Here is a 56,752-nt window from a genome sequence, read left to right on the forward strand (position 1 = left end):
GCGGCCGCGCAGGCGACACCTTCCCCACGGACGTCCGCGAACTGGCCGCCGTGGGCCGCTACTTGGGCTACGGCCCCGGCCACGTCGGCGAGATGCTGGACGACTACCGCCGCACCACCCGCCGGGCGCGGGCGGTGGTGGAGCGGCTCTTCTACGACTACGAGAGCTGAACACCCGCGGTTCGTCGCCGGGTCAGCCGTCCGCGGGCAGGGTGATGCGCAGCGGGCCGCAGCCGATGCGATCCGCCTCCGCGGCCACATAGCGGGGGAGGAGCGTACGGATGTCGACGGGGCGTCGGCCGCTGTCCGCCCGGATCAGGAAGGTGACCGGGCCGGTCTGGCACTCGGCCTGGAACATCCCCATGTCGTCGCGGACGAAGCCGTACCCGTCGTGCTCACCGGCCTTGATCCGCTTCTTGGCGCCGTCCTGGGACAGCCGCGCGTAGAGCATGGCCAGCCGGGGGTCCTCCACCGTCATCAGCCGCAGTTCGGGATGGTGGAAGAGCACCCGGCGGTCGCAGGTGCGCACCGGCCCCGTGCCCCGGGTCACCAGGGTGCGGCCCAGCGAGTCGCGCCCGTACCCGCGGGGGAGGGGCAGCCCCTTGACGCCGCACATGGCGTCCTTCTTCTCGTCCAGGAACCGCGGCGGCTCCGGCATCCGGCCGGTCGGATCGGCGATGGTGCCCGTGCACCCCTTCTCGGCCATGTAGTGGTTGACCAACCCGACCACGGCACGCGCGAGTCGGTCGCGGGCCGCCGCGCCGACCTCGTCGTCGTAGAGCGTCCAGCCGGTCGCCAGGTCGATCACGGTCGGACCGCCGGTGATATCCGCATCACGCGGCCGGCCGATGCAGCCGTCGGGCACCGCGAGCCAGGCCCGGGTGTCCGAGGCCATGCCCAGCAGGCCGCCGCCCAGCGGGGTGAGCCGCGCGGACAGGAACTCATCGGCCCACTGGTCGCCCGCGCCGCCGAACCGGGTGTCCAGCTGATGTGCCTGGACGGTGATCCGCGAGCCGTCCGAGGTCAGCAGGCATTGGCCGGACGAGCCCTCGGCGCCGGTGCGATCGCTGGTGATGGGCACCTCGGAGCTCTTGACGTCCGCTGTGCCGCCGCTTCTGCCCTCGAACAGCGCCGCCGCATCGTCCCGGCTGAAGGCCCCCCAGCAGGCCCGGTCCTCCGCGAACGGACCCGCCTCGGCCTGCCAGGCCACGCCCGCGCCACCGAGCAGCGCTCCCACGACGGCCCCGGTCACGGCCATGATCACGGCCAGCCGGGGGCGGCTGCGGGCCAGGCGCTGCCAGTGCCACACGGGGCGCCGCCGCTCGTGCAGCGGCACGCGGGTGCTGTTCTCGTTGTTCTCGTTGTTCTCGGAGTCGGTCATCGGCTCGATCCCCCAGGCGCGACGGGCGCGCAACCGACGCGTCGCGCAACGGCGTTGGCGAAGGTGGCGAAGTACGGTGTCGTCTCGTGCAGGGACGGGGCGAGCATCAGCACGGTGAGCGGGCGCCCCGCGCAGTCGGCCCGTACGACCTTGTAGTCGTCGGCGAAGACCCCCGTACCGCGCCAGCCGCGCCCCGGTGCCTTGCTGCCCGTGGCCCCGTCGAACAGCGCGGAGAGCCGCGGCTCGGCGACCATCAGTGCGTCGAAGTACCGGCCCTCACCGCGCTGCGTCCGTACCGAACAGGACTGGAGATCCCGGGTGACCGCGCCGACCTGGTACTCCAGGTCGCGGCCCTCCTCGCCGAACTCCAGGCCCCTGATCCGGCAGGCGCGGGTGAAGAAGGACTCCTCCTCCTCGGGCAGTGTGGTCATCGGTGAGGCGGCTTCGAGCGGCTTCGCCGGGGCGCAACCCGCCTTCCCCATCGCGCGGTTGGCGACCGCGACGAGCAACTCGGCCACGGACTGGGAGCCGCCGAGCCCCGCGTCGCCCGACATGGTGGAGTCGGGATAGACCGACTGTGCCGTCGAGTCGAGCGTCACCGCGGTCGGCCGCCCGTCGTGGGTGTCGCATCCCTTGGGCAGCACCAGCAGCGCATGCGTGCCGTCGGTGGCGCCCGGCAGCCAGTCGGGCAGCGGCATCGCCCGGTCGCCGAGGTATCCGCCGATCCACTCCATGCGCCGCCCGGCGTCCTCGGGCGCGGGGCCGTAGGTGACCGTGACCTCGGTCTCCTCCGTGACCTTGTCGCCATCGCTGCTGTAGCGCTCGGAGTGGAGCGCCACGGTGCACCGCCCGCGCGGCTGCCGCGGTGTCGGCGCGGTCTCCTTGGACGTACGGCTCGCGTTGTCCTCGTCGAGCGCCTCGCCGCTCAGGAAGCCCGGCCCGCTGTCCTCTTTCCAGGCACCCCAGCAGTAGCTGTCTTTCCCATCGAACGGCCAAGTGTCCGTGGCCCAGGTCCCGACCCCTGCCGCCACCAGCACCACCACGGCGCCGCCGACCAGAGCCACCCGGCGGCGCGCGCCGCCCATCAGCTGTTTCATTTATGCCCTTCCCCCGTGTGGCCGCCGATCCTACTCAGCGGCTCCGCATACGGCGTGAAGGGGCCATGGCAATTCCGTAGGCGTCAGCGGCTGTTCGACGCGGGCGGCTCGTCGAGCCGCACCGTGATGGTGACGCGCCCCTTCCCCTCGACCCGGGCGACCCCGTGCCCGGCCCGCTCGCTCCCGTCCAGATCCAGCACTATCGGCCAGCCTTCACCGGTGAAGTTGCGCCACCACAGCTTGCGTTCGGGCATCGCCACGGCGATCGTGACGACATCGGTGGCGCGCTGATAGGCGACCGGCGTACTGAAGCTGCGCCCCGACCGCCGCCCCGTATACGTGACGACCGTGAGCCGCCCACGCACCCTCCGCCCCCACCGCGGAGAGGACCGCAGCCCGACCATCCAGGCATTGAACCGGTCGGTGACTCGCTTCGGAAGCGGCCCTTTGTACCGCACACAAACCTCCAGGTGCCGAGGGACGGGGGAACGTGGCGTCACCGTAGCCCCGCGGATGGCGCACACCCCCGAAGTGAGACAGACGAGCGCCGAACCCTCTCGTATGGCACCCGCGCCAGGGCAACTGGACTGCTTATGAACTGACCCCGTTGACCTGGAACCACACCGCCTTCCCGGGCCCCGGTCCGTGGTGGCAGACGCCCCAGTCGGTGGCGGAGCTGCCGATGATGAGCAGCCCTCGGCCGTTCTCGGCGTCGGCGGTGTCCCGGGCAAGGCTGCGCTGGGCGGGGAAGCCGGGGGCATCGTCGCTCACGAGAACGCGCAGGGTGCCGTACGGTCCCCACTCGGCGTAGAGGGTGACGGGTGCCGAGCAGCCGCTGGTCCGGCAGGCGTTGACGGCGTTGGTGACGGCTTCGGAGGTCAGGAGCAGAGCCGTATCCGTTAAATCGGTGCGGTTCGCGCTGCGCAGGGCGGTGCGGACGGCTTCTCGGGCGGTACGGACCCAGCCGGGGTCGGGCGGGAAGACGAGGGAGAAGTCGGCGCGGGGGAACTGGGCGCTCATGGTGATGTTGCCTCCTTCGGCCAACGGCCGTTGGGCGGACGCCGGTTGGGCGATTCGTCTTCGACGGTAGAGATTTAGGTTTCCATACTGCAACCCATGTGGCTGGATTCCCTCCAACGAGTGGCCTTGCCTCCGCCAAGCGGGCAGACTGCTCACGATCACGAGGAGGTCGTCATGGGGCTACGGGCCAACCCGACGCAGCGGCAACGGCGTCTGGGGTCGGAACTGCGAAGGCTCCGCAATGAGCGAGGCTTGTCCGCAGCGGAGGCGGGGGCCTTCGCCGGTCTCGGCTCGCCGCACCTCGGGCACATTGAGGCGGGTCGAACGGCCATTCCCGAGGCGAAGCTCCGCGCGCTGCTCGCCGGATTCGGTTGCCAAGGTGAACCATTTGCCAACGTGCTCGTCGCCATGAGCGAGTCCAAGGGGAAGGGCTGGTGGTCGGACTACCGCAAATCCCCGCTCGCTCAGAGCGCTCATGATCTCGCGGAGCTTGAAGCGACTTCGGTGGCACACCGCTCGTTCCAGTGGATGTACGTGCCTGGGTTGCTCCAGACTCCTGAGTACGCGCGAGCCCTCACGACCGGAGGTGAGCCGGAGGCGGGTCGCGGCTTGCTGGACACGTACGTCGAGTTCCGGCTGAAGCGTCAGCAGGTCTTGGCCAGGGAGTCCCCGCCCACCTTTCACGCGGTCATCCACGAGGCGGCGTTCCATATGCAGTTCGTGGAGAACGGCGTTATGCGCCGCCAGATCGAGCACCTTGTGGAGATGGCTCGGCTGCCGCATGTCCACATCCAGCTCCTGCCGTTCAAGGCGGCCCTCTCCCCGGCGACGCCGGCGGCGGCGTTCGTCCTCTTCGGGGCCGAGGTGCCCGAGCTGGACACGGTCTACGTGGAGCACCCCGTGTCCTCGGCGTTCCTCGGAGACCAGACGCATCTCGCTCAGTACGGCACTGCTTTCGAACGCCTCACGACGGCGGCACTGCCACCGGTTGACCCGGCTCCCGAACGCGAGTCCTATATGCGTGGTGACTCACTTAGGCTCGTGCAGCATCTGCTGTACACGCTCTGAGGAGATCCTCATGTCCGGACTCGAATGGCGAAAGTCGAGTTTCAGCAGCGGAGTCGGAGGCCAAGACTGCGTCGAAGTCGCCATGACACTGAACGGCCTCATACACCTGCGCGAGAGCGACGACCCGGCGGCCGTCATCGCCACCGACCCGACCCGGTGGGACGCGTTCGTGCGGGGGATAAAGCGGGGCGACTTCGACCAGCTTCCGGAAAGCATCTGACCGCCGGGGCGCCAGTTCGGTCCGGTGCGGGGGCCGGTGGCGCGGTGCGGGTCTCGTCTCGCGCCTTCGGCGCCATTGAGCATGGGCACGGGGATGGGGGGCGAGGGCCTCGCCGCCGGCCGACGGGTCGGTGGTGGTGGGCCCGGTGGCGGCTCCTGTGGCCCTGGGCTAGGACCCGACCGGACCGACGGCCCCTCCGGGTACCCCTTCCGAAAGTGCTTGATCTGAAGCAACTAATTTGTCAAACGTTTTCCAGGGGGGTACCCCACCCCCCCCGGCGGTCCGGCATCGGCGCAAGCCCCTGAGCACGGGAGCCGCCACCGGCCCCGCCACCCACGGCTCGCCGCCAGGCGACGGAGGGCGCCCCCCACTCCCCGGCCCCATGCTCAAAGGCGCCGAAGGCGCGAGACGAGACCGTCAGTCGCTCGACGGCTCCCAGACCGCACAGTCGTGGGCGAAGAGCACACGGCGGGGGTCGAACTCGGTGAGGCGGTCGAGCCAGGGGCGGTACGGGGGAAGGGGATGCGCCATGCCATCGAGGGCGGCCCTGCGGGCCAGGTGGTCCGAGGTGAACCCGGAGGCGAAGTCGTGGGCCTGGCCGGCGAGAATCACCGTGCCGTCGGCCCGGCGGACGACCTCGTGCCGCACCAGATAGGCGAGCACCGGTTCGACCCGTGGCTCCGGCCCGCCCGTTTCTGAGGCGGGTCGGACGAAGTAGCCGAGGTCGAGGCGGCGCACGGAGATGTCGTTGGCCATCCCGCCATGGTCGGGTGATGCGCGGCGTGCTCGCTCGGCGCTCTGCCGAGGGCAGAGCGGCTGGGCCATTTCACCAGATTCGCAGCGGCTATTTTTTTCGGGAACCCCTCTGCCTGAGGCAGTGGAGTAAGTCAAGCCTTACTTTTGCGGTTCCGCATCCCTATATTGGAGATCGGCGCGTTCCAAATCTGGCGCGTTCAAGCAGGGTTGCACTCCTGCTTACACAGCCCTGTTCATGTATTCGCTCGACGAGATCAACTGGGGAGCGCTCGACATGAGTCGAGAAATCAACAAGAAGGCGATCCAATGTCTGCACCTCCTGGAAAGCTTCGACTTCAGCGCTGTACGGACGATGTGCACGCAGACCGCCACCGTATGGCATAACGACGGCACGGGAGAGCAGACACTGGACGAGAAGCTCAAGCAGCTCGAAAGCATGGTGCCCAAGGTCAGTTCAATGCGCTATGACATCACCCGCCAGTTCTGGAACGCCGATGAGGTTCTCCAGCAGCAGGTACTCCACCTACTCACCACCGATGGGAGCCGCAGTGAGATTCACGCGGCGATGTATTTCCGTTTTCGCGGGAACCTCATTGACCGCATCGAGGAATACGCGTACGAGGCGGGACGGGCATGAGGGAAGGGAAGGTCCCCGTACCCGGAGGCGAGGTCTGGTACCGCAGGACAGGGGGCGGGGGCGTGCCTCTGCTTCTTGTGCACGGAGGGCCCGGCTACCCGAGCGACCCGCTGTTCGAGGCATTCGAGCCGCTCGCGGACGAACGCGAGGTGATTTGGTACGACCAGCTCGGCGTCGGGCGTTCGGATCCGATCGACGACGTCTCGCTGCTTACCGTGGACCGATTTCTCGATGAACTCGGCGCGGTCAGCGAAGGTCTTGGCCTGGAAAGGCCTCATGTCTACGGACATTCCTGGGGAGCCATGCTCGGCCTTCAGTATGCCGCGGAACGGAATCCGGACTGGACCAGTCTGATCTGCGCAAACGGACTGGCCAGTGTGAACCGCTTCGAGGCGGAGGTCCGGGATCTCATGAGGGCGCTCCCGGGCGACGTACTGGACCGCACCTACGGCCGTGAACTGAGGGGCGAGACGAACGACCCCGACTACTGGGCCGCCCAGGGGGAATATGTCCGCGCCTGCGTGCTGCGCACCTCCACGATGCGGCTCGATCCGGAACTCATGAGCATGGCGACCTTCCGGACAATGATCGGGCACGCGGACTATCACATCACCGGCACGCTCAAGGGCTGGGACATATTCGGCGAACTCGAGCGGATTCGCGTCCCTACCCTCGTGCTCGGCGGGGAATTCGACGAATGCGTTCCCGCACACCTCGCCGATATCGCCGACCGCATACCGGACGCCGAACACGTGACACAGCCCGGGGCGGCTCATATGGGATACCTGGAGGAACCACCCCTGCGCCGTGCCTACGTCGGATTGATCCGGGATTACCTGGCACGCGTTGAAGCACGGACGCACCGGACGGGGCTCCCGGCGTCAGGGTGAGCGCAGGTAGTTGTAGACCGTGGCCCGTGAGACGCCCAGCAGTTCGGTGACCACCTGGACGGAGTGCTTCACCTGGAGGAAGCCGCTGGTCTTGAGGGTGCGGACGAGTTCCTTCTTGGCGGGGGTGCCGAGGCTGCGTGGGGTCTGGCCGCGGGCGGCGGCGAATTCCTCGATGACGGTGCGCAGCTCCGCGGCGGTACGGGCGCGGAGGGTTTCGGTGAGCGGCTGTTGCTGCTCATCGGTCCGGACGAGGTTGTTGAGGCTGCGGGCGACGCTTGCGAAGAGGGAGACGTCCAAGTTGAGGCAGATGGCGGCGACGTACTGGCCCGCGCCGTTCTTGATGCCGATCGAGGTGCTCTTCGCCGGGCGGCCGTCCGGGAAGCGGTTGGCGTAGTTCTGGACGATGTCGGGGAAGCCGGGGTCCTGGATCCGGGCCAGGCCCAGCTCGGTGGTGGGCTGGCCCACCTCGCGGCCGGAGAGATTGCTCTCGATGGCGCGGATGGACTGGTCGGGGTTGCGCAGATCGTGGAGGACCACCTCGCACAGCCCCGGGAACATCCGGCCGATGGCGACCACGATCTTCTCGGCCTCGCGCAGCAGCAGCTCGTCCTCGGGTGTTCCCGTCGTCTCCTGACGCTTCTCCTCGGTCAACCGAAGAGCTCCGTCATCGTCGGTGCCGCCTTCAGGCCCGACCCGGTCAGCAGCACCACCGTGGTCTCCCCGGGGCGGATCGCGCCCCGGGCCCGGAAGACCTCGATCGCCGCGGCGGCCGTCGCGCTGGTCGGCTCCGCGTACAGCCCCATCGCGGCCAGCCGGCGGACCGCCGCGGCGATCGCGTCCTCCGGGATGGCCGCCATGTCGCCGTCCGAGCGGCGGATGGCGCGCAGCACCTCGGGGAAGCGGACGGGCTCCCGGATCGCCGTGCCCTCGGCGATGGTCGGGGCGTGGTCGAACGGCACCGGGGCTTCGGTGCCCGCGCGGAACGCGGCGTGGAGCGGTGCGCAGTGGGCGGGCTGGGCCACGAGCAGCCGGGGGCGGCGGGCGATCTGGCCCGCGGCGAGCAGCTCGGAGAAGCCGAGGTCGCAGCCGAGCACGGTGCTGCCCGCGCCCGCCACGGTCACCACGGCGTCCGGCGCCGTGAAGCCCAGGTCCTCCCACAGCTCGTATGCCAAGGTCTTGGTGCCCTGGAGGAAGAAGGGGTGCCAGTTGTGGCTGGCGTAGTACGTATGGGCCGACTGGCGCAGCGCCTCCGCCGCGGTGGCGTCCCGGTCGCCGGGGACCAGCTCGACCTCGGCACCGTACGCCCGGCTCTGGAGGATCTTCGCGGGGGAGGTGGCGGCGGGGGCGAGGATCCTGGCCCGGATGCCGGCCGCGGCGCAGTAGGCCGAGACGGAGGCCCCGCCGTTGCCGGAGCTGTCCTCGATGACCTCCCGTACGCCTCGCTGGGCGAGGAGCGAGATCATCACGCTGGTGCCGCGGTCCTTGAAGCTGCCGGTGGGGCTGAACCACTCCAGCTTGAAGAGAATCCGATCCTCCCCCCAGTCCTTCTCGACCAGCGGGGTGCACCCTTCACCCAGTGACACCGGGGCGTCGATGCGCACCGGGAGGGCCGCTCGGTAGCGCCAGAGTGACCGGGCCCCGGTGTCCACCTGCTCGCGGGTGATGCCGGGCAGCGCGGAGACGGTGAGGGGAGCCCCGTCGTCACCGCACCAGCGGGGGTCGTCGATGGAGTACGTGGCTCCGGAGCGCTCGTCGACGTAGTGGGCTTCGGCTCGTGGTTCGGCTCGTGGTTCAGCTCGCACCTTAGATATTTTGTTTAGTTCTATATGCCCAGTCAAGGGCGGGACGGGCGGCTCCAGCGGGTCGCGAGTGCGTTGCGAGAGCCGCTCAAGCGTGGGCGAACAGCCGTTCAAGCACCACCGCGACCCCGTCCTCTTCATGGGACGGTGCCACCTCATCGGCTATCGCCATCAGATCCGGATGTGCGTTGCCCATCGCGACCCCGTATCCGGACCAGCCCAGCAGCGGGATGTCATTGGGCATGTCGCCGAACGCGATCGTCTCCGCGGGGGTGAACCCCATGCGGTCGGCGGCCAGTTGCAGCCCCATCGCTTTGTCCGTCCCGGCGGGGAGCACCTCGATCATGCCCTTCTCGGAGTGGGTCACCGCCACCTCGCCCGCGCCCACCCGCTCCGCGGTCTCGGCGACCAGCCCGTCCGCCACCGTCCGATGGCGCATCAGCACCTTCTCGATCGGCGCCGCCCACAGCTTCTCCCGCTCGGCCAGCCCCCACTCCGGGCGCATCCGGTCGGTGAAGCGGGCGGTGACGACGAAGCGGTTCTCGGGCGCCGCCGTCACCACGGCGAGCTCCAGCGGCCCCGCGCCCAGCGCCTCCTCCGTGCGCTCCACCACCGACCGGGCCAGCTCCCGGTCCAGCGACGCCGAGACCAGCAGCCGGTCCGCGGAGGCGTCGTACAACTGCGCGCCCTGTCCGCACACGGCGAGCCCCCGGTAGCCGATCGCGACCAGGAACTCCCGGCAGGACGCGGCCGGGCGCCCGGTGGCCACCAGATGCCGCGCCCCGGCGGCCCGGACGAGGGCGAGCGCCTCACGGGTGCGGGGCGAGACCGTCAGATCCTTGCGCAGCAGCGTGCCGTCGAGGTCGGTGGCCACCAGCGGGAAGCGGGGCCGTCCGGCGGTACGGGGCCGGGGGAGCAGCACGCCCGGAGCGGCGACGGCGCCGGTTGCGGTTACGGATGAGGCGGATACGGACGTGGATACAGACGCGTCAGCGGTGTCGGCGGTGTGCACGGTGGCCGGTGGTCCCTTTCGTCACGCTCATCGTGCTCATTCCGCGTCGATCAGCGCGACACATGGAGCCCCTGAACTCATGTCGACCTTTGACCTCATGTCGACCTTGCGGAACAGAGAATGGCGGGTCCGCCGGGGGCGATCAAGCCGTGCAGATCACGGCCACCTGCCTCGGCAGCCGGTACGGCAGCGAGCCGTACCACGCGCATGACAGCACGAAACCGAAGGAGAGACAGACGACCCCGCCGACCGCGTCCATCCAGAAGTGGTTGGCGGTGGCGACGATCACCAGCAGCGTGGCCGAGGGGTAGAGCAGCCCCAGCATCTTCACCCACACCGGACGGGCCAGCGTGGCGATGGTCAGACCGCACCACAGCGACCAGCCGATGTGCATCGAGGGCATCGCCGCGTACTGGTTCGACATATCGGCGAGGTTTCCCGAGGCCATCGAGCCCCAGGTGTTGTGCGCCACCACGGTGTCGATGAAATGGCCGCCGCTCATCAGCCGGGGCGGGGCCAGCGGAAAGAAGTAGTAGCCGAGCAGGGCCACGCCCGTGGTCGCGAAGAGTGCCAGCCGGGTGGCGGCGTAGCGGCCCGGATGCCAGTGGTAGAGCCACACCAGCACGCTGAGCGTCACGATGAAGTGGAGCGTCGCGTAGTAGTAGTTCATGCCCACGATCAGCCAGCTGACCGAGTCGATCGCATGGTTGACGCCCCGTTCGAAGGCCATGCCGAGCCGGTGCTCCCACTCCCAGATCCAGCCCGCGTTGCGCAGCGCCTCCGGCCGCTGCTCCGGGACGGCGTTGCGAATCAGCGAATAGGTCCAGTAACTGACGGCGATGAGGACGATCTCGAACCAGAGCCGGGGCCTTCTGGGCGTACGCAACCGGTCCATCAGGGTGTGGTGCGGCGCCCGTGCCGCATCGGTGTCCGCGAGAGGTGCCGGGGTGGCCATTCGGCCCGCCGTCGTCCTGATAGTCGCTCCACCCATAGGGCAACAGTCTGCCAGACGACGTCCACCCGGAGATCATCCGCGGCATCGGGTCTTGATTGCTTATGTCCTGGTCCGGGGGCCCTCTATAGGGCGTATGTGCACCTATGTCCCCCGGTCAGGGTCTAGGCCGTGCCCCCGGCCGCCCGGCCCCGCGCCTCCACACCGTAGGCCGACGCCGTCGAGCCGCGCACCACCAGTTCGGGGAGGAAGACGAACTCGCTGGGCGGGGCCGGAGTGCCGCCGATCTCCTCCAGCAGCGCCCGCACCGCCGCCTGCCCCATCGACTGCACCGGCTTACGGATCGTGGTCAGCGGCGGATCGGTGAAGGCGATCAGCGGGGAGTCGTCGAAGCCGACCACCGAGACGTTCTGAGGGACCCCCAGACCTCGCTGCCGGGCCGCCCGGATGGCGCCCAGCGCCATCATGTCGCTCGCGCACACCACTGCCGTACAGCCCCGGTCGATCAGCGCGGTCGCCGCCGCCTGGCCGCCCTCCAGGGTGTACAGCGAATGCTGGATCAGCTCCTCGGACTCCTCCGGGGAGAGCCCCAGCCGGTCCCGCATCGCCTGCTGGAAGCCTTCGATCTTGCGCAGTACGGGAACGAACCGCTTCGGCCCGAGCGCGAGACCGATCCGGGTGTGCCCGAGCGAGACCAGATGGGTGACCGCCAGCCCCATCGCCGCCCGGTCGTCGGGGGAGATGAACGGCGCCCGCACCTTCGGCGAGAAGCCGTCCACCAGCACGAACGGAACACCCTGGCCGCGTAGCTGGTCATAGCGCTGCATATCGGCCGAGGTGTCCGCGTGCAGCCCCGAGACGAAGATGATCCCGGCCACGCCCCGGTCCACCAGCATCTCGGTCAGCTCGTCCTCCGTCGAGCCGCCGGGAGTCTGGGTGGCCAGCACCGGGGTGTAGCCCTGCCGGGTGAGCGCCTGCCCGATGACCTGGGCGAGCGCGGGGAAGATCGGATTCTCCAGCTCGGGGGTGATCAGTCCCACCAGCCCGGCGCTGCGCTGCCGCAACCGCACGGGCCGTTCATAGCCGAGGACGTCCAGGGCGGCGAGGACGGACTCGCGGGTGGCCGTGGCCACCCCCGGCCTGCCGTTGAGGACGCGGCTGACGGTGGCTTCGCTGACCCCCGCCTGGGCTGCGATGTCAGCAAGCCGTGCGGTCATGGAGTGGGACTGTACCGGTCGCGTGTCAGATTGCCCACCACGCGCACGAATCAGGCGGAATGCGTACGGTTCCGGCCCCGTACGAAAGCGGCGCCGACGACAGCAGGGCGCGCCCCGGGACCGGCAGTTCGACCTCTTCCCCGAGCGTGTTGAGCGTGCACACCAGGCCCGGCCGGGAGAGCGCGAGCACCCCCGCCGGGGCCTCCAGCCAGCTCATCGGCCCGTCCCCCAGGCCCGGCAGCTCACGGCGCAGCGCGAGCGCGCCGCGGTACAGCTCCAGCGTGGAGCCGGGGTCGCCGGTCTGCGCCTCCACGGACAGCCCGGACCAGGCGTCCGGCTGGGGCAACCAGCTTCCGCCGGGGCCGAAGCCGTAACTCTCGCCGGAGCGGGTCCAGGGCAGGGGCACCCGGCAGCCGTCGCGGAAGCCGTCCTGCCCGTTCTGGCCGTCCTCCCCGTCGGGGGAGGTGCGGAAGAAGGCCGGGTCCTGGCGCGCCTCGTCCGGCAGGTCGGTCACCTCGGGAAGGCCCAGCTCCTCGCCCTGGTAGAGGTAGGACGAGCCGGGCAGGGCGAGGGTGAGCAGGGCCGCGGCACGGGCGCGGGCGAGCCCCTGCCCCGGGCCGCCGTCGGCTCCGTCGGCGTAACGGGTGGTGTGCCGGACCACGTCGTGGTTGGAGAGCACCCAGGTGGTGGGGGCGCCGACGGAGCGGGTCGCGGCCAGCGACTCGTCGATCACCTCGCGCATCGCGGCCGCGTCCCACGGGCACTTGAGGAACTGGAAGTTGAACGCCTGGTGCAGCTCGTCGGGGCGTACGTAGAGGGCCAGCCGCTCGGCGGTGGGCGCCCATGCCTCGGCGACGCCGATCCGGTCACCGGGGTAGGAGTCCAGCAGCCGGCGCCAGGAGCGGTGGATCTCGTGCACCCCGTCCTGGTCGAAGAACGGCAGCACCTGGGAGCCGATCAGCTTGGCCTGTTCGGTGCGGCCGATGTCGGGCAGCCCGGCGGCCTTGACCATGCCGTGCGCGACATCGATCCGGAAGCCGTCCACGCCCAGGTCCAGCCAGAAGCGCAGCACCGAGTCGAACTCGGCGCGGACCTCGGGGGAGTCCCAGTTGAGGTCGGGCTGCTCGGGGGCGAAGAGGTGCAGATACCACTCGCCCAGGGTGCCGTCCGGATCGGTGGTACGGGTCCAGGCGGGGCCGCCGAAGACCGACTCCCAGTCGTTGGGCGGCAGTTCGCCGTGCGCGCCGCGGCCGCGGCGGAAGTGGTACCGGGTGCGGGCCGCGCCGCCGGGCTCGGCGAGCGCCTCGCGGAACCATGGGTGCTGGTCCGAGCTGTGGTTCGGGACGACGTCCACGATCACCCTCAGCCCCAGCTCATGGGCGGTGCGCACCAGGTCGTCGGCGTCGCCGAGGGTGCCGAAGAGCGGGTCCACGGTGCGGTAGTCGGCCACGTCGTAGCCGCCGTCGGCCTGCGGGGAGGCGTAGAAGGGGGTCAGCCAGACGGCGTCCATACCCAGCCCGGCGAGGTGCGGCAGCCGCTCCCGCACCCCGCGCAGATCGCCGATCCCGTCGCCGTCGCTGTCGGCGAAGGACCGTACGTACACCTGGTAGATGACGGCGTCGCGCCACCATCCGGGGCTCTCGGACGGTCGCACCGGCTCGGTGGGAAGGGAGGTCGTGAGCTCCTGGGTCATGGCGCGAACGTAACAGCTCTGCAATGCCTTGCGGAAGAGCTTGCAGGGCGCGCTGATGCCCTTGGCGGGGGCTCCGGTCGTGCTGTGGGCGCATGTCAAGCGCCTGAAGGGGAGCGGAGCGGCTACCGCGGGGACACGCGGACGTAACGATGCCGGGTGCCTTGCAGAAATTTGCCGCAAGCTCTTTCGGCGGGCTTGCGGCCCTGTTACGTTCCTCCGCAACCCGGGGCCGCGACGGAGCGGCCGGCTTTGGAGGAGTTCAGATGCGACGTGGCATAGCGGCCACCGCACTCGTCGCGGCCATGGCGCTCGCGGCGACGGCATGCGGCGGTGACGACGGCGGCAGCGGCGGCGACAAGAAGTCCGGCGGCAAGCTCTCCGGCACCGTGACCTACTGGGATACGTCGAACGAGGCGGAGAAGGGCACCTACAAGGAGCTCGCCCTCGGCTTCGCGAAGAAGCACCCCGACGTCAAGGTCAACTACGTCAACGTGCCCTTCGGCGAGGCGCTGGCCAAGTTCAAGAACGCCGCGGGCTCCGGCGGCTCCGGCGCGCCCGATGTGCTGCGTACCGAGGTCGCCTGGACCCAGGACCTCGCCAACATCGGCTATCTCGCCCCGCTGGACGGCACCCCCGCCCTCGCGGACCAGTCCGACTATCTGCCCAAGGCCCTGGCGGGCGCCAAGTTCAAGGGCAAGACCTACGCCGTACCGCAGGTCATCGACACCCTCGGCCTCTTCTACAACAAGAAGATACTCAAGGAGGCCGGGGTCCAGCCGCCCAAGGACTGGACCGAGCTCAAGGCCGCCGCCAAGAAGATCAAGGAGAAGACCGGCAAGACCGGTCTGTATCTGCGCGGCGACGACGCCTACTGGTACCTGCCCTTCATCTACGGCGAGGGCGGCGACCTCCTCGACACCGGCGCCAAGCAGGTCACCATCGACGACGAGCCCGGCATCAAGGCGTTCGCGGCCGCCCGAGACCTGGTCACCGCCAAGGCGGCGGAGACCGATGCCACCGATGGCTGGGACAACATGCAGAACGCCATCAAGAACGGCGACGTCGCGATGACGATCAACGGGCCGTGGGCGATCGAGGACACCCTGGCGGGCAAGGCGTTCAAGGACAAGTCCAACCTCGGTGTGGTCCCCGTCCCGGCCGGCAGCAAGGGCCAGGGCGCGCCGCAGGGCGGCCAGAACCTCACCGTCTACGCCGGATCGAAGAACCTGGACGCCTCCTACGCCTTCGCCCAGTACATGAGCTCGGCCGAGGTCCAGGCCAAGACCACCGAGAAGCTGTCGCTGCTGCCCACCCGCACTTCCGTCTACGCCAACAAGTCGGTCGCCGCGAACCCCAATGTGAAGTTCTTCAAGGCCGCCGTCGACAAGGCCGTCGAGCGCCCCTGGATCCCCGAGGGCAACAGCCTCTTCCAGGCGATCCTGGTGCAGTTCCCGAACGTCCTCACCGGCAAGACCTCACCCGAGAAGGCCGCGAAGTCGGCCGGTGACGCGTACCGCAAGCTCCTCAAGGGCGACTGGAAGTAGGGCCGGCGACGATGGCTGTCGACACCAGCCGGCCGCTGGACCCGGCCGCGGGCGCGAAGGGCGCCCCCGGCCGGGTCCGTAAGGCCGGAACTCCGCCGTCGCGCGGAATCCGCAACGCACTGGCCCGCCATTGGTACGCCTGGGCCATGGTCGCGCCCGTCGTGGTCGTCATCGGGCTGATCATCGGCTATCCGCTGGTCCGCGGCCTCTATCTGTCGCTGACCGACGCCAACGAGGCCAATGTCGAGCGCACCATCGGGATCAACCACATCCCCGCCACCTACAAGACGGTCGGCCTCGACAACTTCAAGGCCATCCTGGAGGACCAGGTCTTCTGGGACCGGCTCGGCTGGACCGTCACCTGGACCGTCTGCTGTGTGGCGCTCACCTTCTCGATCGGCCTGGGCCTGGCCGTACTGCTCAACCGGCGGTTCGCCGGGCGCACCCTCTACCGGTCGCTGCTGATCCTGCCCTGGGCCGTCCCCGCCTTCGTCTCCGTCTTCGCCTGGCGGCTGCTCTACAACGAGAAGAACGGCATCCTCAACAAGGTGCTCGACGGCGGCGGGATCGACGCGGTGCCCTGGCTCAACGACCCCACCATGGCCAAGGCGTCGGTGATCGCCGTGAACATCTGGCTCGGGGTGCCGTTCATGCTGGTCGCGCTGCTCGGCGGGCTGCAGTCCATCCCCGGTGAGCTCTACGAGGCCGCCGAGATGGACGGGGCGAGCCCCTGGCAGCGGTTCCGCCACATCACCCTGCCCGGGCTGCGCTCGGTCAGCTCCACCGTGATCCTGCTGTCCACCATCTGGACGTTCAACATGTTCCCGGTGATCTTCCTGCTGACCCGCGGCGGACCCGGCGACGCCACCGAGATCCTGGTGACGTACGCCTACCGGCTCTCCTTCGTCAACAGCCCGCGCGACTTCGCCGGTGCCTCGGCCTGGGGTGTGCTGATCCTGCTCATCCTCATGCTCTTCGCGGTGGTCTACCGCCGTTCGCTCCGCAAGCAGGGAGAGGTGTGGTAGCCATGCGCGACCAACGACGCGGCCCGCTCGCCTCCGTCGGGCTGCACACGACGCTCGTCATCGCCTCCGCCGTCGCGGTCTTCCCGCCGCTGTGGCTGGTGGTGACCTCGTTCAAGCCCAAGAGCGAGGCGTTCAGCACCGATGTGGTGAAGAACCCGACACTGCGGAACTATCAACACGTCCTGGGCGACACCGAGTTCCTGACCTGGTTCGGCAACTCGCTGTTCATCGTGGTCATCACCACGATCCTGGGCGTCTTCATCGCGGCCACCACCGGCTACGCCGTCAGCCGCTTCCGCTTCCCCGGGATGCGCCCGCTGATGTGGCTGCTGCTGATCACCCAGATGTTCCCGGTGGCCATCCTCATCGTGCCGCTCTACAACATCATGTCGACGCTGGGCTGGCTCAACCAGCCGATCTCGCTCATCGTCACCTACCTCACCGTCGCCGTGCCGTTCTGCGCCTGGATGATGAAGGGCTTCTTCGACACCATCCCGGTGGAGATCGACGAATCGGGCCGGGTCGACGGACTCAACCCGTTCGGGACCTTCTGGCGCCTCGTCGTCCCGCTGGCCAAGCCGGGGCTCGCGGTGACCGCGTTCTACACCTTCATCACCGCCTGGGCCGAGGTCGCCTACGCCTCCGCCTTCATGACGGGCGAGGACAACCTCACGCTCGCCGCCGGGCTGCAGACCTTCGTCAACCAGTACACCTCCGACTGGGGCTCCATGACGGCCGCGGCCGTCATGATCGCCATCCCGGCGGCGCTGGTGTTCTCCTGGGCCCAGCGCCATCTCGTCGCGGGGCTCACGGCCGGAGCGACCAAGTCGTGACGAGCCCACCCGCGGCGGGGCCGCGGCTCGCCGATATCGCCGCACAGGCCAAGGTCAGCGAGGCCACCGTCAGCCGGGTGCTCAACGGCAAGGCGGGGGTGGCGGACACCACCCGGCAGCGGGTGCTCGCCGCCCTCGACGTCCTCGGCTACGAGCGGCCGGTGCGGCTGCGGCGGCGCAGCGCCGGGCTGGTCGGCCTGGTGATCCCGGAGCTGACCAACCCGGTCTTCCCCGCCTTCGCGCAGATCATCGAGCAGGTGCTGGCCGGGCATGGCTACACCCCGATCCTGTGCACCCAGATGCCCGGCGGCGCCACCGAGGACGAACTGGTGGAGCAGTTGGAGGAGCGCGATGTGGCGGGCATCGTCTTCATGTCCGGACTGCACGCCGACACCACGGCCGACCCCGCCCGCTATGCCCGGCTGGCCGGCCGCAAGGTGCCGTTCGTACTGATCAACGGGTACAACGAGCACATCCAGGCCACCTTCGTCTCACCCGATGACCGGGCGGCGGCGCGGATGGCCGTCCGCCATCTGTCCGCGCTCGGCCACCACCGGATCGGCCTCGCGGTGGGGCCCGCCCGTTACGTCCCGGCGCAGCGCAAGGTCGAGGGGTTCCTCGCGGCGAGCACCGAGCTGCTCGGCCGATCGCCCGGCGAGGCGGGGGAGTTGGTGCGGCATACGCTCTTCAGCGTCGAGGGCGGGCAGGTGGCGGCGGCCACCCTGCTGGACCAGGGCTGTACGGGCATCGTGTGCGGCAGCGATCTGATGGCGCTCGGGGTGATCCGGGAGGCGGCCCGGCGGGGGCTGCGGGTGCCGCACGAGGTGTCGGTGGTCGGCTTCGACGACTCCCCGCTGATCGCCTTCACCGATCCGCCGCTGACCACCGTCCGGCAGCCGGTGCAGTCGATGGCGACGGCGGCGGTGGGGGCGCTGCTGGAGGAGATGGCCGGAAACCCGGTGCAGCACACGGAGTTCGTCTTCCAGCCGGACCTGGTCGTCCGCGGCTCGACGGCCCAGGCGCCGCCTACCGTTTAGGAACCGGTACCTCTCCGCCCGCCGGGCACCTGGACGCCGTAGCGGGCCATCTTGCGGTAGCTGGTGGCGCGGCCCATGGCCAGCTTGGCCGCGGCCCGTGCCCAGCTTGGCCGCGGCCCGTGCCACCGTCGTGCCCGGCTCGGTCGGGCAGCGCACGATCTCGTCCCGTTCGAGAAGCTGCATACGGGTCAGCCGGCCGCCCGACCGGGTGAACACCTCGGCCGGGAGATGCCGGGTGTCGATCACATCCGTGCGCCTGCACATCACCACGTACCCTTTGGACCGGTTCCAGGACGCCCTGGACGCCCTGGACGCCCTGGACGACCTCGACGCCGGACGGATTCGCGGGCGCGCCATTCTCGTCCCCTGACCGCCGGCCCTGGAACACCGCCGGTCCACGCCAAGGGGCCGGCCGATCCGCAACAACGTGAGGAACCCCCAATGATCTTCATCACCGCGAAGTTCCGTGTTCTGCCCGAGCATGCGGACCGGTGGCCCGAGATCGCCGGCGATTTCACCCGGGACACCCGCGCCGAGCCGGGCTGTCTTTGGTTCGACTGGTCCCGCAGTGTCGAGGACCCGGACGAGTACATCCTGGTCGAGGCGTTCCGCGACGAGGAGGCCGGTGCGGCCCACGTCAACTCGCCGCACTTCAAGGCCGCGCAGCGGACCCTGCCGCCGCATCTCGCCGCGACCCCGCGGATCGTCAACATGAACGTCCCGCAGGAGGACTGGTCCCTCCTCGGGGAGATGGCCGTCGAGGACCGCGACTGATCCACGGCCGTCGAACCGGTCCGACCGGCCGGGCGCGTGAGGCCCGTTGACTGGACCCCCGGCCGGCCGGACCGGAGAACGTGGTTGAACGTAACACCGCCGCAATTGCTTGCGAAAGGTCTTGCAACTACAAAAACTCGCGAGTACGTTCCCGTCACCACCCCCCACTGACGTCTTGCAGCAAGAACCTTCAACTGGCCTTACGGGCATGGCGCGTTGCCGTACGAGGCTCAATCGGCACCCCCGAACTCCCCCCACGGAGGAACGATGGCCAGCAGCCGCATCCCCCTTGCCACCGCAATCGCCCTCGCGGCGAGCGCGGCGGCGCTCGTCGCCCTGCCCCAGACCGCGCGGGCGACACCGCCCGGTACCAAGGACGTCACCGCCGAACTCTTCGAGTGGAAGTACGACTCCGTCGCCAAGGAGTGCACCAGCACCCTCGGCCCCGCCGGATACGGCTATGTCGAGGTGTCCCCGGCCACCGAGCACATCCAGGGCGGCCAGTGGTGGACCTCCTACCAGCCCGTCAGCTACAAGATCGCCGGGCGGCTCGGCGACCGCACCGCCTTCAAGAACATGATCGACACCTGTCACTCGGCGGGCGTCAAGGTGGTCGCCGACGCGGTCATCAACCACATGTCCGCCGGATCCGGCACCGGCACCGGCGGCTCCTCGTACACCAAGTACACCTATCCCGGGATCTACCAGGCCCAGGACATGGACGACTGCACCTCGCAGATCAGCAACTACCAGGACCGCTGGAATGTGCAGCACTGCGAGCTGGTGGGCCTCGCCGACCTGGACACCGGTGAGAGTTACGTCCGCACCCGGATAGCGCAGTACCTGAACGACCTGCTCTCGCTCGGCGTGGACGGCTTCCGCGTCGACGGCGCCAAGCACATCCCGACCGAGGACCTGGCCGCCATCAAAAGCCAGTTGAGCGACCCCGGCGTCTACTGGAAGCAGGAGGTCATCTACGGCGAGGGCGAGGCGGTCTCCCCGACGGAGTATCTGCGCAACGGCGATGTGCAGGAGTTCCGCTACGGCCGGGACCTCAAGCGGGTGTTCCAGGGCGAGAAGCTGGCGTCTCTGAAGAACTTCGGCGAGGGCTGGGGCTATATGGCGAGCGGCCAGTCCGGTGTCTTCGTCGACAACTGGGACACCGAGCGGAACGGCTCCACCCTCACCTACAAGAACGGCGCCGACTACACCCTCGCCAACGTCTTCATGCTGGCCTGGCCCTACGGCTCCCCGGACGTCCACTCCGGCTACGAGTTCAGCGACAACGACGCGGGCCCGCCGAACGGCGGCACGGTCGGCGCCTGTTACCAGGACGGCTGGAAGTGCCAGCACAAGTGGCCCGAGATCATGAGCATGGTCGCCCTCCGCAACACGGCCCGGGGCGCATCGGTGACCAACTGGTGGGACAACGGCAGCAACGCCATCGCCTTCGGACGCGGCGACAAGGCGTACGTGGCCATCAACCACGAAAGCGGCTCCCTCACCCAGACCTTCCAGACCTCGCTCCCGGCCGGCGGCTACTGCGATGTGCAGAGCGGCAAGGCCGTGACGGTCGACTCCTCGGGGAAGTTCACCGCCACGCTGGGCGCGAATACGGCGGTGGCCTTGCACACCGGGGCCCGTAGCTGCGGGTAGGCCGCGGCCTTCACCGGCGGGCCCGGAGGCAAGGGGCTCCGCCCCTGCCCCGGGGGTCCGGCTTGGGCCCGGGGGTCCGGCTTGGGCCCGGGGGTCCGGCTTGGGCCCGGGGGTCCGGCTTGGGCCCGGGGGTCCGGCTTGGGCCCGGGGGCCCGGCTTGGGCCCGGGGGCCCGGCTGGGTCCGGGGTTCCGCCCCTGGCCTGGGCTCGGCCCGTGCCCCGGACCCCGGGCACGGCCCCGGGCTCCGGGTTCCGCCTGCCCGGCCGTCGCCCCGGGCACCAGGTCCCGGGCTCCGCACCAGGCCCCGGGCTCCGCCCCTGCCCCGGGCATCGAATCGCCCCCGACGTCCTCCCCGCTCCCCGGGCGGGGCCGGAGGCCGCCTCCGGCCCCGCCCGGGGAGCGGGGGCGCGGAGCCCGCACCCACACCACACCTCAAGGAGCCACCAGCCCCGTGAAACCCCCGAGAGCCACCCTCTTTCGCACCGCCGCCGCGTTCGCCACCCTGGCCCTGGGCGCGGCGGCCGTGCCCGCCGTAGCGCAGACCGCCCGGGCCGCGACGCCCGCCACCGCGGAGGCGACGCCCGCCGAGGCGCAGTGGATCGACCGCACCACCGTCGTGTGGAAAGCCGAGCACACCGCCGAGACCGTCGAAGAGCTGAGCTACGCCGACGGCGGCACCCTGCGGCTGACCCCGGCCTCCCTGACCGATGCCCAGAAGGCCGCCTACCCCCATCTGGCCGGCCGCCCCGCCTATCGCCTCGACCCGCGCGACCGCGGCAAGGCCGCCACCGCGCTGCGTGGCTCGCTCGCCGCCGTCCAGCGCGCGGCCGACGACCACGACCACATACTGCACCGCACCGGGGTGCAGATCCCCGGCGTCCTGGACGACCTCTACGCGGACCGGGCGCGCTCGGCCCGCCTCGGCCCGGTCTTCCACGGGGCCCGCCCCACCCTCTCGGTGTGGGCGCCGACCGCCCGGAGCGTGTCGCTCGACCTCGACGGGCGCACCGTCGCCATGCGGCGGGACCCCGGCAGCGGGGTGTGGAGCGTGACCGGCGGCCCCGAGTGGCGGGACAAGCCCTACCGCTACCGGGTCAAGGTCTGGGCGCCGAGCGTCGGGAAGACCGTCACCAACGAGGTCACCGACCCCTATTCGACCGCCCTGACCGCCGACTCCGCCCGCAGCCTGGTCACCGACCTGGCCGATCCCCGGCTCGCCCCCGCCGGCTGGGCGTCGCTGAAGAAGCCCGCGGCCGTCCCGCTGCGCGACGCCCGTATCCAGGAGCTGCAGATCCGCGACTTCTCCAGCGCGGACCGCACCAGCGCCCACCCCGGCCAGTACCTCGCCTTCACCGACCGCGACTCGGACGGGATGCGGCACCTCGGGCGGCTGGCCCGGTCCGGCACCTCGTACGTCCACCTGCTGCCCGCCTTCGACTTCGGCACCGTCCCGGAGCGGCGGTCCGACCAGGCCCGGCCCGGCTGCGAGCTGGCCGCCCTGCCGGGGGACTCCGACCAGCAGCAGAAGTGCGTGGCCGAGACGGCCGCGAAGGACGGCTTCAACTGGGGCTACGACCCGCTGCACTACACCGTGCCGGAGGGGTCCTACGCGAGCGACCCGGACGGCCCGGCCCGCATCCGCGAGTTCCGGCAGATGGTGCAGGGCCTGGCCCACGCGGGGCTGCGCACCGTCATGGACGTGGTCTACAACCACACCGTGGCCGCCGGGCAGGACGAGAAGTCGGTTCTCGACCGGATCGTGCCCGGCTACTACCAGCGGCTGTTGGACGACGGCGGCGTGGCCACCTCCACCTGCTGCCCCGGTACCGCGCCCGAGCACGCGATGATGGGCAAGCTGGTGGTGGACTCGATCGTCACCTGGGCCAGGCAGTACAAGGTCGACGGCTTCCGCTTCGACCTCATGGGCCACCACCCCAAGGCCAACATCCTGGCCGTACGCAAGGCCCTCGACGCCCTCACCCCCGCGAAGGACGGCGTGGACGGCAAGTCGATCATCCTCTACGGCGAGGGCTGGAACTTCGGCGAGGTGGCCGACGACGCCCGCTTCGTCCAGGCCACCCAGCGCAATATGGCCGGCACCGGCATCGCCACCTTCAGCGACCGGGCGCGGGACGCGGTGCGCGGCGGCGGGCCGTTCGACGAGGACCCCCGCGTCCAGGGCTTCGCCTCCGGGCTCTTCACCGACCCCAACGGGTCGCCCGCGAACGGGAGTCCGGACGAGCAGCGGGCCCGGCTGCTGCACGCCCAGGACCTGATCAAGGTCGGGCTCTCCGGCAACCTCGCCGACTACGCCTTCACCGACACCGGCGGACGCCGGGTCAAGGGCTCCGAGGTCGACTACAACGGCTCCCCGGCCGGTTACGCCGCCGCCCCCGGCGACGCTCTCGCCTACGCCGACGCCCATGACAACGAAACCCTCTACGACGCGCTCGCCTACAAGCTGCCCGCCGCCACCTCGCCCGCCGACCGGGCCCGGGCGCAGGTGCTGGCCCTGGCCACCGCCACCCTCTCCCAGGGCCCGGCGCTCAGCCAGGCCGGCACCGACCTGCTGCGCTCGAAGTCCCTGGACCGCAACTCCTTCGACAGCGGCGACTGGTTCAACGCCATCCATTGGGATTGCGCGTCCGGCAACGGCTTCGGCCGGGGACTGCCCCCGGCGGCGGACAACGAGCCCAAGTGGCTTTACGCCAAGCCCCTGTTGACCAACCCGGCGGCGCGCCCCGGCTGCCCCGAGATCACGGGCGCCTCGGCGGCCTACCGGGATCTGCTGCGGATCCGCACCACTGAGAAGGCGTTCAGCCAGTCCACGGCGGAGGGGGTGCAGAAGGCCCTGACCTTCCCGCTGTCCGGGACGGGGGAGACGCCGGGCGTCATCACCATGCGGCTCGGCGGGTTGGTCGTGGTCTTCAACGCCACCCCGTCCCCGCAGTCGCAGACCGTCCCCGCCCTGGCCGGGAGCCCGTACGCCCTCCACCCGATCCAGGCGCACGGCGCCGACGCGACGGTGAGGACGTCCCGGTACGAGCGCGCGACCGGCACCTTCACGGTGCCCGGCCGTACGGTGGCCGTCTACGCGGCCGGGGGCTAGGCGGGGGGCTGGCGGACCACGCGGCGGAGCCGCGTATCGATGCCTTCCCTTCCCCGCCCCTTCCCGCGGTCGCGGTATCGATATGCGGCTCCGCCGCGTGGCAGGGGCTCCGCCCCTGGACCCCCGCCGGGGCTCCGCCCCGGACCCCGCTCCTCAATCGCCGGAGGGGCTGGATTGGCAGGAGTTCCGCGCCGGACCCCGCTCCTCAGATGCCGGAGGGGCTGGATTGGCAGGGGCTCCGCCCCTGGATCCCGGGGTCTGGGGCGGAGCCCCACCACGCGGCGGAGCCGCATATAGACGCTGCGGGAAGGGGTGGGGAGGGGAGTAGCCCGCCGCAGGCGTCAAGACCCGCCGCACCCCCCTAGCGCAACGGGCTCAGCCGGCCACCGTCCGTCAGCCGGGCCCTGAGGTCGGCGCGGGCACCCGCCTTGGCGGGGAGGGTCAGGCCGCGGCCGTAAGAGCGGCCCCGGACGCCACCGGTGGCGACGATCCCGGTGACCTGACGGCTCCCGGCGGCCAGCAGATACCACCGGCCGGACCGCGCCTTCCACAACACCCCCGCCAGCACCCGCGGCTCGCGCGGGCCGCAGGCGGGGGAGTTGTCGGCGCTGGAGACGACCGCACCCGCCGCGCCCCGGCGGGTGTCCCACGGCTGGAACTGCGCCAGGACCTTGCTGCCCGTGTCCCGCCAGGTGTCGGCGCGGGTGCACAGCCAGGCCGCGTGGCCGCCCGCCTCCGGCAGGGCCTGGGCGGCGAACCGCCAGGAGTTGACCGAGCGCACCCCCCGCCCGCGCATCATCGCCAGCCGGCACCCGGTCCTGGCCCAGCTCGCACGGGCCGCCCGCCCCGCCACATCGCGCACACCGGCGCCGGGGGTGCCGTAGGTGAGCCGGGCCGGGGCCAGTTCGCCCAGGTCGGCCACGAGCCGGGAGCCGAACTGCAGCGCGGGCCAGCCACGGCAGGGCCGGAGCTGCGGAATGGTGCGCACCGGATCGGTCACCCCGTGCCCGGTGCGGTGCAGCGGACGCGGCGCCCCGTCCGGGTGGAGCAGATCCCGCACCCAGGCATGGCGCACCCAAGGAGCGGTCAGATAGCGGACGTTGCCGTCCGTGCGGCTGAGGACCAGCGCGGTCGAGGTGGCCGCGTCGGCCGCGTCCAGCCGGGCGAAGTCCAGCGCGGCCGCTCCGCCCTCGCCCGCCTCCGCGTACCGCGCCACCCGCAGTCCGTCGTACAGCAGCACCACCGTGGCCTGGTCCACCTCGCCCGCGAACAGCAGCTGCGGCGGCCCCGAGGGCGGCCCGGACTGTGTGCCCATGGTGGCCGACACCCGCACGGAGCGACCCGGCCGCGCCCAGACGGCCAGCGCGCGGCGCAGCAGCGCGGTGTCCCGGACGCGGCCGCCGCGCGCGGGCCAGGAGGAGAAGCCGGCGCGGGACGCGGTGCGCCAGGCGTCGGGCGCGGCCCGCGTCAACCGCGCAGGGTCCAGGGCCCGTTCGGAGGACGGATTACGGGCGTACGAGGGCGCTGCCGCGCCGGTCGGCCCCCAGCCGCGCCCCGGCACGCCCAGCAGTGTCCCGCACACCACCAGCGCCACGACGGCCACCAGCACCGCGCGCACATGCTGACGGCGGCGCATCAGATCGGTGGGCCGCGCCTGGAGCGAACACGGGTCGAACTCCGGGGACTCCAGCAGTGATTCGTCCTGGCTGCCGGTCTGCTCCGGTACCGACTCCGCCTCGTCCAGCGCGGCCCGCGGGTAGGCGACCCCCGCGGTGCCCAGCAGCGCGCGCGTCTCGTGCTCGCCGAGCTGCTCCAGCTCCAGCAGCACGTACGCGGCGCGGCCGGGCCCGGAAAGCTCCGACAGGACCCGCTCCAGGGCGAGTTCATCGGCGCCGCCGGAACGCGGGAACAGCCGTAGCCCGAACACCTGCGGCAGTGCCGGGGGCCGCTGCCACCAGCGCCGCGGCCGGGCGGCGCGCAGCGCCAGGCGCAGCACCCGCAGCCGCACATACGCATAGCCGGTGTCGGCCCCCGGGCCCTTCGTGCCGCGCTGCCAGGGCAGTTCGACATCGGGGTGCGGGTCCGGGCCCATGCCGTAGCCGCGGTTGCGGGGCAGCGCGCGCTGGGCGAGGGCATGCGCCGCGAGCACCCGGCGGGTGCGCCCGATGCCCGGCGGCAGGATGAGATACGCGAGCCGCACCAGCCGCGGGTAGTGCTCGACGATGGCGGCCTCGGCCTGCTCGACGTCGATCAGGCCGGTGGTTTCGTCGTCGGGGGCGACTGTCGCCCGGTGCTGGTCCACGGTTCGTGAACGAGTGGCGGGCCGGGTTGGTCACCTACGGGTGTCCGGCGGGACTTGGCGCCTGCGGCGGGCTCCTTTCCCCTCCCCGCCCCTTCCCGCAGCATCGGTATGCGCTCCGGCGCGTGGCAGGGGCTTCGCCTCTGGACCCCGGGCGTCGACGAGCCGACCGTCGCCGCCGTGAACACCCGCGCCGGCGGGCTGATCGCGGTCGGCACGCCGGCGCGGCGGATGACCGGGCGGATGCCCGTGCACATCCGGGTCGTCCGGCCGGGGTCTGGGGCGGAGCCCCAGTTGAGGGAAGGGGCGGGGAGGGGAACAGCCCGCCGCAGGCGTCACCACCCGCCGGACACCCCCTGAGCCCCGCCCCTTCCCGACACCTGACGATTTGCGGCTCCGCCGCATGCGGGGCTCCGCCCCAGACCCAGGGGTCCAGGGGCGAAGCCCCTGCCACGCGGCGGAGCCGACATCGATACCGTGGGAAGGGGGCGGGGTGGGGAAAGATCCGCCACTGACGCGAACCCGCTACGGCGTACTGGTTTTCCAGCCGCTGAACTCGACCGTCCCCCGGGCGCCCGTGCCGCCGTTCGCCGCGGTCATGAAGATCCCGGCATCCTGTGCGGCCGTCGCGCCCGGTGCCGTCACGGTGGCCACCTTCCGCCAGGTCGTGCCGTCGTCGGTGGACAGCTCGCCGGTGTAGGAGGTGGCCGCGGTGCGGGTCAGCCGCAGCAGGACGGGCGCCTTGACGCCGGTGATCCGCTGGTAGGTGTCCAGCGTGCCGTCGCCGCCCGAGTCGTAGGACAGGACGACCCCGTTGGCCGGGGTGACGGAGAGGTTCACAAAGCCGGGGGAGCCCGCCGTGGCGAGGTCGTTGCGGACGATGATCCCGGCCCGCGCCCAGGGCCCGGTGGCCGCCTGGGCGGTCACCTTCACGGTGATGGCCGTGCCCACCGTAAGGACGTCGTCGCGGTAGACGGAGCCGAATTCGGCGGTGCCCTTCCACAGGTCCTGGCCCGCGCCGTCGATCGCGAACCGCTCGTCGAGCTGACCGAAGGCCGCACCGCTGTTGGTGACCGTCCGCAAGCCGTCCGCCAGCGGTCCGGCGATCCACAGCGTCCCGGCGCGCACGGCCCGCACCCGGTCCTCGCCCCGTGGCCCGTAGGCGACGCCCAGCTCGTACGGCAGCGGCTTGAGCGGGTGCTCCAGCGGCTCGTCGGGCGCGGTCGCGCGCCAGCGGACCTCGCCCGTGCCGCCCGCGGGGACGCCGGGCAGCCGGGTCGGCCCGTCCGGCTCCGGGTCAAGCCCGGTCACGGTGAGGTCGAAGTCGACGCGGCCGGTGGGGCGCAGCCCGTTGACGTTGCGCAGGGCGGCGGTGAGGGACGCGGTGCCGCCGGGCGGCAGGGCGGTGGGCTTGGCGGTGACGGTCAGCGTGCCCTGGTACGGGGCCTTGGCCAGCGCCTCGTACACCCGCTGGGCGGTGCGGTGGGCGTCCGTCGTCGGCCGCACCGGATAGCTTGTGCGCTCCCGTGTCCACGGCTCCTCGACGGCGAACCAGTCGAAGGCGCGCGGGGGGCGGTTCTCCGCCAGCGCGTCCTCCAGCTCGTCCAGATAGGACTGCCACTGGGGGAGGTGGAAGTCGGCGATGAGGCCGCTCCAGTCGCGGTTGGCGTAGTTGGCCAGCTTGCCGCCGTCCGCCGTGGCGCGGTCCGCCCAGGTGGTGATGAGGGTGCGCGCGGCCCGCTCGAGCTGGGCCGACTCCTCCTCGCCCGACGCCATCCGCTTGGCGTCCTCGAGCCACGGGCCCAGCAGGAACCGCCGGTGGGCGCCGGTCATGTCGTCGCTGAGCCGCATCAGCTTGAGCCACAGCCGGGCCAGCGTCCGGAAGGCCGTGCGGTCCTTACGGTCGTAGGCGTCCTGGAGCTGGGGGATGAGCTGCCAGGAGCGGTTGGCGAGCGCCTGCCGCGCGATGTCGGTGAGGTCGTGGCGGTAGGCGTCGCTGTCGCGCAGTCCGGCGCGGACGCCCAGCAGCGCGGCGAAGGCCACGTCGAAACCGGCCGGGTCGAAGGCGGGCGTGTGGGTCGCGTAGTTGGTGCCCGAACGCGCGGTCAGGGAGGGGCGGGCGGCGAAGACCGAGTCATGTGGGCGGCCGTCCTTGCTGCTGATCTCGTACGCGGTGTCGCGCAGCGCGGCGAACGCCTCCCGGGCCTTGGCGTCCCGTCCGCCGTAGCGCACATCGGCGTACGAGCGGAACCACTCGGCCCGGTCCACCGCCTCCTCCCGCCACGCCAACTCGCTGAACAGCTCGAACGCGGCCGGATCCCGCTCGGCCGCCTCCGGCATATAGGCCGTGCCGACCAGCTTGCTGCCCGGCTTGTCCCGCCATACGGTGAACCGCTTCGTCCACATATGGGTCTTGGCGCCGATCGTGGTGCGGCCGCCGAAGTTGGGGATGGTGCCGAACGCGTACGGCACCGCACCCCAGTCCTTCTCCCGGTCGGTGACGGTGTCCAGGTCCGACAGCCCGTCCACCACGAGCATCCGGTCGTGGTCGACGGCGTCCAGCAGATCGCGGCGGGGGTTCTCCTGCCAGCCGAGGATCACCCAGATGGCGCCGGGGCGGGCGGTCCGCAGCGCGGTCTCCACGGCGCGGGCGGCGTCGGGCACCGGGACGTCACCGGGGTCGCCGCCCTCGTGCAGCAGATCCATCTTGAACAGCCCGGCCTCGCCGAACAGTTCGCGCTGATGGCGGTAGAAGGCCGCGGCCACCTTCCGGAACGACTCGGTGCGCGGATCGAGCCAGTCGGGCCGCCTGAGCCCGTTCCAGTCGCCCTGCGGCACCGTACGGGCCTCCGGGTTGCGGTCCGCGAAGCCGTCGGGAACGGTGCCGAAGTAGCCGGGGAACACCGGCCGCATGCCCAGCTCCCGCAGCCGGTCGGCGATCCGCCGCCCCAGCTCCGTGCGCTTGTCCAGGAGCGCGGTGGACACCGGGCCGCCGTATTCGCTCATGTTCTGCAGCAGCCACCACGGCTGGTGGGAGGGGGCGGGGAGCCAGGTGCGCGCCTCGGTCTCGGTGTAGCCGAACTCCTGGAGCAGCCGGTGGTAGACGGCCTCTTGACCGGCGGTGACCAGCAGTTCGTTGCAGCCGTGCAGGGCCGCGACGTCGATCAGGTGCTCCCAGCGGTCCCAGTCGGCGAACGGCGCGGTGTAGCCGTCATGGGTGTCGTTGAACGCGAAGCGGTGCGGCAGCGCGGTCGAGTGCGTGAGGCGCCGGGCGGGCGCGGGCAGCTTCTCCGGCAGGTTCAGCTGATCGCCGGACCAGGTGAGCTGGGCGTGGCAGGTGTACTTGAGATACCAGTGCACGCCCGTGAGCAGCACCGCCGGGCTGGTGCCGGAGACCGTCACCCGCCCCGCGGATCCGTCGACCTCGAACCGCTCCTCATCGCCCCGTTTCGCCAGCGCCATCAGCCGGAACTGCCCGGCGTGCGCCGGCAGCAGCCGCCGCAGGGCGGCCCGGGCGGGAGCGGTGTCGAATGCGGTCACGGCGGTGTCCTGTGCGTCGTGCGGCTCATCGGCCATCGCGGGGACGCGGCTCCCCAGCGTGGCCCCGGCCCCGAGTGCTCCGGCGGTTCCGATCAGCGTGCGTCTGCTCAGGTCGCTCATGCGCCCCCCATCGGACAACGGCCAATGCGTCGTATGGAGAAGGCACTTAACCAGCGTTATGGGGTGGGAGCAATGGGGCGCCCGGGGAGGTGCCGGTTCCCGGGGCCATGGACCATCAGCCCCGGTCGAGGTAGGCCAGCACCGCCAGCACCCGGCGGTTGTTGTCGTCCGACGGCGGCAGACCGAGCTTTCCGAAGATATTGGAGGTGTGCTTGGCCACCGCCCGCTCGGTGACGAACAGCTTGGCCGCGATCGCCGTATTCGACCGCCCCTCCGCCATCAGCTCCATCACCTCGAGCTCCCGCGGCGTCAGCCGCCCCAGCGGCTTGTCCTGGGCGCGCCGGTCCAGGAGCTGCGAGATCACCTGCGGATCCATCGCCGTGCCCCCCGCGGCGACCCGCCGCACCGCGTCGATGAACTGATCGGCGTCGAAGACCCGGTCCTTGAGCAGATACCCGATGCCCCCACTGCCGTCCGCGAGCAGCTCCCGCGCGTAGAGCTGCTCCACATGCTGCGACAGCACCAGCACCGGCAACCCCGGCCGCGCCCGCCGCGCCCCCAGAGCGCACTGCAGCCCCTCGTCGCTGAACGACGGCGGCAGCCGCACATCCACCACCGCGACATCCGGCTCCAGCTCCGCCAGCGCCTTGCTCAGCTCGGGCCCGCTCTCCACGGCCGCCACGACCTCGAAGTCGTACGCCTCCAACATGCGGACCAGCCCGTCCCGCAACAGGAACAGATCCTCGGCGACCACAACACGCACGGCGGCTCCAAGACTTCGTCGGGCCCCTGGGGTGGGGGACGTGACCGAATCCGACGAATGTACCGCTGTGCGGTGAGCGGGAGGGGATCAGCGGCCCGGGCGGTCGAGGGCGCCGGTTTTTATGGTGCGGAGGAGCGACTGGCAGCCGAAGCCCCCGGACTTCCGCGTCACCGTATGGGACTCGGGCTCGTCCCTGCCCCAGCCGGTCCAGGCCGAGGCCGACGACGAGGGCGGCCGGGGGTTGGCGCTGGTCGAGTCGTGTTCGGACGACTGGGGTGTGGTCGACTACACCGACAAGGACGCGGGCGTCACCGGCAAGGCGGTGTGGTTCGCCCTCGCGCCGCCGAAGCCCGAGGAGCAGCACGGCTGAGCGTAAAGGGGAGGCTTCCGCGCGGGGCGGCCCTGTGGGTTGGGCGCCCCGCGCGGGGAACCGTTCTGCCGGATTTTGCGTAATGTCCTCGTGACGTGCTGCTGGCTGGTGGCGGGCGAACGAAGGGGGAGCCGGTGCTGGGTCGGATGCGGGCGATGGTGGGCGTGGCGGTGTCGCTTTCGGTGGCGCTGGTGGCGTGCGGGCCGGAGAAGGAGAAGGAGAAGGAGTGGACGGGGGCGGAGCCTTCCAAGGGGTCCGCGGCCGAGGCCGCGCGGTTCGCGCCGTTGGTGCGGCTGGCCAAGGGGGAGTCGCTGTTGCCGATGGACGCGACGCGGTTCATCGGGCGGTCCGCGCTGCGCTTCGACCACGACGGCTTCTGCCGTGACGAGGGACCGGTGGCCGATCCGCCCGACCCGCGGCGGTTGGGCAGTAAGGACAGTCCCTACAAGCACGCGGACGTGCAGCCGGGGAAGTCCTCGTCCAAGCCGGTGTCCTGCCCCGGACACGGGGACAAGTGGCACACCTCGACCGAGGCCGACGGCGGTTTCTATCTCGACCCGCCGAAGGAGGTGCGGAAGGGCGAGGGCACTGACGCGCCGGTCTACTGGGAGTACCACAACCACAAGACCGACCCGAAGCGCGCGGCGTACGTCTACTGGTTCTTCTACGCCTACAACAACCTGACCCCGGGCAACCGGCACGAGGGCGACTGGGAGCGCGTCGCGGTCCAGCTGCGCGACGGCAAGCCGGAGTCGGTGACGTTCGCGAAGCACGGCAAGGATACGTGCAGCGTGAAGTGGCCGGAACTGGATCCGCAGGACGGGCATCCGACGGTGTACTCGGCGCGTGGTTCACACGGCTCCTATCCGACCGATAAGAACCAGTGGGTGAACGGCACGCTCGATCGGCCCTCGAAGGGCGGCGCCGAGTGGCGCACTTGGGAGCACGCCCGCCCTGTCAACCGCGAGCCCTGGTGGGGGTACGCCGGGTGGTGGGGGTCGCAGCAGCATGTGAGCGGATTCAACGGGCCGATGGGCCCGCGCCCGGGGCGTCTGCTGTCGGGCATCTTCACCAACGACAGTTGCGGGCCCGCCGAGAAGCCGCCGACGGATCCGCCCAAGGACCAGCCCACGGACCAGCCCACGGACCAGCCCACGGACCAGCCCACAGACCAGCCCACGGACCAGGCCGCGCCCAGGACGAAGGAAGGGGCGATCCGGCGGTACGAGGAGTATCTGCACGCCGTGGGCCGGGAGGACATCAAGACGGTCTGCGAGGTGGCCGGGCCCGCGGCGAAGCAGGCGGAGGACCAGGGGTTCGGTCCGTGCACGTCCACGTTCCTCGTCACGTTCCAGATGATCTCCCCTACGCAGAAGAAGGCGCTGCAGACCGCGACGGTCGACCCGCAGAAGGTCGTCGTACTAAGCCCCGCCAAGATCGACATTCCGGCCGATGCGGTAAAGGGCTCCGTCACCTTCTCCGAAAACGAGATCGGGACCAGCACCCTGGAGTACATGAAGGACGACTGGTACATCACTGACTGAGCGCGCGCGGCGCGGTGGAGTGTCAGCGGTGGCCCAGGACGTTGTCCACGCGGCCGCCCGGGTCGCGGACGAAGAAGCGGCGGACGCCCCACTCCTCGTCCTGGAGGGGGTGGACGATCTCCGCGCCGGCCTCGCGCATCGCCTCGTACGCCGCGTCGACGTCGTCCACCTCGACGCCGATGTGGGGCGAGACCGGTGCGGTCTTGTCGCTCGTCATAGAGCTGACCTGGGCCGCCGGGGCGTCACGGCGGGACGTGCGGGCGGAGAGCAGGGCGGCGGCCGTCAGGGCGAGGGCGCAGCCAGCTCGTCAGGGCGCCGTCCCGCGCGCCGCCGCGCGGTAGTGGTCGCGTATGTCCTGGCGCAGCAGCGCGCCGAACCCCGCGTGCTCCACACGGGAGGCGAGCTGGTCGCGGCTCACCCCCAGGGCGTCGGCAGTCGCGCCGAAGTGCCAGTCGTGGGCGGCGAGGAGGGTGAGTAGATGGCCGCGCCGGGTCTGGGCCTCGGAGAGGCGGAAGGTCTTGAGGTAGGCCAGGCGGCCGTCCTCGTGGGTGATGGTCTCGCCGATGTGCTGCTCGGTGTTGCGATGGAAGGGCGGCAGGAAACGGGACAGGGCGAAAGGCCCCATCGTGCGGACGCGCTGGAGGGAGTACGACTCGTCGAGCAGCCCGCCCGCCATGGTGTGGTCGTGGAACTCCGCCCACTCCCGCTGATGCCGGGCGGCCTCCGCCCGCAGCTCGGCCAGCGAGCCCACCGCGCCGTCGCGGATCCGGGCCCGGAACTCCGGGACCGGCCCAGCGGATACATCAGCAACGCATCGGTGCGGCCGGACAGCCACAGCGGGATCAACTCGCTCGCCAGCGCCTCCAGCAGAAAGTGGCAGCCCCGCGCCACCGCCAGCGGGCGGCGCCGCTTCCGCGTGGAGCCGAAGGAGGAGAAGCTGTCGTCGAGGACCGCCGCGACCCGGCCCCAGGTGCCGGCCCGGACGCCCGCCGCGCGCCGTGCGGCGGCGCGCAGCGCGGCGGTCAACTCGGCGCGGAGCGCGGCCCGTTGGTCCAGCGGGAGCGAGAGCACATAGGTCGCCAGCCGGGTCAGCGGCATGGTGGCCGGATCCGCCCGTACGGAGTCGGCCCCGGCCGCGCGGGCCGCCCCCTGCAGCCGCAGCCGCTCCAGCCGGGTGAGCCGCGGGGCGATGCGCTCCAGGAAGACCTCGCGGTCGATGCCGTGCTTGGCCGCGAAGCCCTCGGCGACGGTGTACGGGAGGTCGTACACCGCGGACTGCTCGTAGTGCGCGCGGCGCCACGCCTCCAGCAGCGGGGAGCCGAACCCCTCGCTCCGGCGGCCGGCCGGCTCGAAGAGGAACGGGCCGAGATCGCCGTCGAGCCGCAGATGTGCGTGGCGGACGGCCGACTTGACCCCACCTCGGTACTTCACCGCGTCGAACGCCGGATCGGGGCGCGCCGCCAGCCAGTCCCGCACGATGGCGCGGGTGCGGCGGTTGTTGACCCCGGCCCGGCGCAGCGCGCGGAACAGCCGGTAGACCCGGGGCGGCGGAAGGGTGGCAAGGCGCCGGGCGATCAGCCGGCCCTCGGTCCGGCGCTGTTCCGGTGTGGCCTCCTTGGCACTCTCCAGCAGTTGCCGAACGATCAGCGCCGCGTTGTGGTCATTGATGTTCAGCGCGAGGGTCGCCGCGTACAGATCCCGGTAGTTCCCGAGCATGTAGGCGTGCAGGAAGTCGAGCGACATGCGCTGCTCGCCCGCGTCGGAGTGGAATTCCCGCTGGCCCGTCGAGGTGATGGCCGCGTTCACGAAGAGCAGGACGTCCTCGGCCGCGACCAGATCGGCCAGCGTCTCCATGGGGGCCTCCGGCGACGGGGTGCGGGAGCCGGCCGGGGAATGGGGGCACGAACTGCGAATCGTCGCTTAGCAGGCGGGTTCCGGGAGTCGCACCGGAGTCCCGCGGCCGGCATCGGCACGCTAACACCGGGGCGGCGCGTCCCGCCGCCGGATTTTCCCCGGCGGCGGGTCATCTGGCGGCACCCTGCGCCGAGAGTGTGCAGGGGATCTCCATCGTCACCATGGTCGGCCCGCCGCTCGGGCTGCTGACCGCGAGGACCCCGTCGAAGGTGCCCAGCCGCCGCTCGACCCCGCTCAGCCCGCCCTCCGGGGTGATCTGCGCGCCGCCGCGGCCGTCGTCGGTCACGGTGATGCGCAGCATGCCCTCCGTGTGGTGCACGTCCAGCCACATCCGCGAGGCGCCCGCGTGCTTCGCCGCGTTGGTCAGCACCTCGCTGACCGCGAAGTACGCGGCCGACTCGACCGGTTCATCGGCTCGGCCCGCCAGATCCACGTCCACCTCCACGGGCACCGCCATCCGCAGCGCCAGTGCGCGCACCGCGTCCCCCAGGCCGCGCTCGGCCAGGACGGGCGGATGGATGCCGCGGACCAGGTCGCGCAGCTCGGCCAGGGCCTCGGCGGAGTTCGTACGGGCCGCGGCGAGCAGCTCCTTGGCCTTGGCCGGGTCCTTCTCGATCAGGGCCTCCACGGTGCCCAGGCTCATGCCCATGGCGACGAGCCGGGCCTGGGCGCCGTCGTGCAGATCGCGCTCGATGCGGCGCAGTTCGGCGGCGGAGGTGTCCACGGCGTCATGCCGGGTCTCGGTGAGCCGCTGCACCCGCTGCTCGAGCGCCATCTGCGGGGTCGGGTCCAGGAAGGCGCGCGCCAGCTGGAAATGGCCGCGCAGCAGGAGGGGGGAGACGGTCGCCCCGAGTGCCATGAACCCGATGCCGACCGGGACGGCCAGCAGGGCGGTCCACAGCGAGTCGATGGGGAGGAACCCGTACCAGTAGGTGCCGCCCGCGTCCACGATCGGCTTCCATACCCCGGCGGCCAGGACGAACCCCTCGATCCCGTACGGCACGAAGACGAAGGCCAGCAGCGCGGTGACAAAGCCGGCGATCATGTCGACGGCCAGCCACAGCAGATCCCGCCAGGTGGCCGGGTCCTTCAGCAGGAAGGTGCACAGCTCCACCTGCCCGGTGACCCCGGAGCGCCGATCGGCGGGCAGCGGGCGGTACGGCAGCTGGATGCGCACATCGGACCAGGTGGCGGCCAGCAGCCGGCGCTGATTGGCGTGCGCCCGCACCGTGCGGACCAGGAGAGGGGTGGTGAACACCCCCACGCCCAGCGGGATCAGACACACGGACACGACCAACAGCGTGAACAGCGTGATGGAGCCCGCGAGCGTGAGCGGGGCCAGGGCAAGCCCCCGCACACAGGCCAACAGCGCTTTGCGTACCTTCATCCTGCGTCCCTCTCGGCGGTCCGTCCCGTCGGTCCCGGTGATCCGGCACCGTCAGTCAACGCCCTCAGTCTGACCGCGCGCCCCTGGCCGGTCACGGGGGGTGCGGACCGTCCGGGGGTGTACCTGGCACCACCTCCCCACCTCGCCCTATGGCTCGGCCACTGGGTGGCTGCCCGGCTGGGGCGCGGACCTGCGGCTTTCTAGCGTCGTGGCATGACCTGTTCCGTCCATACCGCACGGGGAGAGACGCCATGAGCGCAACGAGGAAGGGCCTGGCCGTGCGGCTGGGCGGGTGGAGCACTCGCCACCGCAAGACCGCGATCATCGGATGGCTGCTGTTCGTCGTGGTCGTCGCCGTGGTCGGCGGAATGTCGGGGTCCCGGCAGATGACCAATTCCGAGAACGGTGCGGGCGATTCCGCACGTGCGGAGAAGATCCTGGAGGACGCGGGCCTCCAGACCCCGGCCGGGGAGATGGTGATGCTGCGCGGCGAGGGCCCGGACGGCTGGCGGGACGCGGCCCGCGACCTTACGGCGCGACTGGAGCGGACGGGTGAGGCGGTGCGCGTCCAGCCCCCGGTGCGCTCGGAGAGCGGACGGGAGGCCCTGATCAGCTTTGAGATGAAGGGCGACCCGGACACCGCCGGGAAGCGGGTGGAGCCGGTCGTCGAGGCGGTGAAGAAGACCGAGTCGGCCCATCGGGGCATCGTGGTCTACGAGTTCGGCGACGCCACCGCCCAGCACCGGCTCGACGACATGTTCGCCAACGACTTCAAGAAGGCCGAGCTGACCGCCGTACCACTGGCGCTGGGCATTCTGCTGGTGGTCTTCGGGGCGCTGGTCGCCGCGCTGCTGCCGGTGCTGCTCGCGGTGACCGCCTGCGTCGGCACCTTCGGACTGCTCGCCCTCGTCAGCCACAAGCTGCCCATGTTCGACTCCACATTCTCGGTGATGTTCCTGGTGGGCCTGGCCGTCGGCGTCGACTACTCGCTGTTCTATCTGCGGCGGGAGCGCGATGAGCGGGCCGCGGGCCGGGACGCCGGAACCGCGCTGCGGATCGCGGCCGCCACCAGCGGCCGGGCGGTGCTGATCTCCGGGATCACGGTCATGCTGGCGATGTCCGGGATGTTCCTGTCCGGACTGCTGCTGTTCCACGGCTTCGCGGTCGCCACCATCCTGGTCGTCCTGATGTCGATGCTCGGCTCGGTGACCGTGCTGCCCGCGATGCTGTCCTGGCTGGGCGACCGGATCGACGCCGGGCGGGTGCCGCTGCTGAACCGCCGCCGGAAGAAGGGCGTGCACACCAGCGGTGGCGTCACCGTCAGGCTGATGCGGCCCGTCCTGGCCAAGCCGAAGCTGTTCGCCGTCGTATCGGGCGCGCTGCTGCTGATGCTGTCCGCGCCCGCCCTCGGGATGAAGACCGAACAGCTCGGCATGGAAAAGCAGTTCGGCTCCGACGCCCCGATCACCGTGGCCTACCAGGAGATCACCGGCGCCTTCCCCGGCGGCCCCGCCCCGGCCGAGGTCGTGCTGCGCTCCGACGACATCGCCTCGCCCCGCTTCGAGACGGCCGTCGCGGACTTCAAGAAGGAACTCGCCGCCTCCGGACGGTTCGGCAGGACGATCGACGTCGAGGCGCACCGTACGAAGGGGGTGGCCCGGATCGAGGTGCCGCTGGCCGGGGACGGTCAGGACGCCACCTCCCGGCGCGCCCTGGACACCCTCCGGGACGATCTGGTGCCGAAGATCCTGGGGCCGGTCTCCGACCAGGTGTATGTGAGCGGTGAGCTCGCCGGAAGCCGCGACTTCAACGACCAGCTGAAGACCGACATCGCACCGGTCTTCCTCTTCATCGCCGCCGTGACCTTCGTTCTGATGCTGCTCTGCTTCCGGTCGTTGCCGATCGCCATCGTCTCGATCCTGCTCAACCTGCTGTCGGTGGGCGCCGCGTACGGCACGATGACCGCCGTCTTCCAGCACGGCTGGGGCGCGGAGCTGCTGGGGATGGAGCCGGGCGGGGCGATCGAGTCGTGGATGCCGCTGTTCGTCCTCGTCATCCTCTTCGGGCTGTCGATGGACTACCACGTCTTCGTGGTCTCGCGGATCCGGGAGGCCCATGCACGGGGCCTCGCCACCCGGGACGCGATCCGCGAGGGCATCCGGACGACGGCGGGCTCGGTCACCGGGGCGGCCACCATCATGGTCGCCGTGTTCGCGGTCTTCGCGCTGCTGCGGATGCAGGACATGCAGCAGATGGGCGTCGGGCTCGCGGTCGCGGTGCTGGTGGACGCCACGCTGGTGCGGATGGTGCTGCTGCCCTCGGTGATGGCGCTGCTGGGGGAGCGCAACTGGTATCTGCCGCGCGCCCTGCGGTGGCTGCCGAGCATCGACCACGGCGAGGAGCCGGTGGAGCGGCCGCGGCCGCCGCTGGTGGGGGCGGGCCGCTGAGCGCGGGTCCGAGCGCACACCACTTGACGCACACTGCACCCAGGTACGCGCTCGCCGTGCCGGACAGGCTCCTGGCCTGTCCGGCACGGCGGGCGTCATGGGTGCACGGATGCGGTCAGACGGTGGGCACGTACTTGTACCCCACTCGCCGCACCGTCACGATCGTCCCCCGGTGCTCGGAGCCCATCTTGCGGCGCAGCCGGGCCACATGGACATCGACGGTCCGGCCGTCGCCGACATGGCCGTACCCCCACACCGTGGTCACGAGCTGATCGCGGGAGTGCACCCGGTGCGGATGGGCGACGAGATGGCTCAGCAGCTCGAACTCGAGATAGGTCAGGTCCAGCGGCCGCCCCGCGACCTCGGCGGTCCGATGGTCGGGGTCGATCCGGATGAGCTCGTCACCCGTCTCGCCGGTTTCGCCCGTCACCGCCGGTATCCCCTCCGGGGGCGGCCCCGCCGCCTCGGGCCGCTGCCGGTCGGCCGGGACCAGCACCAGATAGCCGACCATCGGCGGGTGGCCGGGGAGTATGGGCAGGGTGTGCGGGGGAGCGGGCAGCCAGGTGGCGCCGGGGTGCAGCAGATCGGCGACCGGCGGCACCTCGTCCGGTGCGACGGCTCGCAGCCGCTGGCGGTTCGCCGGGGCGGACGCCGCGGACGGGGCGGCGGGAGCGGAGGCGGAGGCGGACGACAGGCTACGGAGGTTCGTCATGAGGTCAGCTCTTTCGCGCGAGAAGGCGTCAATGGACGTCGTGCGCGCGGGCTGGGCGGCCGGACGGAGAGGTCAGCGGCCGAGCGAGCGGGCCCGCGCATCGGATGCGCGGCAACACTCGCGGTCGAAGTGGTGCGCCTGCCGGGACGGCCAGAACGGCTCGAGGTCGTAACGACCCGTCGCGATGTCATGGAGGCTGGCCATGCGCCTATTGAAGCAGATACCGGGGTCAGGGCTGAAGCGGATACGGAGCCGGAACTGAAGCAGGTACGGGGCCGGGACTGAAGCGGATGGCGGGCCCGGGGTGCTCGGCCGTGGAGCGGGAAGAGGTGCGACGATGCCCGCGTAAGACGCCCCACGCGGCAGCGCCACCGGCCGCCGCGTACCCCTGGAGGAGCGCAAGCCCATGCCGCATATCGTCGTCGAATACTCCGACACCCTGACCGACGCGTTCGACCGCCCCGGCTTCGGTGCCGCCCTGCATCCGGTGGTCGCCAAGACCGTCGACACGGCGGTGGCGGGCTGCAAGACCCGCTTCCGGCGGATAGCGGAGGCCCATCTCGCGGACGGTGCCCCGGACCTCGCCATGATCCATATCGAGGTGTCCATCCTGTCCGGGCGCGACGCCGGGACCAAGCGGGAGTTGTCCGCCGCCGTGCTGGAGGTGGCCCGCGCCCATGTGTCGCCCGTGCCGGGGCTGACCGTGCAGACCACCGTCGATGTCCGCGATCTCGACCGGGACTGCTACGAGAAGCACGAGGCGGTCCATCCGGCCTGACGCTCCCCCTGCCTCCCGTGCGCATGTCGTACGGCGGCCGACCGCGAACTATACGTCATTTGATGCGAATCCGACATCTACCTATATACCAAGGCGAGGCGCACAATGGGGGTGCGGTGTTTTTACCGCACTGCGCGGTCAGACTTGCATGGATCGAAGGAGGCGAGTCGCATGGCCGACGTCTCACGTGCGAAAGGTGATCTTAGAGGCCACCCCGATGTGTCCGAGATGCGGGAGCGCTACGCGCGCATGATGGACGCTCGGGATGTTGTCTTCCTCGACGGGCCGGTACTTCTCGCCGGTTTGTACTTCGCCATCTCTCCCTGGGTGGTGCACTTCTCGGGCACCAACCCCAACCTCATGGTCAACAACCTCGTCCTCGGTATCGCGATCGCCCTGCTGGGCATCGGCCTCACCACGGCGCCGAGGAGGATGTACAGCCTGTGCTGGGCCATGTCCGCGATCGGTGTATGGATGATCATCTCCCCCTGGGTGGTCGCCCGGGGTCCCGATATGGGGATGATCGTGAACAATGTCGTCGTGGGTGCCATCACCTGCCTGTTCGGCCTGATCGCAGCCGGCATGGTGATGCGGAAGGGCAGGGAGACCTGACCGGACGCTGAATCACTGAACCGTCTGCGCATCGGCGAAGGCCGTCCACCGCACGCCCTCGGGGGTCGTGCGGTGGACGGCCTTCGTGGTGCGGTGGACGGCCTTCGTGCGCTACCGGTGCTCTTCGTGCCTTGCCGGTGCCCTTGTCGGTGCCCTTGCCGGTGTCTGGATGTGCCGTCTCAGCCGATCGGCTCGGGCAGCGGGACCACGTCGTAGGAGCAGTCGATGGTCCGGCCGGTGGCCGGGTCGCCCAGCTCCACCCGCCAGCGCCCGGCGAACTGGTCCACGTCCTCGGCCATCGGGATGGTGCCGGAGATCAGCACGGTGCCGGGCACCAGGTCACCGCGTTCGCGCAGCACCTCGACCCAGTAGGAGGGCGGCAGCAACTCGGCCAGGGTGCCGCTCTGCACCTCGGTCTCCTCACCGTCGTGAGTGACCCAGGCACGGAGCGTCAAGTCATCCAGGCGGGACTCCACATCGGACAGCCGCCAGGCGCGGGTGGCCAGCACATCGGGGGCCGCGTTCTTGCTCCAGGCCACGCCGTGCACCTCCAGCGCCCGGTCGGTGTGGTCGCAGGCCGCCGTCAGCAGCAGCTCCCCGTCCGCGGCCACGACCAGCGCCCACTCGGCCTCGCCCGAGGTGCGGGCGTGCTGGACGCTGACCTGGCCGGTCTGCTGGGCGAGGTAGGGGGAGACGGGGTAGAGGGCGGGCGTCACGGAGGGCGCGGGCACGCCCAGCTCGGCGAGCTCGGCGACATGGGCGGCCACATCGTCCTGGCTGCGTCCCGCGTAGCCCGCGTTGAGCACCTGGACGACCTCCACGTGGTGGAGGGAGCCGTCGGGGAGTTCGAAGGTGAGCGAGGACCGGGCGGGCTGTGTGGGCTGCGTCGTCATGGGCTGAGCTCTCCAAGGCGCGGTGGGGCGATGTGCTGTTTCTGCGATTTCGAAGCGGTTAACTTCCCCCGGAGGGGTTGCGCATACCGTTGGTATACAACAAGTATGCCGGAAGGTCGACCCACGCACACCCCCCGACCATCTCATCGCACCACCGCGCAAACACCACGTACCATCACGTAAGCCTCACGCACCACCTCGAGGACGGAACATGCAGCCCACCGCATCGAGCGCACCGCCCCGGGCCGACCGGTCCGGGGTTCGCCGCGCCTTCGTCGCCAGCCTCACCGGCACCGCCCTGGAGTGGTACGACTTCGCCGTCTACTCCGCCGCCGCGGCCCTGGTCTTCGGCGACCTCTTCTTCCCCTCCAAGGACCCCTTCACCGGCACCCTGCTGGCGTTCTCCACCTACGCCGTCGGCTATGTGTCCCGGCCGCTGGGCGGCTTCGTCTTCGGCCGGCTCGGCGATGTCATCGGCCGCAAGAAGGTGCTCATCGCGACGCTCGTGCTCATCGGCAGCGCCACGCTGCTGATCGGGCTGCTGCCCACCTACGCCACGGTCGGTGTCGCGGCCCCCGCCGCGCTGGTGCTGCTGCGCTTCGCACAGGGCGTCGGCGTCGGCGGTGAGTGGGGCGGTGCGGTGCTGCTGTCCAGCGAGTTCGGCGATCCGCGGCGACGCGGCTTCTACGCCTCCGCCGCGCAGGTCGGCCCTCCGGCGGGCAATCTGCTGGCCAACGGCGTCCTGGCCGCGCTGGGCGCGGCGCTGACGGAGGACCAGTTCATCAGCTGGGGCTGGCGGGTGGCGTTCCTGCTCTCCGGCGCCCTGGTGGGATTCGGCCTGTGGGTCCGGGCCAAGCTGGAGGAAACCCCGGTCTTCAAGGCGATGGAGGCCGCGCAGGACCGCCCGGAGGCACCGGTGCGCGAGGTGTTCACCACCCAGCCGAGGGCGCTGACCGCCGCGATCCTCTGCCGGGTCGCCCCCGATGTGCTGTACGCGATGTTCACCGTCTTCGTGCTCACCTACGCCACCGAGGAACTCGACATGTCACGCGGCTCGGCGCTCACCGCCGTGCTGATCGGCTCCTCGCTGCAGATCGTGCTCATCCCGCTGGCCGGGGCGCTCTCGGACCGCGTCAACCGGCGGTGGCTGTACGCGGGCGCCGCCGTCGCCGCCGGTGTCTGGCCGTTTCTGTTCTTCCCGCTGGTCGCGGACGGCAGTTGGGCGCTGCTCACCCTCGGGGTCGTCGGCGCGCTGGTGATCCACTCCCTGATGTACGGGCCGCAGGCAGCCTTCGTCGCCGAGCAGTTCTCCCCGCGGCTGCGCTACACCGGCTCCTCGCTCGCCTACACCCTCGCCGGGATCATCGGCGGCGCGGTCGCGCCGCTGCTCTTCACCACGCTGCTCGGGGTCTATCACGCCTGGGTGCCGCTGGCCATCTACATCGCGGTCACCGCCGCGGTCACGGTGGCGGGCCTCTGGCTGGGCCGGGACCCCTCCTCCGCCGAAGAGGAGGAGCCGGAGCCGCTCCCCGTCGGCCACGCCACCTCCACCGCCGTGTCCTGACCCGTCCCGCACCGTCCCGTCCCGCCCCCGCCCTGGCCCCGCGCCCGGCTCCCGGCTCCCGGTTCCGCGGAGCTGTAAAGCGAGCCGCGCCGGGGAAGGGGCGGAATGGGATCACGTACGCGGGACGGGACCGCGTACCCCGGCACCCCGCCTACACTCCGACCCTCCCGACCAGGAAATGAGGCAGCACCCGCCATGCCCCTCCGCATCGCACTGAGCCAGCTCACCACGGGCCCGGACCCGGCCTCGAACCTCGCCCTTCTGCGCCAGGAGACACAGCGGGCGGCGGAGGCCGGGGCGCGTCTGGTCGTCTTCCCGGAGGCGGCCATGGCCTGCTTCGGCACCCGGCTCGGCCCGATCGCCGAACCGCTGGACGGGCCCTGGGCCACCGAGGTCCGGCAGCTCGCGAAGGATGCCGGGCTGGTGGTCGTGGCCGGGATGTTCACCCCGGCGCCCGACGGCCGGGTGACCAACACCCTGCTGGCCACCGGCCCGGGGGTGGAGACCTCCTACGACAAGATCCATCTCTATGACGCCTTCGGCTTCGCCGAGTCCAAGACCGTGGCCCCGGGCGCCGAGGTGGTGACCTTCGATCTCGACGGCGTCCGGATCGGCCTGGCCACCTGCTACGACGTACGGTTCCCCGAGCTCTTCCGGGCCCACGCCGACGCGGGCGCGGTGCTCTCCGTGCTGCCCGCCTCCTGGGGCGCGGGGCCCGGCAAGCGCGAGCAGTGGGAGCTGCTGACCCGGGCGCGGGCGCTCGACGCCACCATTTGGCTGGCGGCCGTGGGCCAGGCCGATCCGGCGGCGTCCGGCGTGACCGCCGCGGCCTCCGCCCCCACCGGGATCGGCCACAGCGCCCTGATCGGCCCCGACGGCACCGTACGGGAGCGGCTGGACGCGGGGCCGGGGCTGCTGGTGGGGGACGTCGACACCGACGAGGTCACGGCGGTGCGCCGCACGGTGTCCGTCCTGGCCAACCGCAGGCTGGGGGTAAACCCGTGAGCGGCGCCCGCGAGGCCGAAGGGGCCAAACCGGAGCTCGAGTTCCATCTGCCCTCCGGGCCCTGGCAGCGGCCGCCGGGTGCGGGCGTGGGGGTCAGCGAACAGATCCTGGCCGTGGACGGGAGCGGCTCCCACACCACCGCCCTGGTGCGCTGGGAGCCGGGGACGGACACCTCCCCGTCCGGGGTCGCCCGCCACGACGGCTGGGAGGAGGTCTATCTCCTGGAGGGCAGCATGCGCGATCTGACCCTGGGGAGGACCTTCTCGCGCGGCTTCTACGCCTGTCGGCCCCCGGGGATGCCGCATGGCCCCTGGGTCTCCGAGGAGGGCGTCACCATGCTGGTGATCACCTATCCGGAGGCGCCCGCCGAGCGGTGACTTACCGGTCCGGCCGCCGGGCGGTGACTCACCCGTCCGAGCGCCGGGCGGTGACTCACCCGTCCGAGCGCCGGGCGGTGACTCACCCGGTGAGCAGTACCTTCAGCGTCGACTCCAGATGGGCGCTGATCGCCGTGCGGGCCGCCTCCCTGTCCCCGGAGGCCACCGCGTCCAGGATCGCCCGGTGCTCACCGAGCACCTCCTCCTGACGGCCGGTCTGGTTGTACAGGGCCACCACCCCGGCCCGGATCTGGCGGCTGCGCAGTCCGTCGTAGTGCCGGTTGAGGAGTTCATTGCCGATCGCGGCGACCATGGTCGCGTGGAAGAGGTGGTCGATGGCGATGAACTCCTTGGCCTGGTCCGGCCCCATCAGCTCGCGCTGCCGGTCCAGCAGCTCCACCAGCTTCGCGACCGGCACCGTGCCCGCCTCGATGGTGTGCTCGGCGGCGTAGCGCTCGACGATCCCGCGTAGCTCCATCAGTTCGGTGATCTCCCGGCCGGAGAGCGGGGCGATATGCGCACCCCGCTTGGGGACGAGCTGGACCAGGTCCTCGGCCGCCAGCAGGAGCAGGGCCTCACGGATCGGGGTCCGGGAGATGCCGATCCGGTCGGCGATCTCCTGCTCGGTGAGGAACCGGCCCTGCATGTCGGGATCGGTCAGCACGGTCTCCTTGAGGAACGCGTACGCCTTTTCTCGTCCGGACTGCGCTGGCACTGGGCCCCCATGCTGCTTCGCATACAACTCGTATACGAAAATTATCACGGACCGGTGGCCGGGTCGGGGATCCAGGAGCCGTGGATCCCCGCGGGGACGCGGTGGGGCAGCTCCACGGTGGCGACGGGGGCGGCCGTGATGTCCCGGGCGTCCAGGACGATCAGTTCGGAGGCGTCCCGGCGGAGGTCGCTGACGAGGGTCAGGAGATAGCCATCGTCCTCGCTCCCTCCTCCGCTCACTCCTCCGCCCCCGTCCGCGGGCACGAACACCGCTTCCCCGGGCATCCGGCCCGGTCCGGTCGGAGCTATCTGCCGGGCCCCGGTGGCCGCGTCGTACTTGACCAGTGCGTACTCCTCCAGCCCGCTGCCGGGGAAGGCGACGGCGTAGCCATAGCGGCTGGGCCGCCCCAGCACACTGTCGTTGATCGTGGGGAACTCGGTGACCAGATCATCCAGCGGCTCCTCCCGCGCCGTGCCCGCGGAGGGGTCGAGGACCCAGCGGTGGTGCAGGGAGCCGACCAGCGGGACGGTGGCGTGGCCCGGGGCGCCGGTCCACCACTTCCAGGAGGTCTGCCAGGCGGCCCGGTCATAGCGCGGCCCCTCGACGACGATGCGGCCCGCCGGATCCTCATAGGCGTTGGCGATATGCAGCAGGGCGCCGGGCTCCACCTCGCACCAGGTGACATGGGGCGGCCCGGTGCGCGGCATGAGCCCGATGCGCGGCCGGTAGTCATCGGACCAGCGGTAGGGGATCCCGGAGTGCTCGGCGGGGTCGAAGACGACCGGCAGGTCCAGCCACACCACATAGCGCTCGGTCAGCCCGAAGTCGTGCATCAGCGAGGGCCCCGCGCCCTCGATGGTCTCCTCGCGGACGATATGGCCGTCGCGGGACGCGACGTAATAGACGAGATGGGGCGGTAACGGCGAGTACGAGAAGAAGTGCAGCTCCCCGCTGACCGGATCCTCCTTGGGGTGCGCCGTCATGGCCCGGGTCAGCTTTCCCCCGAAGTCGTAGGCGCCGACCGTGGCCAGCTCGGCGGTCAACTCATAGGGGAGGTTCGCCTCCTGGAGGGCCAGGACGCGGCCCGCGTGCTCGATCACATGGGTGCCGGCGACGCTGGCGATGAGATCGGCCGCGCCATCCGCCCCTGCGTCGCCCGGGTCCATTCCCTCGCCGCCCGCGCCCGCCCCTTCGCCGCCCGCGGCCGTCTCCATGGCGCTGTGGAGGGCCGGTGTCCGCACCCAGCGGTTGCGGTACCACTCCGCTCTTCCGTCGCGCAGCCGCAGCCCATGGACCATGCCGCTGCCCTTGAACCAGTGCGACGGCACCACCCCGGGCGGGGGGTTGTGGCCGTTGCGCAGATAGCGGCCGGTCAGCTCGGGAGGCAGGGAGCCGTGCACGGTGAGGCCCCAGACGGTCGACTCCACCGCCATCGGGGCGTAGTGGCCGCTGACATAGGGCTTGCCGGGCTTGTCATGCTCGTCGTGCTTATCGGGCTCGCCAAAGGGCTTGCCGCTCATCGCGCGCCCTCCTCGCCGTCCTGGCCGGCCCCCTGGCCCGCGACCAGGACGACCTTTCCGGTGACGGTGCCGGACTCGGCCAGCCGCATCGCCTCCGCGGCATCGGAGAGCGGAATCCGCGCCGCCACCAGTGCGGTGAACTCGCCGCTCGCCAGCAGCGCCAGCACCTGCCCCAGATCGGCGCGGATCCGCGCCTGGTAGGCGGCCAGCCGCCGCCGTCCGGCCCAGAGGTTGTAGAAGTGCGCCCCCCGTCCGTTGGGCAGCAGATTCCACAGGGTGAGGCGGGCGAGCAGCTTGAGCACCGGGCTCCGGGACGATCCGGGGATGTCCCGGGTGGCCGCCGTGCCGTAGGAGACCAGCGTGCCGCCGCGGGCGAGCAGCCGATAGGAGTCCACGATGCCCTCGCCGCCGATGTGGTCGAAGACCGCGTCGACCCCGCCGGGCGCCAGCGCGCGCACCCGGCCGGGCAGATCCGGATCGCGGTAGTCGAGAGGGGTGGCGCCGAGGGCGCGCACCGCGTCGTGATGGCGGGGCGAGGCGGTGCCTATGACCTTGACGCCCGCATGGCGGGCGAGCTGGACCAGTGTGGTGCCCACTCCGCCGTTGGCCCCGTGCACCAGCACGGTCGAGCCGGGGCGCACCTTGGCCACGCGGTGGAGCATCTGCCAGGCCGTGATCCCGTTGACCACCACCGTCTCGGCCTCCGCCGGGTCCACCCCTTCGGGGACCTCCACCAGATCGCCCGCGTCGACGAGGGTGTGGCTGGCCCAGCCGCCGATCTTCGTGAGTGCCGCGAACCGGCGCCCCCGCAGGGCCGGATCCACCCCGGGGCCGGTCGAGACCACCCTGCCCACCAGGTCATAGCCGGGCACGAAGGGGAACGGCGGCTGGTCGTAGTACTTCCCGCGGCGCATCTGCTGCTCGGCGAAGGAGACCCCCGACGCCTCGACGGCCACCAGCGCCTGCCCGTGACCGGGCTCGGGCAGCGGGCGGGTGCGGAGCTGGAGCCCCTCCGGCTCCACCTGGCCCGGCAGAACGACTTCGGTGATCATGGCGGATCTCGCTTCCATGTGAGGAGTTCTCGTTGTTGTGAGAACTTCTAACCAAACAATGAACCTGTTACTCTCGAAGTGTCAAGTCCGAAATCGACGACCCGTACGAGAGGCCCGTCCATGGCGACAGCACGGCGAGAGCGCTACCGCAAACAGACCCGGGAGGAGGCCAAGGCCGTGGCCCTGGCCCAGCTCTCCGAGTCGGGCACCGCCGGCATCTCGGTGAACGCGATCGCGAAGTCGATGGGCATGACCGGCCCCGCGCTCTACCGCTATTTCGCGAGCCGGGACGAGCTGCTGACCGAGCTGATCACCGACGCCTACCGCGATCTGGCCGAGGCCCTCGCCCGGGCCGTCGCCGACGCCGTCCCCGCCGACCGCTTCCGCGCCCTGGCCCTCGCCCTGCGCGACTGGGCGAAGCGGCAGCCCGACCGCTATCTGCTCATCTACGGGACCCCGGTGCCCGGTTACCACGCGCCGCCGGAGACCATCGAGATCGCGGCCGGGATGATGCGGACCATCGTCGACGCCTGCGCCACCGTCGCGGGTGCGGGTGCGGGTGCGGGTGCGGGTGACGCGAGCGGTGGCGGTGGCGCCACCATGAGCGGCGAGCAGCCCCTCACCGAGCTCGAGGCCGCGCTGGCGCGCCATCTGGAGGGTGCGGGCCCCTGGGTGGCCGGGGAAGAGCCCGATGGCGAGCTGAAGGGCCGTGCGCTGCGCACCTGGACCCGGCTCCACGGAGTGATCAGCCTTGATGTGCAAGGCCAGTTCACGGGCATGGGCTTCGATCCCTCGGTCCTCTTCGAGGCCGAGATCGACGCCCTCGTGCGGGGTGGCTGAGGTGTCCAGGTCCGAGCTGCCCGCCCTGCGGGCCGGGCGCACACTGGAAGGACAGCGGAGCGCACGGGTGACCGGAGGCCGCGATGGAGCATGGTGAGTTCGATGTGGTCGTGGAGATCCCGGAGGGGTCCCGCAACAAGTACGAGATGGACCATGACACCGGCCGGATCCGGCTGGACCGGATGCTGTTCACCTCGACGAAGTATCCGGCCGACTACGGCTTCGTCGACCTCACCCTCGGCCGGGACGGCGATCCGCTGGACGCCCTCGTCACCGTCGCCGAGCCGACCTTCCCCGGCTGTGTCATCCTCTGCCGCGCCATCGGCATGTACTGCATGCGCGACGAGCAGGGCCCGGACGAGAAGATCCTCTGCGTCCCGGCCCATGACCCGCGCTATGTCGGCGTCCAGGACATCGAGGACGTCCCCGAATTCGACCGGCGGGAGATCACCCACTTCTTCGAGGTCTACAAGGACCTCGAGCCCGGCAAGTCCGTCGAGGGCTCCCACTGGGAGGGCCGTGATCGGGCCTACGCCGAAATAGCCGCCTCCCGCGTCCGCGCCGCCGAAACCGGCTGGTTCCCGAGCCCCTGACCAGGGTCGACGCTCAGGGCACCTGCCCGCGTGCCGCCGGCGCCCTGGGCGTCTCCCCGCCCAGCGCCGGCGCTCAGGGCGCCCGCCCGCGCAGGGCCCGCACTCAGGCCGTCTCCCCGCGCGGCGCCGGCACCCCGCGGTCGTTCTGCAGCTCCCACAACTCCCGGAACAGCCCGCGGCACCCCGTCAGCTCCGCGAACGTGCCCTGCTGGATCACCCGCCCCCGCTCCAGCACGACGATGCGGTCCGCCACGGCGACGTTCGCCAGCCGGTGCGTGACCAGGACGACGGCGCGGTCCTCCGCCATCCGCCGCAGCCCCGCGAAGATCCGGTGCTCGGCACGGGCGTCCAGCGCGCTGGTGGGCTCGTCCATCACCAGCAGTCCGGCGGGCCGGTGGAACGCGCGGGCCAGCGCGATGCGCTGCCACTGCCCGCCGGACAGCTCCACCCCGCCCCACCACTGCCGGGCGAGCAGCGTGTCCAGCCCGCTGCGCAGCCCGTCCACCACCTCATGCGCCCCGGAGTGGACCGCCGCCTCCCGGACCGCCTCGTCCCCGCCGTGCGGCTGGCCCAGGGTGATGTTGTCGCGGGCGGACAGCGGCCAGTGCGCGTAGTCCTGCGGCACGACCGCCGTATGCCGCCACATCGCCTGCGGATCCAGCCCCGCCACATCCGCGCCGTCCCAGGTCACCGTGCCCTTGGTGGGCAGATAGAGCCCGGTCAGCAGCTTGCTCAGGGTGGTCTTGCCCGAGCCGTTCTCCCCGACCAGCGCGAGCACCTCGCCCCGCCGCACCTCGAGCGTGACATCGTCCAGGGCCGGGGCGTCGGATTCCGGATAGGCGTACGTCAGCCCCTCGGCCCTGATCACCCGCGGCGCCGCCGGGGCCCGGGTGCCGCGCCGCATCCGGTGTCCGCCCGCCTCCTCGATGAACTCCGCCCAGTCGTCCAGATACAGCCCCGTACGGAACAGCCGCGTCCCGTAACCGACCATCCCCTGCAGCGAAGCGCCCACCGTGCGCAGCGCGAACACCGCCGTACCCGCCGACGCCACCGACATCTGCCCCGCGCCCAGCAGCAGCGCCAGCGACACCCACACCAGCCCGGACGCCAGCCCTCCCGCCAGCGCGCCCAGCACCGCGTACCGCGCGCCCCGGTGGACCGCCGTGTCGGTGGCCGCGTCCACCCGCGCCCCGATGGCCCGGTACCGCTTCAGCAGAAACTCCGCCATGGTGCCGGAACGGAGCTGATCGGCGATGTCCTTGTCCACCATGTACCAGCGCAGCAGCCCGAGCGTGCGCCGGTCGGCGCTCATGGCGCGACTGGTCTCGTAGTGCACCCGGGCCGCCTTCATCCCCGCGATCCCCTGCGGCAACGCGGTCAGCAGCAACAGCGGCAGCAGCGCCGGATGCAGCACGGTGACCACGCCCGCCGCCGCGATCAGCGACGAGAGACACGCCATGAGCTGCTGCGACTCGGTGATCAGATCCTGCGCCACCTCGGCGCCCCGGTCCGCGGCGTCCCACTTGTCGTTGAACCCGGGGTTGTCGTACGCCGCCAGCTCGGCGTTGATCGCCGCGTCCAGCATCTGCGTCTCGGCCTCCCGGGAGATCCGCGGGGAGAGCCTGCTGGAGATGTTGCTGACCGCGATCCCCAGCAGCGCCCGCAGCCCGGCCGCCCCCGCCAGCACCGCGATCGAGGGCAGCGCGTCCCGGAGCCGGTCGGCGATGTGGCCGGAGGAGATGAGCGCCGTGATCGTGCCCGTGGTGGCCAGCAGCCCGAACGCCTCGAAGAAGCCCGACAGCGCCTGGCACACCAGCAGCGCCACCACCGCCGTCCGGTCCACCTTCCAGGCCAACGCCATTGAACGGCGGACGAGTTGGGGCAGTCTGCGGGCCATGGCCCGGGTGGTGACGGGGTTCTTCTCCAAGGCCGTCAGCGCGGGCGGCCGAAACCGTAACTCCTCGCTGGGCCGCTCGGCCGGTTGTTCCGATGGCTGTTCCGACGGCTGCTTCGATGGCTGTTCCGGTGGTTGTTCCGCCTGCTCCGTGGTTCGGGACGTCACAAATCCCCCCTGAGGGCGTGTTTTCCGTTCGGTATGCCTCAGATTGCCGCAGACCGAGACTCGGGCGCCCGTGGTTTACGGCGAGGTCCACCGATCGTGGAGCGGCCGCATCGCACCAGGCGGCCCGCTCGCCTCAGGCGACCTCAGCCGACCTCACGTGACTTCGGATGACCGGGAAAACAGCTGGAGCCGCGCCCCGTTCGCGTGCTTCGATGCGCCCCATGGTGTCCACCGACCGGCTGCTCGCCTTCGCGGCCATGTCCTTTCTGCTGATCGTGATCCCCGGCCCCAGCGTGCTCTTCGTGGTCGGCCGGGCACTGGCCCAGGGCCGCCGCGCGGCGCTGACCACGGTCATCGGCAATACGCTCGGGGCGTATGTGCTGGTCGTGGCCGTGGCGCTGGGCGTCGGGTCCGTGGTGGAGCGCTCGGCCGTCGTCTTCACCACGCTGAAGCTGGTCGGCGCCGCGTATCTGGTCCACCTGGGCGTCAAGGCGGTGCGGCAGCGCCGCTCGCTGCACGCCGCCTTCACCGGCGACGGCCCCGCCCGCGGGGGCCTGCGCACCCTGTGGGAGGGGTTCGCGGTCGGGGTGGCCAACCCCAAGACGATCGTGTTCTTCGCCGCCGTACTGCCCCAGTTCGTCGACCGTGACCAGGGGCATGTCGCGCTGCAGATGCTGCTCCTCGGCCTGATCTTCAACGCCATCGCGGTGGTCTCCGACAGCGTCTGGGGCCTGGCCGCGGCCACCGCCCGCACCTGGTTCGCCCGCTCACCGCGACGCCTCGCCCTGGTCGGCGGCGTCGGCGGACTCTCCATGATCGGCCTCGGCGTCACGGTTGCCGCGACCGGCCGTACGGACTAGCCACGCCCTCTGACGCCGCACCGCCCTCCGCGCGCCACGCGTGCGCGCGGAGTTGGGGAGAGGCGGCGCGCGCCGTGCGTGGGGTGGGGGGTGCGCTGGGGGGAGGGGTGGGCGCTGCGCCGTATGGGGTAATTCGGGGGTGTATCTATAGCGTTGGCGGTGTGTCGCGCGCCTACTGGTGCTACAGACCGGTGGGTACCACATCTGCCGGGGGACGGCGACGCGGGGATGTCCCCGCGTGGATCGCCGCATGTGCGCACCCCCTGGTCTCCGATGCGCCGCCATGCGCGCTCACAATCCCGCGTGGCGAGTAACGGCCCACCATTCCACGCCATTTGGAGGGCCCGTCATGGCTTCACCCACTGTCACCCTGGTCACGGCGTCACCGAATCCCGCGGTGTCCGGGCAGTCGGTCACGCTCACCGCCACCGTCATACCGCTCGGCGCCGGAACCCCCACGGGCACCGTCACCTTCGTGGTCAGTGGTGGCCCGACCCTGAACGGGACGCTGTCGGGCGGGACGGCTTCGGTCACCGTCCCCAACCTGAGCGTCGGTACCCACATCGTCACCGCGACCTACAACGGCGACGCCAACTTCACCTCGTCCACCGGCACCACGGCCGTCGCCGTCATCCAGGCGTCGACGACGACATCGGTGTCCTCGGTGCCGGATCCCTCGACACTTGGGGGCCTCGGTGACGTTCACCGCCACGGTCACTCCGGTCGCGCCCGGTGCGGGCGTCCCGACCGGCACGGTCACCTTCATCATCGGCGGCTCCGGTGGCGGTACGTTCGTCCAGCCGCTGGTGGGCGGCACGGCGACGTTGTCCCTCAGCACCCTGGGTGTCGGCACCAATGCCGTGGTCGTCCTCTACGGCGGCGACACCAACTTCCTGCCGTCCACCGGCACCGACACCCACACCGTGAACCCCGGCCCCGCGGCGACGACCACCACGCTGACGTCCTCGGCCAACCCGTCCGTCTTCGGGCAGCCGGTCACGTACACCGCCACGGTCACGCCGAACCCGCCCGCGACCGGCACCCCGACCGGTTCGGTCACCTTCGTGATCAGCGGTACGGGCGGGGGCACGTTCACCCAGCCGCTGACGGGCGGCACGGCGACGTTCATCACCAGCGGCCCGGGCACGGGGTCGCACACCGTGACCGCCACCTACAACGGTGACACCAACTTCGCCACGTCGACGTCGGCGCCGCTCACGCAGGTGGTGAACCCCGCGAACTCCAGGACCACGATCAGCTCCAACCCCAACCCGTCCGAGGCGGGCACGCCCGTCGACTTCGTCGCCTTCGTGGAGGCCATCCCGCCCGGCGACGGCACCCCGACGGGCACGGTCACCTTCACCCTCACCAACGGTGTGGACACCCTCACCGCCAGCCCCACCGTGGACACCAATGGATTCGCCTTCCTTTGAAGTGGCGCTGTCGGCAGGCAACTGGGACGTCGACGCCTTCTACGCGGGGGACGCCAATTTCGGCGCCTCCGGCGTCTCCGAGTTCACCCAGGTCGTCACCGAGCCGGAGAGCGGCACGGTGACCACCACTACGAGCTGATCCCACAGCACTGGGCCCCGCCACCGCCGAAAGGGGCAGTGGCGGGGCCCAGCCACGCACGCCGGACGTCGACCCGCACCGAAAGCCGGATCTATGCATATATGCCTCCTATACGGGTAATCGCGAGATGTGTCCATCAAGACGCCGCGATGGGGCACGCTGCTGCTGGCCGTCCTCGTCGCTCTGACGGCGGTGCTGCTCACCGCCGGGGGCGCGCGTGCCGAAACGGATGTGAACAAGATCGGCAAGGCGCTGCGGAACAGCCCCGTATACGTCGACCCCGGCGCCTCCGACGCACTGAGCACCGGACAGGCACGCCGCCTGGTGGCACATATCCGCGACGCGGGCGTGCCCGTCTACGTCGCCGTCCTGCCGGACAATCCCGCGTACGGAGGCGAGCGTGTCTTCGGGCGGCTGCGGGCCGCCGTCGACCGTCCCGGCATCTACGCGGTGGCGCTCGGCTCCTCCTTCGGGGCGGCCTCCGACACCTCGGTGCTGCCGGGACGCACCTCGCAGGCGCTGGCGGAGCAGAACCTGCGGCAGCACCCGCGCGACCTGGCGGCGGTCCTGGACGGCTTCGTGACCGACGCGGCCAAGGCGACCCACGACCGGGGCGGCCAGGGGACCGGCGGCGACCAGGGCGCGCGGGACTCCACCGGTCTGTCGGTGGGGGACACCGTGGTGGTGCTGATCATTCTGGCCGCCGTCGGCGGAGGCGGTCTCTACCTGCTGCGGCGCACCCGCAAGCAGCGCCGCGAGCGCGAGCGGGCCGAGCTGGAGCAGGTGCGCGGCGCGGTCGAGGAGGACATCACCGCGTACGGCGAGAAGCTCAGCCGGACCGGCTTCGACCCGGCCGACCCGGCGTCCACCCCCGAGATGGCGGACGACTACGGCCGCGCCCTGGACGCCTACGAGGAGGCGAAGGCCAAGTCGGCCGCCGCCCGGCGCCCGGAGGACGTACGGCCGGTGACCGAGGCGCTGGAGGAGGGCCGCTTCGCACTGGCGGTGCTCGATGCCCGCCGCGAGGGCGGGCCACTGCCCGAGCGCCGCCCGCCGTGCTTCTTCGACCCGCGGCACGGCCCTTCGGTCCGGGACGTCCAGTGGGCGCCCTCGGGCGGCACCCAGCGCTCCGTCCCCGCCTGCGCCGCGGACGCCACCCGCATCGACGACGGCCTCGATCCGGACGCCCGCACCGTCCCGGTCGGCGGCGACCGGCGACGCCCCTACTGGGAGGCCGGTCCGGCCTACGGGCCCTGGGCCAGCGGGTACTTCGGCGGATACGGCTCGATGCTGCTGCCCGGGCTGCTGATCGGCACGCTGCTGGGCGGGTCCCTCGGCCCCGGCTACGACACCGGCGACTTCGGCGGTGGCTTCGGCGACTCCGGGGGCGGCGGTGACGGCGGTGGCTACGGCGACGGTGGGGGCTTCGGGGGAGGCTTCGGCGACGGCGGTGGCTTCGGGGGAGGCTTCGGCGACAGCGGCTAGGACCGACCGGGGCACATCCGTCACCGCGCAGCGAAGCATGCGAACGTGCGCGGTGCGTACGCGGTGGCCTGGGATGGAGGATGCGCGCCGCACAGGGTGCGGGAGGTGCGCTGGGGGAGCCGTCGAGCGCTGCGCTATATGAGGTAATTCGGCGTCATATCTATGGCGTTGGCGGCGAGCCACGCGCCTACTGGTGCTACAGACCGGTGGGTTCCACATCTGCCGGGGGACGGCGACGCGGGGATGTCCCCGCGTCGATCGCCGTAAGTGCGCACCCCCTAGCCTCCGATACGCCGCCGCGCCCTGTCACAGGCATGCGTGGCGAGTAACGGCCCACCACCCCACACCATTTGGAGGGCCAGTCATGCCTTCACCCACTGTCACCCTGGTCACGGTGTCGCCGAACCCCGCGGCGTTCGGACAGTCCGTCACCCTCACCGCCACCGTGATCCCGCTCGGTGTCGGAACACCCACCGGCACCGTCACCTTCGTCGTCACCGGCGGCCCCACCCTCATGGGGACCTTGTCGGGCGGGACGACCTCGGTCACCGTCCCGGCGGGGCTGAGTGTCGGCGCTCACCCCGTCGTCGCCACCTACAACGGCGACACCAACTTCACCTCCTCCACCGGCACCAATGTCATCCTCGTCACGCAGGCGTCGACGACGACGTCGGTGACGTCGGCGCCGGATCCGTCGTCGCTGGGGCAGTCGGTGACGTTCACCGCCACGGTCACCCCGGTCGCGCCCGGTGCGGGCGTCCCGACCGGCACGGTCACCTTCATCATCGGCGGCTCCGGTGGCGGTACGTTCGTCCAGCCGCTGGTGGGCGGCACGGCGACGCTGTCCCTCAACACCCTGGGCGTCGGCACCCACCCCGTGGTCGTCCTCTACACCGGCGACGGCAACTTCCTGCCGTCCACCGGCACCGACACCCACACCGTGAATCCGGCCCCGGCCGCGACGACGACCACGGTGACGTCCTCGGTGAACCCGTCCGTGTTCGGGCAGCCCGTGACGTTCACCGTCACGGTGACGCCGAACCCGCCCGCGACCGGGACCCCGACCGGTACGGTCACCATCATGGTCAGCGGCACCGGGGGCGGTACGGTCATCAAGGCGCTGATGGGCGGCACGGCGTCGGAAACCTTCAGTAACCTGGGCACGGGTCCGCACACCGTGACGGCCACCTACAGCGGTGACGCCAACTTCGCCGCATCGTCCGGGACACTGCCCACGCAGACGGTGAACAAGGCGTCGACGACCACCTCGGTCAGCTCCAGCCCCAACCCCTCCACGGCAGGGCAGGACGTCACCTACGTCGCCTTCGTGCAGCCCGTGCCCCCCGGGGCGGGCGTCCGTACCGGAACGGTCACCTTCACCATCACCGATGGGACGAACACCGTCACCGGCACCGGCAGCGTGGACGCCTCCGGGTTCGCCTTCTTCACCGACACCTCGGCCAGCTTGCCCGCGGGCGGCTACACCATCACCGCGGTCTACTCCGGCGACACCAACTTCAACGGGTCGACCGGAACCAACAACCAGACCATCACCTGACCGAACAGCACTGAGCCCCGCCGCCGCCCGAGGGGCGGTGGCGGGGCTCAGCCACGCTCAGACGTCGGCTCACACGTCGAAGTAGAGCTCGAACTCGTGCGGGTGCGGGCGCAGCTGCAGCGGCGCGATCTCGTTGGTGCGCTTGTAGTCGATCCAGGTCTCGATCAGGTCGGAGGTGAAGACCCCGCCCTGGAGGAGGAACTCGTGGTCGGCCTCGAGGGAGTCGAGGACGGCCGGGAGGGAGGTCGGGACCTGCGGGACGCCCGCGTGCTCCTCGGGGGCGAGCTCGTAGAGGTCCTTGTCGATCGGCTCGGCCGGCTCGATCTTGTTCTTGATGCCGTCCAGGCCCGCGAGGAGCAGGGCGGAGAAGGCCAGGTACGGGTTGCCGGAGGAGTCCGGGGCGCGGAACTCGACGCGCTTGGCCTTCGGGTTGGAGCCGGTGATCGGGATA

The 56,752-nt window shown here is 71.1% G+C and carries 49 protein-coding genes and 7 pseudogenes (2 of these 56 cut by a window edge); 30 read left to right on the forward strand and 26 right to left on the reverse strand.

The features are described from left to right. Positions 1-170, forward strand: the 3' end of a protein-coding gene (locus J5X86_RS37715) for a bifunctional [glutamine synthetase] adenylyltransferase/[glutamine synthetase]-adenylyl-L-tyrosine phosphorylase (protein WP_208521169.1). It extends 3,079 nt beyond the left edge of the window; only the last 170 of its 3,249 coding nucleotides appear in the window; its start codon lies beyond the left edge, outside the window; it ends in the stop codon at positions 168-170. Positions 171-192: 22 nt separating this feature from the next. Here the strand turns inward: J5X86_RS37715 and J5X86_RS37720 are convergent, their stop codons facing one another. From J5X86_RS37720 to J5X86_RS37735, 4 genes are all read right to left on the reverse strand, one after another. Then, entirely contained in the window at positions 193-1,380 is a 1,188-nt protein-coding gene (locus J5X86_RS37720) for a hypothetical protein (protein WP_208521170.1), read from the reverse strand. Continuing rightward, the gene (locus tag J5X86_RS37725) at positions 1,377-2,477 is read right to left on the reverse strand and encodes a hypothetical protein (RefSeq protein WP_208521171.1); all 1,101 of its coding nucleotides are present in this window, start codon (positions 2,475-2,477) and stop codon (positions 1,377-1,379) included. Before J5X86_RS37725 ends, J5X86_RS37720 begins: the two co-directional genes overlap by 4 nt. Before the next feature lie 83 nt (positions 2,478-2,560). Continuing rightward, the gene (locus J5X86_RS37730; protein WP_243982475.1) at positions 2,561-2,842 is read right to left on the reverse strand and encodes a hypothetical protein; all 282 of its coding nucleotides are present in this window, start codon (positions 2,840-2,842) and stop codon (positions 2,561-2,563) included. Between the two features lie 226 nt (positions 2,843-3,068). Then, positions 3,069-3,497, reverse strand: a complete 429-nt coding sequence (locus J5X86_RS37735) for an ATP-binding protein (protein ID WP_208521173.1) — start codon at positions 3,495-3,497, stop codon at positions 3,069-3,071. Between the two features lie 252 nt (positions 3,498-3,749). Here J5X86_RS37735 and J5X86_RS37740 point away from each other — a divergent pair, with 252 nt between their 5' ends. After that, positions 3,750-4,565 carry a DUF5753 domain-containing protein gene (locus J5X86_RS37740; protein WP_243982477.1) on the forward strand — a complete coding sequence of 272 codons (816 nt, stop codon included), beginning with the start codon at positions 3,750-3,752 and terminating at the stop codon, positions 4,563-4,565. A gap of 10 nt (positions 4,566-4,575) precedes the next feature. Next, positions 4,576-4,785 carry a DUF397 domain-containing protein gene (locus tag J5X86_RS37745; RefSeq protein WP_208521175.1) on the forward strand — a complete coding sequence of 70 codons (210 nt, stop codon included), beginning with the start codon at positions 4,576-4,578 and terminating at the stop codon, positions 4,783-4,785. Positions 4,786-5,202: 417 nt separating this feature from the next. On the opposite strand, the gene J5X86_RS37750 is transcribed toward J5X86_RS37745, so the two are convergent. Beyond that, the gene (locus J5X86_RS37750) at positions 5,203-5,541 is read right to left on the reverse strand and encodes a hypothetical protein (RefSeq protein ID WP_208521176.1); all 339 of its coding nucleotides are present in this window, start codon (positions 5,539-5,541) and stop codon (positions 5,203-5,205) included. Positions 5,542-5,776: 235 nt separating this feature from the next. On the opposite strand from J5X86_RS37750, the gene J5X86_RS37755 reads away from it, so the two are divergent. Beyond that, positions 5,777-6,178: a nuclear transport factor 2 family protein gene (locus J5X86_RS37755; RefSeq protein WP_243982479.1), complete on the forward strand. Its 402-nt coding sequence runs from the start codon at positions 5,777-5,779 to the stop codon at positions 6,176-6,178. After that, positions 6,175-7,068: a proline iminopeptidase-family hydrolase gene (locus tag J5X86_RS37760; RefSeq protein WP_208521177.1), complete on the forward strand. Its 894-nt coding sequence runs from the start codon at positions 6,175-6,177 to the stop codon at positions 7,066-7,068. The genes J5X86_RS37755 and J5X86_RS37760 overlap by 4 nt, the downstream gene beginning before the upstream one ends. Here J5X86_RS37760 and J5X86_RS37765 read toward each other — a convergent pair. From J5X86_RS37765 to J5X86_RS37790, 6 genes are all read right to left on the reverse strand, one after another. Continuing rightward, a complete protein-coding gene (locus tag J5X86_RS37765) occupies positions 7,060-7,719 on the reverse strand; it encodes a transcriptional regulator (protein ID WP_208521178.1) in 660 nt (219 codons plus the stop codon). The two genes, J5X86_RS37760 and J5X86_RS37765, sit on opposite strands and share 9 nt — an antisense overlap. Beyond that, on the reverse strand, positions 7,716-8,870 hold the full coding sequence (locus J5X86_RS37770) for a threonine synthase (RefSeq protein WP_208521179.1): 1,155 nt from the start codon (positions 8,868-8,870) through the stop codon (positions 7,716-7,718). Before J5X86_RS37770 ends, J5X86_RS37765 begins: the two co-directional genes overlap by 4 nt. Before the next feature lie 85 nt (positions 8,871-8,955). Next, positions 8,956-9,789 (reverse strand): HAD-IIB family hydrolase, encoded by an 834-nt coding sequence (locus J5X86_RS37775; RefSeq protein WP_308124837.1) that lies wholly within the window; start codon positions 9,787-9,789, stop codon positions 8,956-8,958. A 232-nt stretch (positions 9,790-10,021) separates the two neighbouring features. Further along, entirely contained in the window at positions 10,022-10,870 is an 849-nt protein-coding gene (locus J5X86_RS37780; RefSeq protein ID WP_208521180.1) for a phosphatase PAP2 family protein, read from the reverse strand. 125 nt (positions 10,871-10,995) lie between these two features. Further along, the gene (locus tag J5X86_RS37785; RefSeq protein WP_208521181.1) at positions 10,996-12,048 is read right to left on the reverse strand and encodes a LacI family DNA-binding transcriptional regulator; all 1,053 of its coding nucleotides are present in this window, start codon (positions 12,046-12,048) and stop codon (positions 10,996-10,998) included. Between the two features lie 25 nt (positions 12,049-12,073). Further along, positions 12,074-13,741, reverse strand: a complete 1,668-nt coding sequence (locus J5X86_RS37790) for a glycoside hydrolase family 13 protein (protein WP_208521182.1) — start codon at positions 13,739-13,741, stop codon at positions 12,074-12,076. A 263-nt stretch (positions 13,742-14,004) separates the two neighbouring features. Here J5X86_RS37790 and J5X86_RS37795 point away from each other — a divergent pair, with 263 nt between their 5' ends. From J5X86_RS37795 to pulA, 8 genes and pseudogenes are all read left to right on the forward strand, one after another. Next, the gene (locus J5X86_RS37795; RefSeq protein WP_208521183.1) at positions 14,005-15,285 is read left to right on the forward strand and encodes an extracellular solute-binding protein; all 1,281 of its coding nucleotides are present in this window, start codon (positions 14,005-14,007) and stop codon (positions 15,283-15,285) included. Between the two features lie 11 nt (positions 15,286-15,296). Beyond that, positions 15,297-16,310: a carbohydrate ABC transporter permease gene (locus J5X86_RS37800; protein ID WP_208521184.1), complete on the forward strand. Its 1,014-nt coding sequence runs from the start codon at positions 15,297-15,299 to the stop codon at positions 16,308-16,310. A 2-nt stretch (positions 16,311-16,312) separates the two neighbouring features. Beyond that, entirely contained in the window at positions 16,313-17,143 is an 831-nt protein-coding gene (locus J5X86_RS37805) for a sugar ABC transporter permease (RefSeq protein WP_014060142.1), read from the forward strand. Further along, positions 17,140-18,180 (forward strand): LacI family DNA-binding transcriptional regulator, encoded by a 1,041-nt coding sequence (locus J5X86_RS37810; RefSeq protein WP_208521185.1) that lies wholly within the window; start codon positions 17,140-17,142, stop codon positions 18,178-18,180. The genes J5X86_RS37805 and J5X86_RS37810 overlap by 4 nt, the downstream gene beginning before the upstream one ends. 235 nt (positions 18,181-18,415) lie before the next feature. Beyond that, entirely contained in the window at positions 18,416-18,550 is a 135-nt protein-coding gene (locus J5X86_RS52155; protein WP_279595618.1) for a hypothetical protein, read from the forward strand. A 71-nt stretch (positions 18,551-18,621) separates the two neighbouring features. Next, positions 18,622-18,954, forward strand: a complete 333-nt coding sequence (locus J5X86_RS37815) for a putative quinol monooxygenase (RefSeq protein WP_208521186.1) — start codon at positions 18,622-18,624, stop codon at positions 18,952-18,954. Positions 18,955-19,221: 267 nt separating this feature from the next. Continuing rightward, positions 19,222-20,607, forward strand: a pseudogene (locus tag J5X86_RS37820) (alpha-amylase family protein); the annotation flags it as partial. Positions 20,608-21,097: 490 nt separating this feature from the next. After that, a pseudogene (gene pulA, locus J5X86_RS37825) lies at positions 21,098-23,719 on the forward strand (pullulanase-type alpha-1,6-glucosidase); the annotation flags it as partial. Between the two features lie 361 nt (positions 23,720-24,080). On the opposite strand, the gene J5X86_RS37830 reads toward pulA, so the two are convergent. Next, the gene (locus J5X86_RS37830) at positions 24,081-26,021 is read right to left on the reverse strand and encodes a hypothetical protein (RefSeq protein ID WP_208521189.1); all 1,941 of its coding nucleotides are present in this window, start codon (positions 26,019-26,021) and stop codon (positions 24,081-24,083) included. A 108-nt stretch (positions 26,022-26,129) separates the two neighbouring features. Between J5X86_RS37830 and J5X86_RS37835 the strand changes: the two are divergent. Then, positions 26,130-26,363: pseudogene (locus J5X86_RS37835) on the forward strand (rod shape-determining protein); the annotation flags it as partial. A 180-nt stretch (positions 26,364-26,543) separates the two neighbouring features. Here J5X86_RS37835 and J5X86_RS37840 read toward each other — a convergent pair. Together J5X86_RS37840 and J5X86_RS37845 are read right to left on the reverse strand one after the other, a co-directional pair. Beyond that, positions 26,544-29,678: an alpha-N-acetylglucosaminidase gene (locus J5X86_RS37840; RefSeq protein ID WP_208521190.1), complete on the reverse strand. Its 3,135-nt coding sequence runs from the start codon at positions 29,676-29,678 to the stop codon at positions 26,544-26,546. A 115-nt stretch (positions 29,679-29,793) separates the two neighbouring features. Continuing rightward, entirely contained in the window at positions 29,794-30,441 is a 648-nt protein-coding gene (locus J5X86_RS37845) for a response regulator transcription factor (RefSeq protein WP_119987347.1), read from the reverse strand. Between the two features lie 121 nt (positions 30,442-30,562). Between J5X86_RS37845 and J5X86_RS37850 the strand changes: the two genes are divergently transcribed. Together J5X86_RS37850 and J5X86_RS37855 are read left to right on the forward strand one after the other, a co-directional pair. Continuing rightward, entirely contained in the window at positions 30,563-30,811 is a 249-nt protein-coding gene (locus tag J5X86_RS37850; protein ID WP_243982483.1) for an ATP-binding protein, read from the forward strand. A 134-nt stretch (positions 30,812-30,945) separates the two neighbouring features. Continuing rightward, a complete protein-coding gene (locus J5X86_RS37855; RefSeq protein ID WP_308124838.1) occupies positions 30,946-32,355 on the forward strand; it encodes a hypothetical protein in 1,410 nt (469 codons plus the stop codon). A gap of 22 nt (positions 32,356-32,377) precedes the next feature. Here the strand turns inward: J5X86_RS37855 and J5X86_RS37860 are convergent. From J5X86_RS37860 to J5X86_RS37870, 4 genes and pseudogenes are all read right to left on the reverse strand, one after another. Continuing rightward, positions 32,378-32,593 (reverse strand): annotated as a pseudogene (locus tag J5X86_RS37860) (VOC family protein); the annotation flags it as partial. 441 nt (positions 32,594-33,034) lie between these two features. Continuing rightward, positions 33,035-33,190: pseudogene (locus J5X86_RS53050) on the reverse strand (hypothetical protein); the annotation flags it as partial. After that, positions 33,145-34,209: pseudogene (locus J5X86_RS37865) on the reverse strand (hypothetical protein); the annotation flags it as partial. The pseudogenes J5X86_RS37865 and J5X86_RS53050, both read right to left, overlap by 46 nt. A gap of 169 nt (positions 34,210-34,378) precedes the next feature. Further along, positions 34,379-35,656, reverse strand: coding sequence for a sensor domain-containing protein (locus J5X86_RS37870; RefSeq protein WP_208521191.1), 1,278 nt, complete (start codon positions 35,654-35,656; stop codon positions 34,379-34,381). Positions 35,657-35,907: 251 nt separating this feature from the next. On the opposite strand from J5X86_RS37870, the gene J5X86_RS37875 reads away from it, so the two are divergent. Then, positions 35,908-38,103 carry an MMPL family transporter gene (locus J5X86_RS37875; protein WP_208521192.1) on the forward strand — a complete coding sequence of 732 codons (2,196 nt, stop codon included), beginning with the start codon at positions 35,908-35,910 and terminating at the stop codon, positions 38,101-38,103. Positions 38,104-38,218: 115 nt separating this feature from the next. Here J5X86_RS37875 and J5X86_RS37880 read toward each other — a convergent pair whose 3' ends face one another. Both J5X86_RS37880 and J5X86_RS52160 read right to left on the reverse strand, forming a co-directional pair. After that, on the reverse strand, positions 38,219-38,815 hold the full coding sequence (locus tag J5X86_RS37880) for a winged helix-turn-helix domain-containing protein (protein ID WP_208521193.1): 597 nt from the start codon (positions 38,813-38,815) through the stop codon (positions 38,219-38,221). Positions 38,816-38,887: 72 nt separating this feature from the next. Further along, positions 38,888-39,019, reverse strand: coding sequence for a hypothetical protein (locus tag J5X86_RS52160; RefSeq protein ID WP_256649896.1), 132 nt, complete (start codon positions 39,017-39,019; stop codon positions 38,888-38,890). Positions 39,020-39,221: 202 nt separating this feature from the next. Here J5X86_RS52160 and J5X86_RS37885 point away from each other — a divergent pair, with 202 nt between their 5' ends. Both J5X86_RS37885 and J5X86_RS37890 read left to right on the forward strand, forming a co-directional pair. Then, positions 39,222-39,593, forward strand: coding sequence for a 5-carboxymethyl-2-hydroxymuconate Delta-isomerase (locus J5X86_RS37885; RefSeq protein WP_208521194.1), 372 nt, complete (start codon positions 39,222-39,224; stop codon positions 39,591-39,593). A gap of 171 nt (positions 39,594-39,764) precedes the next feature. Next, positions 39,765-40,205, forward strand: coding sequence for an SPW repeat protein (locus J5X86_RS37890; protein WP_208521195.1), 441 nt, complete (start codon positions 39,765-39,767; stop codon positions 40,203-40,205). Between the two features lie 179 nt (positions 40,206-40,384). Here J5X86_RS37890 and J5X86_RS37895 read toward each other — a convergent pair whose 3' ends face one another. Further along, entirely contained in the window at positions 40,385-41,098 is a 714-nt protein-coding gene (locus tag J5X86_RS37895; RefSeq protein WP_208521196.1) for a DUF2848 domain-containing protein, read from the reverse strand. A 211-nt stretch (positions 41,099-41,309) separates the two neighbouring features. Between J5X86_RS37895 and J5X86_RS37900 the strand changes: the two genes are divergently transcribed. The 3 genes from J5X86_RS37900 to J5X86_RS37910 all read left to right on the forward strand — a co-directional run bounded on the left by J5X86_RS37900 (position 41,310) and on the right by J5X86_RS37910 (position 44,044). Next, positions 41,310-42,662 carry an MFS transporter gene (locus J5X86_RS37900; RefSeq protein ID WP_208521197.1) on the forward strand — a complete coding sequence of 451 codons (1,353 nt, stop codon included), beginning with the start codon at positions 41,310-41,312 and terminating at the stop codon, positions 42,660-42,662. Positions 42,663-42,857: 195 nt separating this feature from the next. Further along, positions 42,858-43,667 carry a carbon-nitrogen hydrolase family protein gene (locus tag J5X86_RS37905; RefSeq protein WP_208521198.1) on the forward strand — a complete coding sequence of 270 codons (810 nt, stop codon included), beginning with the start codon at positions 42,858-42,860 and terminating at the stop codon, positions 43,665-43,667. Beyond that, entirely contained in the window at positions 43,664-44,044 is a 381-nt protein-coding gene (locus tag J5X86_RS37910; RefSeq protein WP_208521199.1) for a cupin domain-containing protein, read from the forward strand. The genes J5X86_RS37905 and J5X86_RS37910 overlap by 4 nt, the downstream gene beginning before the upstream one ends. Positions 44,045-44,126: 82 nt before the next feature. Here J5X86_RS37910 and J5X86_RS37915 read toward each other — a convergent pair whose 3' ends face one another. From J5X86_RS37915 to J5X86_RS37925, 3 genes are read right to left on the reverse strand one after another with little or no spacing between them, the layout of a single operon-like run. Continuing rightward, entirely contained in the window at positions 44,127-44,759 is a 633-nt protein-coding gene (locus tag J5X86_RS37915; RefSeq protein ID WP_208521200.1) for a GntR family transcriptional regulator, read from the reverse strand. A 44-nt stretch (positions 44,760-44,803) separates the two neighbouring features. Continuing rightward, a complete protein-coding gene (locus tag J5X86_RS37920; protein ID WP_208521201.1) occupies positions 44,804-46,279 on the reverse strand; it encodes a carotenoid oxygenase family protein in 1,476 nt (491 codons plus the stop codon). Continuing rightward, positions 46,276-47,331: a medium chain dehydrogenase/reductase family protein gene (locus J5X86_RS37925; protein ID WP_208521202.1), complete on the reverse strand. Its 1,056-nt coding sequence runs from the start codon at positions 47,329-47,331 to the stop codon at positions 46,276-46,278. Before J5X86_RS37925 ends, J5X86_RS37920 begins: the two co-directional genes overlap by 4 nt. Positions 47,332-47,451: 120 nt before the next feature. Here J5X86_RS37925 and J5X86_RS37930 point away from each other — a divergent pair, with 120 nt between their 5' ends. Both J5X86_RS37930 and J5X86_RS37935 read left to right on the forward strand, forming a co-directional pair. Then, entirely contained in the window at positions 47,452-48,171 is a 720-nt protein-coding gene (locus J5X86_RS37930) for a TetR/AcrR family transcriptional regulator (RefSeq protein ID WP_208521203.1), read from the forward strand. A gap of 83 nt (positions 48,172-48,254) precedes the next feature. Continuing rightward, positions 48,255-48,764: an inorganic diphosphatase gene (locus tag J5X86_RS37935; protein ID WP_059143215.1), complete on the forward strand. Its 510-nt coding sequence runs from the start codon at positions 48,255-48,257 to the stop codon at positions 48,762-48,764. Positions 48,765-48,867: 103 nt separating this feature from the next. Here J5X86_RS37935 and J5X86_RS37940 read toward each other — a convergent pair whose 3' ends face one another. Continuing rightward, positions 48,868-50,826, reverse strand: a complete 1,959-nt coding sequence (locus tag J5X86_RS37940) for an ATP-binding cassette domain-containing protein (RefSeq protein WP_208521204.1) — start codon at positions 50,824-50,826, stop codon at positions 48,868-48,870. Between the two features lie 221 nt (positions 50,827-51,047). On the opposite strand from J5X86_RS37940, the gene J5X86_RS37945 reads away from it, so the two are divergent. The 6 genes and pseudogenes from J5X86_RS37945 to J5X86_RS37960 all read left to right on the forward strand — a co-directional run bounded on the left by J5X86_RS37945 (position 51,048) and on the right by J5X86_RS37960 (position 56,301). Then, positions 51,048-51,686: a LysE family translocator gene (locus tag J5X86_RS37945; protein WP_078647363.1), complete on the forward strand. Its 639-nt coding sequence runs from the start codon at positions 51,048-51,050 to the stop codon at positions 51,684-51,686. A gap of 349 nt (positions 51,687-52,035) precedes the next feature. Then, positions 52,036-52,257 (forward strand): annotated as a pseudogene (locus J5X86_RS51260) (Ig-like domain-containing protein); the annotation flags it as partial. A gap of 124 nt (positions 52,258-52,381) precedes the next feature. Beyond that, positions 52,382-53,119, forward strand: coding sequence for an Ig-like domain-containing protein (locus J5X86_RS51265; protein WP_308124839.1), 738 nt, complete (start codon positions 52,382-52,384; stop codon positions 53,117-53,119). Continuing rightward, a complete protein-coding gene (locus tag J5X86_RS51270) occupies positions 53,100-53,258 on the forward strand; it encodes a hypothetical protein (RefSeq protein WP_243982486.1) in 159 nt (52 codons plus the stop codon). Before J5X86_RS51265 ends, J5X86_RS51270 begins: the two co-directional genes overlap by 20 nt. A 129-nt stretch (positions 53,259-53,387) precedes the next feature. Continuing rightward, positions 53,388-54,743 carry a hypothetical protein gene (locus tag J5X86_RS37955; protein WP_208521240.1) on the forward strand — a complete coding sequence of 452 codons (1,356 nt, stop codon included), beginning with the start codon at positions 53,388-53,390 and terminating at the stop codon, positions 54,741-54,743. Positions 54,744-55,107: 364 nt separating this feature from the next. Beyond that, positions 55,108-56,301 carry an Ig-like domain-containing protein gene (locus tag J5X86_RS37960; RefSeq protein WP_208521205.1) on the forward strand — a complete coding sequence of 398 codons (1,194 nt, stop codon included), beginning with the start codon at positions 55,108-55,110 and terminating at the stop codon, positions 56,299-56,301. A gap of 69 nt (positions 56,302-56,370) precedes the next feature. Here J5X86_RS37960 and glnA read toward each other — a convergent pair whose 3' ends face one another. After that, positions 56,371-56,752, reverse strand: the 3' end of a protein-coding gene (gene glnA, locus J5X86_RS37965; RefSeq protein ID WP_208521206.1) for a type I glutamate--ammonia ligase. Its footprint extends 1,028 nt past the window's final position; the window shows 382 of its 1,410 coding nt (coding positions 1,029-1,410); its start codon lies beyond the right edge, outside the window — the gene reads right to left on this strand; it ends in the stop codon at positions 56,371-56,373.

It is taken from the genome of Streptomyces sp. NEAU-YJ-81 (assembly GCF_017592595.1).
Taxonomy (GTDB): domain Bacteria; phylum Actinomycetota; class Actinomycetes; order Streptomycetales; family Streptomycetaceae; genus Streptomyces; species Streptomyces hygroscopicus_B.

Excerpts from the sequence above, each read along its gene's own strand:
- J5X86_RS37720 (WP_208521170.1), bottom strand. The coding sequence starts at position 1,380 with ATGACCGACTCCGAGAACAACGAGAACAACGAGAACAGCACCCGCGTG.
- J5X86_RS37725 (WP_208521171.1), bottom strand. The coding sequence starts at position 2,477 with ATGAAACAGCTGATGGGCGGCGCGCGCCGCCGGGTGGCTCTGGTCGGC.
- J5X86_RS37735 (WP_208521173.1), bottom strand. The coding sequence starts at position 3,497 with ATGAGCGCCCAGTTCCCCCGCGCCGACTTCTCCCTCGTCTTCCCGCCC.
- J5X86_RS37745 (WP_208521175.1), top strand. The coding sequence starts at position 4,576 with ATGTCCGGACTCGAATGGCGAAAGTCGAGTTTCAGCAGCGGAGTCGGA.
- J5X86_RS37750 (WP_208521176.1), bottom strand. The coding sequence starts at position 5,541 with ATGGCCAACGACATCTCCGTGCGCCGCCTCGACCTCGGCTACTTCGTC.
- J5X86_RS37755 (WP_243982479.1), top strand. The coding sequence starts at position 5,777 with ATGTATTCGCTCGACGAGATCAACTGGGGAGCGCTCGACATGAGTCGA.
- J5X86_RS37760 (WP_208521177.1), top strand. The coding sequence starts at position 6,175 with ATGAGGGAAGGGAAGGTCCCCGTACCCGGAGGCGAGGTCTGGTACCGC.
- J5X86_RS37780 (WP_208521180.1), bottom strand. The coding sequence starts at position 10,870 with ATGGGTGGAGCGACTATCAGGACGACGGCGGGCCGAATGGCCACCCCG.
- J5X86_RS37785 (WP_208521181.1), bottom strand. The coding sequence starts at position 12,048 with ATGACCGCACGGCTTGCTGACATCGCAGCCCAGGCGGGGGTCAGCGAA.
- J5X86_RS37790 (WP_208521182.1), bottom strand. The coding sequence starts at position 13,741 with ATGACCCAGGAGCTCACGACCTCCCTTCCCACCGAGCCGGTGCGACCG.
- J5X86_RS37795 (WP_208521183.1), top strand. The coding sequence starts at position 14,005 with ATGCGACGTGGCATAGCGGCCACCGCACTCGTCGCGGCCATGGCGCTC.
- J5X86_RS37800 (WP_208521184.1), top strand. The coding sequence starts at position 15,297 with ATGGCTGTCGACACCAGCCGGCCGCTGGACCCGGCCGCGGGCGCGAAG.
- J5X86_RS37805 (WP_014060142.1), top strand. The coding sequence starts at position 16,313 with ATGCGCGACCAACGACGCGGCCCGCTCGCCTCCGTCGGGCTGCACACG.
- J5X86_RS37815 (WP_208521186.1), top strand. The coding sequence starts at position 18,622 with ATGATCTTCATCACCGCGAAGTTCCGTGTTCTGCCCGAGCATGCGGAC.
- J5X86_RS37840 (WP_208521190.1), bottom strand. The coding sequence starts at position 29,678 with ATGAGCGACCTGAGCAGACGCACGCTGATCGGAACCGCCGGAGCACTC.
- J5X86_RS37850 (WP_243982483.1), top strand. The coding sequence starts at position 30,563 with ATGGTGCGGAGGAGCGACTGGCAGCCGAAGCCCCCGGACTTCCGCGTC.
- J5X86_RS37870 (WP_208521191.1), bottom strand. The coding sequence starts at position 35,656 with ATGAAGGTACGCAAAGCGCTGTTGGCCTGTGTGCGGGGGCTTGCCCTG.
- J5X86_RS37875 (WP_208521192.1), top strand. The coding sequence starts at position 35,908 with ATGAGCGCAACGAGGAAGGGCCTGGCCGTGCGGCTGGGCGGGTGGAGC.
- J5X86_RS37880 (WP_208521193.1), bottom strand. The coding sequence starts at position 38,815 with ATGACGAACCTCCGTAGCCTGTCGTCCGCCTCCGCCTCCGCTCCCGCC.
- J5X86_RS52160 (WP_256649896.1), bottom strand. The coding sequence starts at position 39,019 with ATGGCCAGCCTCCATGACATCGCGACGGGTCGTTACGACCTCGAGCCG.
- J5X86_RS37885 (WP_208521194.1), top strand. The coding sequence starts at position 39,222 with ATGCCGCATATCGTCGTCGAATACTCCGACACCCTGACCGACGCGTTC.
- J5X86_RS37890 (WP_208521195.1), top strand. The coding sequence starts at position 39,765 with ATGGCCGACGTCTCACGTGCGAAAGGTGATCTTAGAGGCCACCCCGAT.
- J5X86_RS37895 (WP_208521196.1), bottom strand. The coding sequence starts at position 41,098 with ATGACGACGCAGCCCACACAGCCCGCCCGGTCCTCGCTCACCTTCGAA.
- J5X86_RS37900 (WP_208521197.1), top strand. The coding sequence starts at position 41,310 with ATGCAGCCCACCGCATCGAGCGCACCGCCCCGGGCCGACCGGTCCGGG.
- J5X86_RS37905 (WP_208521198.1), top strand. The coding sequence starts at position 42,858 with ATGCCCCTCCGCATCGCACTGAGCCAGCTCACCACGGGCCCGGACCCG.
- J5X86_RS37920 (WP_208521201.1), bottom strand. The coding sequence starts at position 46,279 with ATGAGCGGCAAGCCCTTTGGCGAGCCCGATAAGCACGACGAGCATGAC.
- J5X86_RS37925 (WP_208521202.1), bottom strand. The coding sequence starts at position 47,331 with ATGATCACCGAAGTCGTTCTGCCGGGCCAGGTGGAGCCGGAGGGGCTC.
- J5X86_RS37930 (WP_208521203.1), top strand. The coding sequence starts at position 47,452 with ATGGCGACAGCACGGCGAGAGCGCTACCGCAAACAGACCCGGGAGGAG.
- J5X86_RS37935 (WP_059143215.1), top strand. The coding sequence starts at position 48,255 with ATGGAGCATGGTGAGTTCGATGTGGTCGTGGAGATCCCGGAGGGGTCC.
- J5X86_RS37945 (WP_078647363.1), top strand. The coding sequence starts at position 51,048 with ATGGTGTCCACCGACCGGCTGCTCGCCTTCGCGGCCATGTCCTTTCTG.
- J5X86_RS51270 (WP_243982486.1), top strand. The coding sequence starts at position 53,100 with ATGGATTCGCCTTCCTTTGAAGTGGCGCTGTCGGCAGGCAACTGGGAC.
- J5X86_RS37960 (WP_208521205.1), top strand. The coding sequence starts at position 55,108 with ATGCCTTCACCCACTGTCACCCTGGTCACGGTGTCGCCGAACCCCGCG.